Origin of the sequence: Bacillus sp. CR71 (assembly GCF_003429245.1) — a bacterium.
In the GTDB taxonomy this organism is placed as follows: Bacteria; Bacillota; Bacilli; order Bacillales; family Bacillaceae_G; genus Bacillus_A; species Bacillus_A thuringiensis_S.
The window spans coordinates 1935752-1993150 of the sequence record NZ_CP031748.1 but is presented as its reverse complement, the minus strand read 5'-3'; the positions used below and the strand labels follow the sequence as shown (position 1 = coordinate 1993150).

Sequence of the window (57399 nt, the reverse complement as noted above, 5' to 3'; positions counted from 1 at the left end):
ATAATCGTATTTTTCCTCTTTTGTTTCCTCTACAATTTGAGTAACAATACGCTCTGATGCTTCAATCATATGAGATAGCATCGTCAAAGGGCTCCCACCTTCATTTACTCGTTCCATAATATTAATTTGAGAGAGAAAATTCTCAAACACTCGGAATTCCGCACCTGTTGCTTCAACCTTCTTTCTATAATCTTCAATACAATAAGAAACAACTGTTTCCCCTCGCTGAATTAACTCACTTACAATAGCTAAAGTCGGATTAATATGACCTTCCCCAGGGAAATTTATTACGAGTACATTTGCCATAATATTCTCTCCTATCCATTTAATATAATAAAATTAACAATTAATTATATTAATTAATTTAAATCTATTATAAATGAATGCATTCTACTTCTTCATGCTTTTCTCTTCATTTTATTATTGAGAAATATTTTCAATAGTCTACATTATTCTGATTCACAATCTTATAAACGAATGCTTAATTCTACTTTTACTCTTCATAGCTTTAAAGATACGAGCTTTACATTCAAATACTATCACTCTGTTTTTTTTGACAATTCACACAAAAATGGAGAAATATAATATTTTTAATAAGTTCTCACTATAAATGTAACTATGATTTCAATTTTTTATCTTTATCCCCATAACACATCACCTGTTATATAATAAATTTATAGAATTTACAGAAAAAGAGGTCTTTTCATGTTACAACAACTATTCAATTCACCTATTCTATCCGTTCAAGCCTTGCACCCAGGTTATGAAGATCATGCAAGTGATGTTTTTCTCGTTCAAACAGAAGATACAGAAGTTATCGTTCGTGCTTCTAAAATGAATGAAGAACCAAATAATGATTTTTGGTGGGGATGTAAAAATTTATTTGGAATTGATCCAAGGAACGTCCATCATTTAGAAACGGTACATACATTGTTGCAAGAACATACGAATCTTCCTATCCCAACAATATTAGAAAAACATGTTTTAAATGGCCGTGAATTTGTGGTGGTTGAAAAGTTAGTAGGTAACACAGTTCAATCTTTTATCGAGCAACCAGATTCTATTTTATTCAGCCTAGGAAAAGGACTTGCAGAAATACATAAATTTAAAGCCGATTTCATAGGAAATCCGTCAGGCACGTTCCAAGTTCCACTAGATGAATTCCAATCACATATTTTAAACGTAAGTAAAGAGCTTGTGAATATGTTTTATTCTGATGATGAAAGCATACAAAATGCATTCCCTACCTTTGAATCACAACTTTCTTCCCTGTCCGTACCAAAGGAATCTACACTCGTCTTAATTGATATGGATCCTACTCAATTTTTATCTGACGGTACAACTATTACGGGTTTAGTAGATACTGAAGCTTACGCTGTTGCTCCGCGAGAGCTTGATTTTATCGGACTAGAATATGTACTTACCGAAAAAGAAGCACATGCCTTTCAAAGTGGTTACGAAACAATTATGTCTATTCCTCACTTAGAAGAATATAGACAGCCTTATCGTTATTTATACCGACTGTTATCTGTGCAAGGTAATGTGGAATTAAAGAAATGGTTAAGTCACCCATCCTATTTTTAAATACGAATGAGAGGGATTATACAATGGATATTCGGAAAAAGCGTTCTGTAACAGAAAGTGAAATACAGCAAATGAAGGATTTGGCTTATATTTGTGGGCAACAAGACAACCTTGATTACTCTTCAGATTTACATATCAACTTTTTAAAAAATCGAAATGAAGATTATATAAACGATTTTCTTCTTTATAACAGCACTCAATTAATTGGCGCTTTAAATATGTATGATTTTGAAAGACCAACAAAGCTTGAACTAATAGGCTTTGTACATCCTCATTTTAGAAAACAACGTTTCGGAACTATCCTTTTACAAACTGCAATGAAAGAAATACAAAATAGAGAGACAGATGAAGCTCTTCTTATTATCAATGGGGATTCTATTTCTGGGAATGAATTTGTAAAACATATGAAGTTACCATATTTATATAGTGAATATAGTATGGAGTTCAAGACAAACGAACTTCAAAAAACAACAGATAATAATATACAGCTTACTCTTGCAACTTCAGAATCACTTCTTGATCTTATTGAAATTTCTAGTAAAGCTTTTGGTGATTCAGTAGAAAATACGGCTACATGGTTACAAAAAATGATGACTTCACCTTCTCATAAAGTTTACAGTGCTCTTGTCGATAAAAAAATGATAGGAACGATTACAGTTACTGAGCAAGATCATTCTACTATATTATCAGGATTCGCTGTCCACCCTTCCTATCAAGGTAAAGGCTACGGTAAAGCTATTTTAAACTATATGACACATAAGCTCTTCACAAATGGTGCTACAACAATTGAATTACAAGTTGAAACAAAGAATAACAATGCTTTGAAGCTTTATACACAATGCGGTTTTGAAATTATGATGAAGCATGATTATTATAATTTAATGAATAGCAAGGAGAATATTTATGTCTAAAAAACTTATTTATTCTAATTATGATATTTTCGCATCTATTTATAATAAACATTGGGGACATTTTTCTGAACACTCCTATCCAGCTTTTGAACAACTCGTTTTACAATATGCACAACCACGTTCTCATATTTTAGATCTTTGTTGCGGGACTGGTCATCTTACTAGGAAACTACTTGATCATAATTTTGTAGTAACTGGTATAGATGGTTCTACTCAAATGATTGAGTATGCACGTAAAAATGCGCCAGATGCAACCTTTATCGTCGATGACGCTCGCTATTTCAATATAAATGAGCAATTCCACTACGTCATCTCTGCCGGTGATAGTTTAAACCATATTATGAATTTAGATGAACTAAAAAGTGTGTTTCAGAAAGTTTACTCCGTATTACATAACGAGGGTATATTCGCATTTGATATGAATATGGAAAAAGGATTTCTTAAAAACTGGATTGCTTCGTTTCATATTTCAGAGAAAGAATATGTTTGTACGATTGATTCTACATATAATAATGAAAATAAAAAAGCAGAAATGAACTTTATACTATTTCACCATGACATAGATAATAATTGGACAAGAAGTGACTTTTCTTTTGAAGAAGCTTGTTATTCCAATGAAGAAATAATTTCTTCATTGGAATCTGTAGGTTTTAAGAACATTCAATTCCACGGTACAAATAGAGCATTTTTCACTTGCCAAAAATAAAAAAACTGAATCGAAATGATTCAGTTTTTTCTTAATATATTTACAACTGCAGTTGTTTCGTCATTTTCTTTATAGACACGCGGAATTCTTCTATCTAGCATACATGTAACTTCATAGTTTATTGTACCTAACATATCCGCTATTTCTTCTACTGCGATATTTTCTTCACCTTGTTTACCGTAGAATACTACTTCGTCTCCTACTTGTACTGGCATCGCTTTTGAAACATCCAGCATTAACTGATCCATACAAACACGGCCGATAACAGGTACTCGAATCCCGTTAATTAACGCATAGCCTTTATTAGATAATTGACGATTATAACCATCAGCATAACCAATTGGTACAGTCGCAATCCATTCTTCACCAGTTGTTACATACGTATTCCCATAACTTACACCGCGATTCTTCTTCGCATGTTTAATATGAGCTACTTTTGATTTTAACGACAACGCAGGCTGTAAAGAAACGATTGTATGATCCACTTCTTTTGACGGATACATACCGTATACTCCTATTCCAACGCGTACCATATTTTGAAATGTGTTACTTAATTCCATTGATCCTGCACTATTTGAACTATGAATATATGGTATTTGAATTCCTAATTCTCTCGCTGTATTAACAGCTTTTTCAAATAAACTTGTTTGCATATTCGTATATGATTTATCGATTTCATCTGCCGTAGAGTAATGCGTAAATATCCCTACTACCTCTACATACTCCATACGGTTTAATTCTTCTAAAAATGGTTTAACCTCTTCTTCTTGTAAACCGATACGACTCATTCCTGTATCAATTTTCACTTGAATTTGTACTTTCTTTTGAAGACGGTTTGCAATTTCATTTATACCATGTAAATCTTCTACTCTATAAACAGTCATCATAACGTCATATTGAATTACATCTTCTACAGCCGCAACTGGTGTGTATCCTAAAATTAAAATCGGCACAGTAATTCCTGCTTCTCTTAATTCTATCGCTTCATCTACAAATGCAACTGCAAGTTGATTTATTCCTGCTTCAATTGCAGCTTTGGCAACTTCAACTGCCCCATGGCCATACCCATTCGCTTTTACAGCAGCCATCATCTTAATTTTTTCATCATTTACATGTTTTTTAAATTCGTTTACATTATGTTTTACAGCATTTAAGTCAATTTCTACAATTGTATCTCTTCCATATTTCAAACTCATTGGTCTAACTCCTAACTCAATAATTGCATTCCATTCTATTTCACGTTTCATATGACCTTTTACAATATAATACTTTTCATTATGCTAGTCAAACTACTAGAATTTTCGGAATTTTGAGTATGATATAATATCCTCAAGAAACTATTATATACGGAGACGAGGAGAATTACAATGTTTGTTCAATCTGCATTACATCAACTAAAAGTTGCTATTGATACTTCTATTGATATGCTTAACCAATATAGTGAAAACGATTTAAAAATACAACCGATTCACTCAAAACGATCATTATTTGAAATGTATGCACATCTTTCTCTTATTTGTCATGCTGATTTACTCATTTTAAATGGTATTTCAGAAAAAGAATTACATACCTTTTATATAGAACATACGCCCGTAACAGTTGCTCACATGCAACAAACGATGATTGAAGGATACAACCTTCTCTCTAAAACATTTCTTTCCTACTCCCAAATAGAATTAGCAGAAGTTATGACTGCCTATTGGGGGATTTCTTATTCGCGCTTTGAATGGTTACTTGAAATCGTTGCACACTTTTATCATCATCGTGGACAAATTCATATTTTATTATGCGAGCATATGAAAGATCCTCGCATTCCTTTATTTGAGTGATTTTCCACTCATTCATTAATTATAAATAGAGAAGCTACAAAACCAATAAAAAGTATCATTCCTAATAAAATAAATGTTTGAGCATAACCTCCTATTTTCATAAGATAAATAGAAATGATAGGCCCTATACTAGTACCTAAAAATAAAATAAAAGTATAAATAGATACCGCTATTCCCCTTGCTTTCCCTCCTAATTGACCTACAAGAGAAACTAAAGACGGAACGGATATAGCAATACCTATTACAAAACAGACACTCATCATTACAAGTAGAAATAGATACGAAACAAAGCCCATTGAACTTAGACTAAAAATAGCAATCAACAATCCTCCTTGAAGAACTTTCCTTATTTCAAACCTCTTTGTTAAACGACCTGCAAGTGGTGACAGCAACATACCAAACAGCCCTGCTAAGCGAAAATAAAGGATTTGTTCCGCAGTTAAATTGTAAGTAGGAGAGCTCAAATAATTCCCTAAAACAGTATACATATTAACAAAAGCCATTAATAAAACGAATGCAATTATATAGCTTAATACTAAGCTTTTATTTGTAAAAACTTTACTCATCTGTTTAATTGGTCCCAAAATATCAGTATAGGATTGAGACGTCTCTCCTTTCGGAAGAGAATAATAAACCCATATAGCAGTACTTATATAGACAATGCTAAGAAGAAAGAAAACCATATGCCATCCAAAATGCTGACTAACAGCAGTACTTATTACCTGCCCTACAATTCCAGCTACTAAAAAACCGGTACTAACAAACCCTATTGTTGTAACCCTTTTTTCTACTGGGAACATTTCTACAACGTAGGCTAACGCTACTGGAGAAAATGTAGCTGCGGCTATCCCCTGTATACCTCTAAAAATAACAAGCCAAAAGAAACTATCTACAAACCCTAAGCAAAAAGAAACTATCGACAGTGCAAGCAATCCAATAAAAATCACTTTTTTTCGTCCATATTTATCAGAGATTGCCCCAAATAACAAACACCCTATAGCAAAGCCAACAGAAAATATACTTCCTGTAGCTGCCGAGTGTGTTAATGACGTATTAAAAATGTTTGAAAATAGAGAGATTAAAGGTATTGTTACATATAGGCTAGACATAACTACCATACCCGACCAACATAATACAGCTGTCATTATTGTATAATTCTTTTCACTATTTACTTCCTTTCCTATTTCCATCATAAACTCTCTCCCTTATTACCATTTATTTTTATTAGTTTAAAACCTCTAGATCACTAAAATAGCATTCCTTTAACTCTTATTTATTTTAATTACATAGCAAAAATTATCACCGTACAAAAAGTTAGTTAAACATATAATAAGACAAGCTAATTATATGTCCAAATAAATAAGTTGATCTTCATAATCAACTTATTTACCTACCTTCTCCTAATTTCACCTGCATAGTTGCTTGCATTTTATTTAATAGCTTTTCTAAAACTTGACGCTCTTCTTGATTAAAGCCATCAACTAACGAAGCGCAAGATAACCAAAAAGTTGGTAAAGAATGTGTAACTAGTTCTTTTCCTTTCGGAGTAATTTTCACCTTTAATCTTCTTCGATCTTTAGAATGGTGGAATCTTACGATTAACTCTCGTTTCTCCATCCAATCTAATAAGCCAGTGACAGAAGCACGTGTAATCCCTAATCGACTCGCAATATCCGAAGGACTCATGTTCACTTCTTCCCCATTCGCTTCCATTTCACGCAAAATAAACAATAGTAAAAAATCTAATTTACTCTCTGAAATACCAAGTGGAGCTAAATCTACGTCAACAGCATCAAGAACATTATCAGACGTCCATAACATTAACAAACCAAGTTTTGCTGCGATTGGATCCGTTTCCGCTGATGCTGTCTTTTTGATTAACTCTGCGTACGGCTCAATCCCTAAAGGAAGAGAATCTTTTCTTGAATCCATTCATCTTCACTCTCCTTTCTCGTTAAATAATTAGCTTACCTAATTACTTTCTCATTATACTCATATTTTTCCTTTTATCGCAAGCACATTGTTGAACAAAAAAATCCTATTATTAAAACAGGATTTTTCACACTGACTAGCTATCAGTTTTAAATAATGCGTAACTTCTTTAAGGCATAAGAAATTCCGCCTTCACTCGCCTTCGTTGTAACGAAATCAGCCCTTCTCTTCAACTCCTCTCCACCATTTCCCATCGCAACTCCTAATCCTACATACTGAAACATCTCAATATCATTTCCACCATCACCAAAAGCAATGGCTTCTGATTTACTAATATTTAAATGTTCCAATACTTTTTGAATTGCAGTTAGCTTCGATACTTTACTATCTTCCAATACATTTATAACGTAACCATGAAAACGGTCAAACGTAAGTGCTGGATATCTTTCAATGAATTTTTGAGCTTCTGCTTCATCGGCATACAGACATATGCAATACATCTCATCTGACAAGTTTTTAACTTTGTCAGGATACCGCTCTAAATTTAAAGTTTCATTTAACGCTCGTATGACACGTTCATCTTTGGAGGCAATATCATTCATTGCAAATTCTTCTGTAAAGTAAGAAACACTGTGACCATGTAATTCAGCAAAATTTGAAATATCATGAACGATTTCGCTTGAAAGTACTGATTTATGTATAACTTCTTCCCCACATTTTATATGTGCACCATTTGCAGAAATATACGTATTTATGCCTAACCCCTTAAATTGTGAGCATAAACTATATGGTCTCCCTGTTGTAACAACTACGTGAATCCCCTTATCTATTAATCTTTGTACCGCTTCTTTTGTACTTTCGTGCATACTTCTATCAATCTCGCTTAAAAGCGTACCGTCAACATCAAAAAATGCAACTTTGTACATAAGTCTTTACATCCCGTCCAAATGATTCGTATCATTAATGAAATGCACCGTTTTTTGTTCACCCTCAATTTCAATTAAACTTATTCCCGTATCTCCCATTTTGAAATAGTAGTCCATTGAAATTGGCATATTGAAAAATGCACGTAATAGACTATTAATTACGCCTCCATGGGCAACAATCGCAATTCGATCATATGTATTCTCTGTCACAATTTTAGAAAAAATCCCTTCTATTCTCATTCGAAACTCAATAAATGACTCTCCGTTTTCAAAACGGTCATGAAGAAACTTTGGTTCTGGATATTTCTTTGCTTCTTCAAATGATAAGCCAGCTTGTATTCCATTATTAAACTCCATTAATTCCTCTTCTAATTGAATTGGACAACCAATTACTTCTGCTAATGTTTCACCCGTTTCACGAGCACGTTTTAATGTGCTTGCCCAAATGAAATCTGGTGCAAAATCTTTTTTCACTTTCTGTACAAGTTTTTGTACTTGTTGTCTCCCTTTTTCAGTTAACTCAAAATCAGCTCGTCCTTCATGCACATGTAAAATATCAGCTTCTGATTCTCCGTGGCGTATTAGTAGTATTTGCATGTTTCTCTCTCCCTTTATTTAACATTCATAAAATTCCATTATATCACATTTTAAGATTTCAAAATAAAAAAGGAACGGTCTCCCGTCCCTCATCCATTCACTTTTTCCGCATCATTCCAATAATATTTACTAAACGCTTCTGTTAACACATCAATTGTGTTATATAATTCATCTAACGTATTATCAACACCACCAACTTCAATTAACATCGCATTTTTCGATAAATCTTGGTTATAAACGCCATTTCCATCTTTTTTATACTTTGGAAAAATCCCTCTACTTAATCCGTAGTAGTTTTCATCTAAATAACTATTGATTGCTCTTGCAATTTTTTCATTTTCAGCACGCCTTTCATTTTCCATCCCAATTATAAAATATAATCTTGCATACGATTTCCCGTTAATTACTTTTGTTGTTACTTTCTTACGCTGGTCATCACGATGTATATCAATCGGAAACGCAATTTTATTATTTTGTGCTAATGCTTCTTTTACATATTCATGAGACGCTTTATATGACTGATACCATACCCACTTTTTACTCGCTAATAAATCACCCATATTCGTTTTATCGTGAATTACTGGAATTCCTTGCCCCTCAAGTTGTTCCTTCATACGTTTTCCTAGTAAGGACACATTTACATCTGGGCTAGATGGATCAGTTGCCCCTGGTAATAATGGAAAGAAGGATTCCCAGCTATGTGTATGATAAATATATACTGCACTCTCACCTTTTTTCGCTCCGTTCTTTTTCTGAACCGGATTATTCTTTTCCGCTTCTGTAACTTTATCTTTTGCTACTTTCCGCTCTTTCGTTACTTCTTCAATCGGTACACTAGATTCATTTGGGATATTCGTCAAGTTTGTCCCTTCCCCAGCTACGATAATGTTAGAATAATACTTTGACATACCAGGTACTTCTTTACCGACAAATGTTCTTAAATCTTTAATCTTCAAATCTGTCGCAATAGAGAACATTAAATTCCCAACTGACTCTCGTTTATTCTGCTTAAAATAATCAAATCCATAATAGCGATTCTCACTTTCTATCATTTGAACAAAACCTTGCATCGATACTTTTCCAAACCATTGATTTGCATAATTCGATTTCATTGTATGTAAAAGTGACGTCAGAATCGACGCTATCATAATTACTATTAGCGCATATAAAAGGAGTAACGAAATTAGTTTCTTCCCATGTATTCGAGTTGCATACTTTTTCACTGCATCACCTTCTTTATACATGGATATGTACAAGCTTTTCGGAATATACGCACAAAAAAAGAGAAATGGTATCCCATTTCTCTTCCTCACTTTTATTGTTCTTTTCCTGTATCATTTGAAGGTAGTTTCTTCGCTTGTTTTTCTTTAAATATTTCTCCAATTGCCCCAAGAGTACCAAGTGTTTCAATTGCATTAGACGGAATAAAGACTTTATTTGCTGGTCCTTTTGCAACTTCTTCTAATGATTCAAATGATTTATAAGCAAGTATACGTTCATCTATATTCGCTTCACGAAGCAATTCAATACGGTTTTGTTCTGCTTTTGCGATTTCTTCAATTGCTCTTGCTTCCCCTTGCGCTTCTAATTCTTTCGCTTCTTTTAAACCTTCAGCTTCGCGAATACGCGCTTCTTTATCCCCTTCAGCCATCAAGATTTTACTTTGCTTTTCCCCTTCAGCGCGAAGAACTTTATCTTGTTTTGCTGCTTCAGCTTCTAAAATAATCGCACGTTTATTACGCTCAGCCTTCATTTGTTTTTCCATTGATGCTTGCACATCTTTTGGCGGGTTAATATCAACAACTTCGACACGTTCAATACGTACGCCCCATTTTTCTGTTGCTTCATCAAGCGCTAAGCGGATTTCTGTTGAAATTTTTTCACGACCAGATAACGTTTCATCTAGTTCCATTTTACCGATGATTTGACGCATCGTTGCTGAAGTAATATTACGAACACCATATTCATAGTTTGAAATACCATATGTCGCAAGTTCTGGTTCAACAATTTGATAGAAAATAATTGTATCAATTTCTACTTGAACATTATCTTTCGTAATTACCTTTTGCGGTGGTACATTCGTTTGTTGAATACGTAAGTCATGATATACACGGACACGATCTACAATTGGTATTAAAATATTTAACCCAGGGTGCATGATACGTTGAAACTTACCAAATCTTTCAACAACCCCAACTTTTTGCTGAGGAATAATTTTAATTGTTAATGCGATAAATGTAACTACAATTAGTGCGAATATAATCGTTAACGTTAATGCTACCATATTTATTCACTCTCCTTTTTCACTTGTAATATAGTACTATGCCTCTTTATAACAACGACTTTTTCTCCAGCATCAATTGAAGAATCTGCAATAGCTGTCCAAGTATCTCCATCCACCTTTACAATACCATTCGCTTCATTTGTAATCGCTTGCATAACAATCCCTTTTTTACCAACAAGCATATCTACTGTATCAGTAAAACCTTTTGCTTCTCGAAAGTTTTTTGAAATTCTTTTCGTAAAGAATGTCAAAGTTAAACTTACAATTGCACCAACAGTAACTTGTAACAGTAGTGCATCAGGAGCAAACAAAGCAATAAGACCTCCGACAACAGCCCCAATTCCAAGCCAAAGCATGTAAAATGTAATCGACAACATTTCTGCGATAAATAAAATACCAGCTATTATAAACCAAATTACCCAAGCAGCCATATGCAACCCTCACTTTCTTTCTCATTTTCTATATGTATATGAAGAAAAGAATGGTTTATCCGCCCTTTCTTACACTTGGGCGTTTGCTACAAGCTATTGTACATACTCACTGTTACAATGATTATTAATATAATACTATATCAATATATTCTTCATTATACATGAAAATTCCTTTCAAAAAGTGACAAAAAATGAAATTCTTTAAAAATTTTAATTTTTAAACTACAATTATTCTAATTACTAAATACTATTTTTTAGAGGTGGTATTCTTATTGAAAAACCAGTCACTAACTTACTACTTAGGTTCCAAAATATGCATTACTCTTGCTGACATCGTATATGTAATGATTATTACAACTCATATTTATATAGCAACTAAATCAGCTACTATTACTGCTCTTTTTCCACTATTACAAGTTATCACAAATCTAATTGCTAACATCTCTGCACCTCTTATAGTAAATCGTTTTCCACCTTATATGTTGTTATATACGCTACAATGGCTAAAAACAGTCTTTTTACTATTATTAATGATTTTATTTCCGGTCTTATCCACAAATATTATAGCTCTATTAACTTTTATTTTTTTCATTTCATTATGTAGTGGATGGAGTGCTCCATTACTATACAGCATTCTTCCGCGCCTTACACCAAAAGAAAAATTAGTAAAAGTAAATAGTATCTTTTCCTTTTCAACACAAATTGCGCAAGCCGCCGCTTATTCATTTACGAGTGTTATCGTTCTTCTCATTGGCGCTACATCTACACTCATGATTAATAACATGTTGATGATTTTTGGATGCATTGCATTACACTTTTCATTACATACCATACATACTGAACGAATAGCAGACCCTCCCTCTTCAAAAAGTACTGCTTTATCGGAAGGTTGGAAACTCTTATTTCAAAATCCTTCTCTCCGTACCGTTACATATATGGACTTAATTGAAACTTTCGCAGGGACAATATGGATTGGTGCTATTACAATGGCATATGTTACGTCTATTCTTCATAAAAGCGAAGAATGGTGGGGATATATTAATACAAGTTATTATGTTGGTACGTTAATCGGTGGTCTATTAGCATGGAAAATGAGTTCCTATATTCAAAACAATTTAATACGATCCATGTCGATTGGCTCTCTTATGTTTAGCATTCTTACATTTTTATATGGTATGACGAGCAGCGGATTTATTGCGCTTTTTCTATGTGTTCTAATGGGACCATGTTATCAAATTAGAGATATTTCTCAAACGACAGTTTTACAATCAAGTGTCGCCCCTTCTTTATTATAAAAAATGTATACGGTACATGGCGCCCTTCTTTCAACAACTTCTGGTCTTTCTATGCTTAGCGTTGGCATTATTACTGATATGTTCGGTGTCCGTACAATTTATATAATCGCTTCTATTCTTATTTTATGTTCCGCTTGTTTATCTTTCAGTTTATTAAAATATTATAAACCAGAGTAGAATAATCTATCACTGTAGTCAACACAGCAAAAAGGACAGGAATTCCCTGTCCTTTTTGTTTATTCTGTTCATGACAAGTTCGGGATTTTTCTATGTTTTGTCGCCTGTTCAAAAGCGTAAGCTAGCTTAATTAATATCCCTTCACTAAAGGCAGTACTTGCAATCGTAATTCCAAAAGGTCTCCCGCTTTCCATATACCCTGCTGGTATTGCTATAGACGGATAACCCGCTTTCGCACATATAGTAGAACCTATATAGGAAGGAAACAGTATCGCATCAAGATTATATTTTTCCAATGCAAAATCAATGCCTTGTTCTTGAGAAAAATATATATCTTCTAATCTCGCATTTAAATATTCTGGATTTCGTAACGTATTAGGAAAATCTTTTCTTCCCTCTAACTTAGTTTGTCCATATTTTAAAGCTCTTTCTGCCATGTTTTTATTAAACTCCATTAACTCCGAAATAGAATGTACCGGAATAATAGAACGTAATTTAGAAAGATAGTTATCTAAACTATGCTTCAGTTCATAAAGCGGAACTCCCCAACTCCATTCTCTATGAAAAGAATGAATATCAATATTCTCTACTACTGCCGCTCCCTCATTACGTAATACTTGGATCGTTTCTTTAAACAATTTTTCATCATACTCACCATTTTCGTAATAATCTTTTGGTGCGTCGTTAAACACACCAATTTTCGCTCCATTTAAACCATTAGCATCAAGGTAAGATGTATAATCCTGATATGCCCTACCTTCACTTTTACGAGTTGCTACATCTTTCTCATCCACTCCAGTTAAGCTCCCTAGTAAAATAGCGGCATCTGTTACTGTTCTAGCAAATGGTCCAGCTGTATCTTGCGAATAAGTGAATGGAATAATTCCTCTACGACTAATTAGACCGACAGTCGGTTTAATGCCAACTACAGAGTTTTGAACAGCGGGGCTCAAAATAGAAGCATCGGTTTCTGTCCCAATAGATACTACTGTAAAGTTAGCGGCAACTGCTATCGCAGAGCCTGTACTTGAGCCCCCAACAAACATACCATCCTTACCCGTTCCGTATGGATTAATTGTTTGACCACCTCTTGCACTATATCCAGCCCACATTTTAAAAGACATTGCATTTGCTAATTCTGTCATATTCGTTTTTCCTATTATCACGGCCCCTGCTTCTCGCAGTTTAGTAACGAGAAATGCATCTTCACTACTTATATTTTGTTCTAGAGCAATCGTACCTGCACTTGTATGCATGGAGTCATTCGTTTCAATATTATCCTTAACCAAAACAGGTATACCATGTAGCGGACCCCTTACACCCTTTGTCTTTCTTTCATGATCTAACGCTTCTGCAATAAAAATAGCATCTGGATTGATTTCTAAAATTGAATTGATTTTCGGTCCGTCTTGATCATACTTTGCGATTCTATAGAGATAATACATCACTAGCTCTTTTGAAGTTAACTTTCCAGATTCCATTTCATTTTGAATATCTTGAATTGTTAGTTCCGTTTTTAAGATTGGATTAAACTGAATTTCCATTTATATTCTCCCTTATATGAACTTTTTTAGCGTATACCCCTTACTTTTTCATTTTTTCACCTCAACACATCCTAAATTAATATCCCTTTAAAGAAATTCAATTTCCTTATTTAAACACCTTTAATTTACCGAAAAATAAAAAAAGTCTGAAACGGATTAACCTTCGCTTCAGACTCTTACATTACTGTGCGTATACTTCATCTAACAAATGTAAAAACTCACCTTGTTTCCCAGCTAATTCAGGGCATTTTGCAATATTAATCCATTCGTAGCAAAATACTAATCCTTTATCTTCCTCACCAGCACTTACAATATGTTCCCAAGTATCCTTTACATCTGTTAGTAAAGTTACATGGAAAAAGTGGCGTTTTTCATATTCCTGTTTTTCTTTCATATGTATAATGTAATCTGCTAAAAAACGCTCTATGCATAAATGACGCAATCCGGATTCTTCCTGTACTTCACGCAATATAGCCGCTTCTAACGTTTCACCTTCATCAACCGTTCCCCCTGGCACTTGAATACCAGCTTCATGTATATCACGATGTTTAAAAACAAGTAATTGCATAACCCCCTCTTTTTCTCTTGTAATATATGCATGTACTTTTTTCTTATATAACATCGTCATTGTACGCCTCTCCCCTCAATTGTTCACTCTGTTACTTCTTCAAGCGTCAGTTGATTATCATACAAATATGTAGCTTGTGGATTTCCCACATACCTTACGTGCCATGGTTCATACCGATAGCCCGTAATCGTCTCTTTCGCTTTTGTGTATCGAATCACAAAACCAAATTTATGGGCATTTTCAGAAAGCCACTGACCTTCTTTCGTTTCCCCAAAAACCGTCTCTAACTGAAATTTAGCAGATTGAGACGTAATATCCATAGCTAGTCCAGTTTGATGCTCACTTGTACCAGGAACCGCGCTAGACATTGCTGTTTTTGCTTCTCCATCTTGTTTTTTATACATCGTATTTAATGCTTTTTGTCGATCAAAAGATCTAAATCCAGAAACTGCAAACAGGAAAATACGCTCGTTGTCAGCCTGCTGAAACATATCCTCAAGCGCCCTCGCTGCCTCTTTTCTCATCTTTTTCTTTTCTTGATCACCTTCACTAGAGTAGCGCACTTTCGGAATAACTAAATCTGGCGGTCTATACCCATCTGGTAAACGCCTACTTTTATTCACAAGTACAAGCATTGAATTCGGATTATTAATTACCGCAATATCCCCATCCATATTAGCAATCGTTTCTTTTGCTTTCGGAAATATGCTATTTACACTTACTTCCCGCGCCTGCTTATCCTTATACATTTTATAATTGATTCCTGCTACTCCAACAATAATTATTGCAGCTATGATACCAAGTAGTGCCCATCTTTTTTTCATATAACGACCTCTTATTTTAATAATTTGGCCATTTCATACTCATCGATGCCCTTTCCATCGATAATAAGAGCAGCTTTTTTGACACCTTCTTTCTCAAATCCAGCTTTTTTATATAGTGCCTGAGCTCTTGTATTGTGGGCCATTACTGTTAATTCTAAACGCCATACATCATGTAATTTTGCCCACTTCTCAACCTCTTTAAACAATCTCGTCCCAATACCTCGCCCGTTATACTCTTGCAAAATACCAATTACAATGGTTGCTACATGCCTCTTTCTTTGAATGTTATTTCCATTCACTAATATAAAACCTACTATCCTCTCATCTTCAACTGCTACAAATATTGTTGCATATTCATTTTCTATAAAGCGATGGATCATTTTTTCTTGTTGCTCAGCTGTAGTTTTTCTTTCTCCTGGTTCATATAACATAAACTTCGTTTCTTCATCTAATTGCTTACTTAATTGCAAAAATGATGCTGCATCTTCTATTTCGATTTCCCTAATCACTTCAATCACCCTACCAGTTTCATAATAAAAAGTTTTCCTTATAAAAAGATTTTCTCTACTTTCCCGAAAATCCCTTTGTAAATCTCCTACTATAAATTGACAAATTTCGATATTACTATAACAACGACAAATTATGTCTATTCTGTGACGTCTCATCATTACAAAGAAAAAACGCAAGCATTACACTTACGTTTTTTCAAAAATACTGTGAACTCATCTTCATCAGGTGAGGTCTCTCACCAATTTAAATTTCACTTTATCCATTCACTTTTTCTGCCTGCCAAAAATATTCACCAAATGCTTTAGCAAGTGCATCAATTGATCGATTCAATTCTTCCTCTGTATTATCTACACCGCCAACTTCTATTAATATCGCTTGTCCTGATAGGTCTTGATTATAGATTCCATTTCCTGTCTGGAACCCTTTTTGAATGACCCCACGACTCACTCCTGGATATTTCTTATTAATCGCCTCATGTAAAGCTGTCGCTAATTGTAAGTTTTTTTCATAGTTTTTATTTCCTTTCCCTACTACAAATGCAAGCTTTGCATATGATTTATCTCCAATTGTTTTTGTCGTTACATTCTTTCGGGCACTATCACGATGCAAATCAAAAAAGTATTGAAGATCTTTATTTCCAGCCATAGCTTGCTGCACAATTTCTCGTGACATCTTATACGAACTATTACTGTTTAAACCTTTACTTATTAACTTTTGACCAACATCACTCTTATCGTTAGTGGCGCCAATTCCTTCACCTTCTAGTTGTTCACGGAAACGGTCTCCTAATATAGAAATATTCGATACAGAACTCGTTGCTTTATTCGGATTCGGGTCATTCGTTAAGTTAAGTAAAGGTAAATAGGATTCCCAGCTATGTGTATGATAAATAAACGCAACTTGTCTTTTCCCGGTCGTTTGGGACGGCTGTTTTTTCTCTTTACTCGTATCTTGTTTAGGTGCTTGTCCAGTTCCACTAGTCCGTTCCTTCACTACTTCTTCAAGAGGGACACTCGACTCTATCGGTAAGTTAGAATAATTTGTACCCTCACCCGCAATAACAATTTCTGTATCGTACTTACCAAACCCAGGGAGCTCTTTCCCGACAAAACTGCGTACATCATTAAAGCGAATATTTGTAGCCATAGAAAAGAGAAAAGAAGAAATTGAAAAATCTTGATTCAAATTTCGATACTCCTGTGTAAAATAATGATTCTCTTTTCCAAGTACATACATGTAACCATTCATCGATAACTCATTTAACCAATTATATAAATACGTTGACTTCGTCTCTTTCATAGAGGTTACCATCATACTAATAAGAAAAAAAGTCGCTAGCACTGTAGTAATAACAAATAAAACTAACTTACGCATGCTTGTAAACTTCATAAAAAAAAAGCCCCGATTCATACTATCACCTCTCTATTTCAAGTTATGTACAAGCCCTAGAGAATAGACCGTTAAAATTTCGGCTATATTGTTAATGAGGTGAAATGAATTGAAGCTATTAATAGGAATATTACCAATCGCTCTATCATTCATTTTTTATTTGTCCGCTAAGCATCCAAAAGTCTCTATTGTGCTACATATTTCTGCGTACTTGGCACTGTATGTACTCGGTACAATTATTTCCATTAATATATACGATGTTTTAATACAAGATTTAGTTTTCATGACAAGCATTCATGGAATTTTACTGAATCCATTTTTCCTTATTGCAGGAGCGTATATAGGAACTTACACTTTGTACCTACTTTTGTCTCACATTATTATGAAAATAAAAAATGGAGCGTAATGAAATGCAACCACCATTTATCTGTCATACATGCAAAAAAAGAATTGTAAGAAAGAAAGATCTTATTACAGCCACATGGTGCTTCCGCTTTTATTTATTTCACAGTGATTGTTTTAAACGACAGCAAGTGTTCATCTCACGGTTTCTCCCTGTGAATACACTTTTCAATTTCTTTCTTATTGTATATGGACTTATTTTTGGCAGTATTCTTATGATTACAGAACCATCTATTATTTGGCTGACTTTCTTTTTCCCCATTTTTTATCGGTTTCTTTCTTATTATTATGTTGAACGTTTTTTCTCTACATAACGAGTTGACTGTCCTTTAGGAATGCTTAAACATAGCCACTCATTTTCTTTTAACATTTTACCGATGTAAATAATCTGTCCAATATGCAATGCATAATGAGAAATTTGCCTTTCAATTGCTTGCAGGACCGTATGAGCTTCACCACGAATGTATACCGTCTTCAATAGATGTTCCGGCAATATCGTATTCATCGTATTAAAAACGTATTCCCATCCTTCTTGCCACGCTGCAAGGGCTTCCTTCTTTGAAGAATAGCCTCCTTCAAATTCACCATCTCGGTCACGATCAACTTTTTCACCATCAGATGTTAAAAAATCCGTCCATCTAGAACGCATATTACCATGCAGATGCTTTATAATAATCGCTATACTATTTGTTTCTTCATGAGAAGACCATTGTATTTGTTCGTATGATAATTGAGAAAGTGCCCGTTCCCCTTGCTTCTTTGTTGCTTTAAAGTTCGAAATCGCACATTGTAAATATTCTCGTCCGATACCCATATTAGCCCCTGCCTTCACCCTAGCTAATTTTTGTTCCATTTGGCAATTCCATATTAGGCTGAAGCAACACAACATCATCAGCTTCAGGAACGCCGCCAAGCACAAGCACTTCCGATTTAAATCCAGCTACACGCTTTGGCGGGAAATTTACAACAGCAACAATTTGTTGACCGACTAAACCTTCTGGGCTATACCTTTTCGTAATTTGAGCACTTGACTGCTTTATCCCAATTTCTCCAAAATCAATTTCTAGTTTAATCGCTGGAACTCTCGCTTCTTTAAATTCCTCTGCATGTATTACAGTTCCAATTCGCAAATCCAAATTTAAAAAATCTTCAAAATTAGCCATTTTATCATTCCTCCCAATTATTACTTAGACAAAATATAAAAATCCCCTTCAAAAAAAGAAAGGTGCCTAAGCACCTTTCTTTTGTAATTTACTTGATTCATTTGATTTATAGAGGAAGAAACCGAGAATCCCGCCAATACATGATGGAATTAACCATCCGATTCCTTCGTTATATAACGGTAACATTTGTAGTACATTAGAAATCACGTCAATTTTAATGTTCGCACTTTCTAAACCGTTAAAGAAACTAATTAACAATGCACCTAAAATAGCTCCAATATAAATTGTATTACGCTTCCCAATCCACTTATGGAAATACGAAAGTACGATTAATACAATTGCAACTGGATAAATGATCATTAACACAGGTAATGTTACGGCGATTAATTGTGTTAAACCTAGGTTAGATACAATTAAACTAAATACACATACCATTGTTACAATCGTTTTATGTGAAAGTTTTGGGAATAAGTTTGTAAAGAAACCCGCACACGCAGATGTTAACCCAACAGAAGTTGTTAAACAAGCGAGTATAATAACAAGCCCCAATAAAATTTTACCACTCGTCCCATATAGCTCATTTACAACATTCGTTAAAATAAGACCACCGTTTTCTGAGACACCAAGTGATGTACTTGTTGAACCAAGATAAGCAAGTGATAAATAAATTAACGTTAAACCAAGTACAGCAATAATACCTGATACGACTGTTATTTTTGCAATTTGACTACTCTCTTTTATCCCTTTAGAGCGAATAACTTGTACAACGACAATTCCAAATACGAGAGCACTAATTGCATCCATCGTTAAATATCCTTGAATAAATCCACCAAAGAAAGCATTTTCTTTGTAAGCAGCTAACGGCGCAGCCGGCTCTCCAATTGGATCAATAATTGCCTTTCCGACAATAACAGCGACAATTAATACCAATAGTGGCGTAAGAAACTTTCCGAACCAATCCACTAATTTAGATGGATTTAATGATAAATACCACGTTATTCCGAAGAAAACTATCGTGAAAAGAAATAGCATGTACCACTCTGAAACCATTGCCTCTGATAAAAACGGCTTCATACCCATTTCAAACGAAACAGCTCCAGTACGCGGGATTGCGAAAAATGGTCCAATTGCTAAATAACTAATCAATGGGAAAATAAACGCAAATATAGGGTGGACTCTAGAAGACAGCGCTTTCAAGTCCCCCTCTACAAACGCGACAGCTGTTACAGCTAGTAGGGGTAATCCGACTCCCGTTACAAGGAATCCTATTGTAGCAATCCAAACATTCTCTCCTGCTTGTTGACCTAAAACTGGCGGAAAAATTAAATTTCCTGCTCCTAAAAATAATGCAAATAGCATTAAACCAATTGCTACCGTATCACCTGGCCTTAAACGTCCCTTCATGCTCTTCATTTGCATAGCACTTTTCCATTGTTTATCTCTATATTTTACAATATGCTATGCATCCTCCTCTCTGCTCAAGATGATAAAATATGCCCCTTACAAAGCAGTGTCTTTCTCCATAATTTCTCCATTCCCCTTATTTTTACTCTAATCATTAATACAATTGTTATTTTCGAATTTTGATTTTTTTGAATTTTTAAATCATTAGAGTGTTATTACGTGGAGTATAGTTGTCAGACCTCTTTGTTTTTATCACACATATAGTAACATATTTAGTTGCAAAATAAAAACATATTTTCAAATTGATTTTTTTGAAAATCGAAATTATCTACAATTTTTATTCTCTTACACAAATATTGTTACAATCTCTCCTATTATCCTATCGTTATTTTCAAATAACTTTACACACGTAACATAACAAAAGCCATCCAAGATAATTAGATGGCTTTTGTATGTTACTCTATCGTTTCAACTTCACGTGGATTTTTCATCTCTTCCACATACACAACTCTAAATCCGTGATCTTCTAAATCTTTCAATAATGTCTCTAATTCACCGTCGTTAAACTCTTCTCCTAATGTAAACATAATTCTACGAACTAATAAGGCATCATTATCAAAAGTCATCAAACTTTGAATACCAGTGTATTTCTTTAAAACTGTCGATAACTTTTGAATTGCTCCATTATAGTCTTGCGTTCCAATCATGACAGAGTATTTACTAGAGTGAACGCCCCATGCATCCTCTAATAACTCAAAAACTTTTTTATGCGTTAAAATTCCAAGGAAAATCCCTTTTTCGTCAACTACTGATAAATATGGCAATTTTTTTATTGTAAAAAATACTTTAAAGAAAGATGAATCTTCTCTCACAAATCCTTCTTTATCGTTTAATAATTGTATTACACTCTCATCAAGCGATCCTTTATATTCTAAAATATCTACTTTATATATATTCCCTAAAAATTTCTCTTTTTTTTCATCTAAAACTGGTACACAACGATACCCCGTTTTATTTAAATGCTCTAACGCTTCCCCTATCGTAATCGAACTTGAGCACAGTAAAACTTCCCTTTTCGGCACGTAATTCCCTTTAATCCTCATAAAAAGCCTCCTTATGTTAAAATACTTTCTGTGCCATAACTATATTATATTTTCAGAAAAAAATAAATAATTTATTTTATTTTTCTGAAAATTTTCCGTTTTCTTGTCATAATTTATTCATGAATCCTTCACTTGCACTTTCTTCAGCATCTAAAACCCTTCCTCTGAATTCTGAATCACTTCAATGTATCATTTGTACGGACCTAGTTGCTTTTTAGAAAAGTAATGATTTGTCTCCTTACTTTTCATTAATATATTTCCTTTTATAATTAAAAAATAGGTAGCTATTAGAAAGTAGATCACCCCAAATAACCAATCCAAATTTGTAGCCAGATTGTGTAAAAGAATATATCTCATATATACATAACCAATTGGAACATGTAGTAATACAACCGCACCTAATCCCGGATTATATATTGTTTTAGCTTTTATATTCGCAAAAATACCATGCCATATGAATTGAAAAAATCCCATTAAAATAGGTGCCAACCCAAGCCATATTATATTTTGAAAGAAAACCGGGAGTAAATAAAAAACATACGTAATCAAAATATTTATTACCATAGCAGATTGCGTATTTAATGGATAGCGATCTGGTATATCACTTTTAAATATAACTACATTAAATAGACCAGCAAAATAACCTGGCCAACGATACTCTTCAAATTGATGCACTAAAATGGCCACAAAACTTAACCATAACAGTACTTTCATTTCACTCATTTCTCCCAAATTCGCGACTAAACAAACTACGACAACAATAGCGACCACTAATCCTATATCACACCAATGCTTTCTAAAGAAACTAGCCATCTCTATCACCCACTATCTCAATTTTTATAAAAATAGCGTTCAATTAGGAAATCAATCTGTTTTTCTACAGATGGTACTTTTATATCTGCCCCTGATTCGAGAATTGGCATCATTAATGTGGGAAGAAAAATAGATCCAAATATTTGTACTGTCATCATCATTAAAATTTCCTGATCCGTTTCATTCGTTATTTCGCTCAAAATATTCTTCACTTTACTAAAACCTAGCCTCTTCAAAAAATCCCCATATTCGTATTGAGATGTAAATGCCGTAGTTCCCATTGCAATAATCTTCCTAACTAACTTCGGATATTGCCGAATTACTAGTACATAATCCAATAAAAATATTTTTAATCTTTCTTTTGCTGGCACTGTAATATTATCTAAAATAGAAAAAGTGCCTTGAAAGCTAATTAATAAGACTCTAATCGTCTCACTAATCAACTTTTCTTTTGAACCAAAATGGTAATTTACAAGCGCGATATTTACATCTGACAATGCTGCAATTTTTCTTATCGTTACCCTTTCAAAACCTTCTGTTTTAATTAATTCCAATGTTGTATTTAAAATCTTTTCTTTCGTTGATACGTTTTCATTTCCCTCCAATTTATATCCCCCCTCTAGAATTTATTAGTTAAACAAAGATTTAAACACCGTTTAATTACATGGTATCACTTTCAAATTAAAAAAATCTATTTAATCCTTTCGACACTTCCCTACATTTCTCTTCATTCCATACAAAAATTGTGAAAATGCAAAACTGTTCACGCTTTTTGTATTCGTACTGTTACATACCCGTTTCTGCTTTATATTTCATACATAAAATAGATTTCTAAAAAGAATTTAAAACTATCCATCTACCGATACTTAAAGAAAAATATATTGTAACTTGCTCCAAAAACGGCTAAAATAAGAATAAGAATTTTCTGAATATTCCAAGAGTAGGTGGTTATATGTCCTTATTACGCTCACATATATACAAATTAATAATTGGTGTTATTGTTATTTTTGCCATAAGTCCAATTCCAGCTCTTTTTATTACACACAATTACTCTTATCAAAATGGATTTATTAGCATTTTTCAAAACTTCGCACAGCTTTCTTCTATATCAATTCCAAAGGTTGATTGGATGCATGAATCTATCTTTTTCTCAGTAAATCAAATGATACATACTTCTAATCATTCAACACCATTATTCCCTTACATATGGGAAATATATTTTATATCGATTGTTCGTTTTACTTTTACCCTTGCGATCGGATTTTTCATAAGTTTGGGTATCGGCCATTTATTTTTCAAAGTACCTAACTCGTTTAAAAAGTTTACTACTGTATTGAATTGGATACCTTACTCTTTTTGCACTGTAGTATTACAATGTTCAGTCTTATTACTACTTCTATACGTCGCACAATTTATAAACCTTCCTTACTACTCATCTTTTATCATCGTATGTAGTACTTCCATGATTATCGTTATGCAAGCAATAAAAAAATGGATTCCTTTCTTGAAAAACACAAATGAATATGAAATAAAACATGATTCTTTTCTTGTGGATACATTGTTTTTGGCGCTTACTTCGAATCATAAATCAATTTTAGGTTCCATTATTCTTTCATTCGTTTTTATGGAATGCGTTTTTCATACAAGTGGACTGTTACAATTTATCGTTCAATTTGGCGGAAATTCACCCATAATTGTTACAATAGGCTTATTACTACTCTATATCCCATATAGCATACTTTCTTTTCTTCAAACACTATGGACCACAAACTACTCCAAGCAACAGTCATATACTTTAACAAGAAGTGTTCCAAAACCTTAATTTGAAATTACCCTCTATAATCTAAAAGTAAGGGGTTATTCCTTTTGTATAGCGGACAAAATAACAGCAAATTCAAAAACTATTACAGAAACATACCAATATTTACCCTTTTCCTTTGACTATTCTTTTCATTTGGATTTATTATAAAAGTATAACATAATTGCAGGAGGTGACATCTTTATTCCAAACCTTGGAATAGAGAACACACTTGGACATATTAAATATTTTTCTCATATTTGTACTTATTCTTATTTCTGGCTTTTTCGTCGCATCAGAATTCGCTGTTGTAAAAGTACGTAAAAGTCGAATTGACCAACTTGCAAATGAAGGTAATAAACAAGCTTTAGCTGCAAGAAGTGTCCTATCTAATTTAGATGTTTATTTATCAGCTTGTCAACTCGGCATTACGATCACTTCTTTAGGGCTTGGTTGGCTTGGTGAACCGACTGTGGAGCATATGCTACGACCGCTCTTTGAAAAAATTAATATTACTGGAACAATGGCTAACACTTTATCTTTTGTTATTGCTTTTAGTGTTATTACATTTTTCCACGTTGTATTAGGTGAGTTAGTTCCAAAGTCTTTCGCAATTCAAAAAGCAGAAGCAATCACACTCAAATTTGCAAGACCACTTATTTTATTTGATAAAATTATGTATCCATTCATTTGGCTACTAAATAGTGCAGCTATATTTTTCACAAAACTACTCGGATTAGAACCTGCGAAAGAAAATGAACTTGCTCATTCTGAAGAGGAATTGCGACTCATTTTAGGTGAAAGTTTTAAAAGCGGTGAAATAAACCAAACCGAATATAAATATGTAAATAACATTTTTGAATTTGATGATCGAGTTGCGAAAGAAATTATGGTTCCTCGTACCGAAATGATTTGCTTATCTACTGAAAATACGTTAGAAGAAAATATGGATATCGTCGCTACTGAGAAATATACACGCTATCCAATCATTGAAAAAGATAAAGATGATATCATTGGGATGATCAATACGAAAGAAGTATTCCATGATCAAACGAAAGGTATTTATAAACCACTTGAATCTTATATACATCCTGTTCTAACTGTATTTGAAACAGTTCCAATTCGTAAAACGTTAGTCCACCTTCAAAAAAATCGCGTTCAGATGGCAATCGTTATGGATGAATATGGTGGCACTGCCGGACTTTTAACGATGGAAGATATTCTTGAAGAAATCATTGGAGAAATTCAAGATGAATTCGATGCGGATGAACCACCTATGATTGAAAAACGTACACCTAAGCTTACTGTTGTAGATGGAAAGGTACTTATTTCTGAAGTAAATGATATGTTTGGCCTACATATTGATGATAGTGATTTAGATACAATCGGAGGGTGGATTCTCTCTCAAGCAGTTGACTTAAATATTGAAGCTGGCTATTCCATTGAATATGCTGGTTTTCAATTTAAAGTATTAGAACTTGATGGACATCAAGTCAAAAAAGTTGCTGTACATAAACTAGATATTAAAAAGGAGCTATAAAGTGACTGTTTTATTAACAATTTGTATCATTGCCTGTTTCATTGTTTCATTTCTCGCCTTTATTTATCCCATTATCCCTGGCATACTAGCTGTCTGGGCTGGATATTTGATTTACCATTTCGGTATAAATGGAGGAGAATTAACAACTTCTTTTTGGATTATTCAAGTCATTTTCACTCTTTTCATTTTCGTTGCTGATTTTATTGCAAATGGATATTTCTTAAAAAAATACGGTAGTTCTAAATGGGGCGAACGTGTCGGAATGATTTCTATCATTGTTGGATCGTTTTTCTTCCCACCATTCGGACTTATTATCATACCGTTCTTATCAGTATTTATAACAGAACTAGTGCATAAAAAAGCGCCAAAAGATGCCTTTCTAGTTGGAGTCGCTACTGTAGTTGGTTTTTTAAGCAGTACAGTAGCGAAAGCAATTCTCCAAATCATTATGATTATCATCTTCGTATGTTATATCATCTTTTAACCATCCCGACTTCGGGATGGTTTTTTAATATGCAATACCTACTCGGCTATTTTCATATATGTTTTTCTTACATAGATCCCATGCAAAGTGTGCCGTATCACCCACTGTAATTTTTGATCCACCTTCTGGCAATATATCTTTTTCAGTTCGATATACCTCTGTCGCCTCACCATCTATTAAATGTGTCGGACAAACAACTGTCCAACATAAATTATTACTATTACTTAGTACCTTATATGCAGCCAAATGATCTTCTGCTGCTGTTGTCGTTTTCCTTTTGGATTCCGTTGATTGGAAACGATATAAATTTGGATTTGTTCTTGCTTGTAAAATACCGGCTGTTCCTACTGTAATAATTTTATGAACCCCTGCTTCTTCCATTTGCTTTATAATTTGTGGCATACTCTTCGCTAATGTTCTATTTTGATCCGTTCCAAGTGCACTAATTACTATATCACTTCCTTCTATCGCTTTCTTTATATCCTCTTCGTTCAATACATTACCTTCTATAACTCGTAACCTTTCATGTTGTATTTCTATTCTATTTAAATCACGCGCTAATGCAGTCACTTCAGCTGAATCCTTTAATGCTAAATTAATTATATTTGAACCTACTCGTCCTGTTGCTCCCAATATACATACTTTCATTTGTTTTCCCCCTCTTTCATTCTCTTTCTATTTTTCAATAATCTCAATCAATTTACAACAAAAAAGCTTCCTCATATAAAAGAGGAAGCTCTATTATTACATTATTTCTTTTCTTTAGAATCCGTAGACTTCTCAGTTCCGCTTGTTTCTTTATCCTTTTTGTCCTCTTGTTGTGTTGTTGTTTCGTCTTCTTTCTTCTTGTCCTCACCTTTACTACAACCTACCATTAATAAAGAACTTGCAAGTGCCATAGCAGTTAATGATTTAACCCATTTATTCATTTGCGTTTCCCCCTTGTGATAGAATATGTACAACCTCATATTACTCTCTATTTTTAAAGAAGAGATTGAAAAACAGTAAATATACGGTAAATTTTTGTAAATTTTCTGATAACAAAACCTAATTTAAATTTATATATTTCATTTCCAATTGATACACAATAAAACTAGTTTTCCCCTCTCAATGGACGTAAAAAAACTAAGGCGCATACCATTCCGCCTTAGTTTCTCATGCAAACTTTTCATTTTCATATAGATGTGTAATCTTATATTCCTTCTTCATAACATATTGCCACACACTATAAGCGTAACGGTTCATTTTCAAGAAACAATTTTCCAAAAATGAGCGAAACTCCGGATTAGCAACTTCCACTGCAACTTGAGCAAACTTTAAAGCTAATCGTTTCAAGTGCGCAATATAACAGGTTGCAATATGAATATCCCCTGTATATTTACTAACTGTCTCCTTTTCCATTTCATGCAAATCAAACTCCGTTGTTTCACAGGTTATATGCTGCACATTCTCTCCTTCTTGAAAATTTACTTGTTCATTATATGCTTGTAACATATATGGTAAATGGTGCTGTAATAGATTTTTTAATTCTTCGTCTCTGACCTTTCCAGCATACTCTCCAACCTTGTATATTAGCATATAACTATATCTCATTAATTCTTTCATACAGTCCATTAAAGCGCCTCCCTTCTCTTTTGTCCATATGCTATAAATATGATGCTAAAACATTCGCTATTCTTGCTAAAAACCAATCCCATCCACTAATTTTCTCAAAATCTTCTTCAGAAAATCGTTTTGATTTATGAAAGTCTACCTGTAATCGACTCCATACTTCATCAACAACTGTTTTATCATATATGATACAGTTAGACTCGCAATTTAAATAAAAACTTCTATTATCAAAATTCGCTGTCCCAATATCAACAATTTCTCCATCAATGATTGTTACTTTCCCATGAAAGAATCCATTTCGATATTGATAAATCTCCGCTCCAGCATGTAACATATCTTTCAAATATGGATAGGCAGCTTGTTTTAACAATATGGCATCACTTTTAAATGGCACGAGAATTTTTACATTAACACCACGATTTAATGCAGCTTTTAACTCTTTCACCATTTCTTTACTTGGTACAAAATATGGTGTAGCGATAATTAAAGACTTTTTAGCCTTTTTTAAAAGTGTCCCATACTTTTCCCATAAGCCTTTTCCATTTGAAAATAAATATTGATATTTCACATTCCCTAATGTAGGTATACTTTCATGTATAGGCATTTTTTCTCCTGTATCTTCTTTCCAATCTTCGGCGAACTTTCTTTCCATATCCGCTGCACCATCACCATGGATGCGCACGTGATAATCACGCCATGGCCCAAACTTCGGATCTTGTCCAAGGTACTCCTTTCCGATATTAAAGCCACCGACGTATGATATCTTTCCATCTATGGTAACAATGCGTCTATGATTCCGTTGATGCAAAGAATAGAACACATTTTTCAGTTTCAGTTTTTTACTAAATGTAAACTTCACACCGTTTTCCTTTAATCGGCTAATTACCTTTTTCTTCAACTTATATCCGCCTATCCGATCGACTGACAATTTCACTTCTACTCCGCTAGATGCTTTTTTCTCTAATAACTGTAAAAACTCTTGGCTTATTTCATCTTTTCCTACAATATAAAAATGGATATATATATACTTTTCTGCATCGTTTATATCGTCAAATAATTTTCTATATAACTCTTCACCGTTCGTATATAGTTGAAATTCACCTAATCGAACTTGTCCTAATTCATATTCACTAGCCATTTCCTTCCCCATTTCCACATCGATGTTCATCCAAATGAATACACCTATTAAACAAAGAATTATAGCGAAAAAGTGCTTCATGGATAAATTCCTTTCTCCACTTACTGTTATTTCTATATCTTCCCTTTTTTATTACATTATCATTCAAGAAAATATGTCATTGCATGATATATGTCCATATCAAACAATAGCTCATTTGCATATTGTATGTTGTATCTTAAAATAAAAGGAGGAAATAACAATGGGCTTCGCACATGGTAATGGATTTGCGCTACTAGTCGTATTATTTATCCTCTTAATCATCGTCGGTGCTGCTTGCTTCTGCTAAGTAGCTACTGTCATATGATATGTGGATGAAAAAACTATAAAAGCGGACACCTATTTTTAGGTGTCCGCTTTTCATTTTAAAACCATTTCCGCCTACTATAGTAAATTAAATGGCTAAATATTCATCTCAAAAGGTTAACAATGTGGCTACTTTCTTACTCTCTGCCTTACGTATATGACGCTGTTCTGCACGTAACACAGCAATACGATGTAATTCTTTCTCTTCTTCTGTTTCAGGGATAACACGCGGTACAGGAACTGGATTATTTTCCTTACTAAGTGCCACAAAAGTAACGAATGACGTTGCCGCTATACGCTTCTCACCTGAGATTAAATCTTCAGCCACTACCTTCACAAACACTTCCATTGAAGTTCTTCCCGTCCAAATTACGAAAGATTCATAACTAACACAATCTGAAGAACGAACAGGATGTAAGAAATCGACCCAGTCCATAGATGCTGTGACACATTCCTTTCTCGAATGTCTGGATGCTGAAATAGAAGCAACCATATCCATCTCCGCTAATATCTTCCCACCAAATAGCGTGTTATGATCATTTAAATCTGTTGGGAATACTCGGCTCGTTTTGAACACCCTTGACTCATTGGCTGTTTTCCCCTTTACTTCTGTCATTGTTATCACCCCTTTAATGATTTATCCCTAATATTTCAATAATCACTATACGAAATGAACTACACGTTTAATATTAACAACATTCAGAACTTTTAGTCCACAAAAAAGAACCGATCTTATCAATCGGCCCCTCTAAATACATATTGTTCTTTCGGCTGTTCAACTTTATTCCATTTCGTTACTTCTAATACAGGAATATTCGCATGAAACGGCTGATAAAATTCAGTAGAAATTTCTCCCTCTATTTGAATCCAATCATCATTTTTCCATTCTACACCTTCTGGTTTTTTCACTAACATACCATACACACCAGAATCTGCTACACAATGTATAATACCGAAACGGAATAAGAAGTATTGTTCTTTTTTAGAAGAATCATCTCTAAAAACAAACCCTTTAAAAGATAATTTTTTCCCAGTAAACTCGCCAGGATAATTGTAAATTGTTTCCATACCCTTTAGGAAGTCTTCATCTTTCAAATTAATATTGTCTTTCGTAACAAACTCTTTCTTCCCTTTTTCCATTACACCGCGGTATCCTTCTTTCCCGTAATAAATGCTCGTATCAGGTCTTAGAAATTGTCTTGTCATAAATGGATCCTTACTTTCTGCTTGTGCAACAGGAAAATGAAATCCTTTCGCCTTAACAATATCTGAATCTAACGTTGCAATCGGGAAAAATAAGCCTGAGATAATCGGAAAACAAAACAATGAGTACGAAAATGCTTTTTTCCACCATGTATTCTCATCTTTTGAATGATCATGCCCGCAATGGCTATGGTCACAACTGCAATCATTTTTCTCTTTTTCCTTTTGGTGCTCTTTTTGGAAAACGACGATAATTTGTACAATCGTTAAGAAACCTAAAATAATTGCTGCTGTTGTTGATAAATAAGCATACTTCATATTGATATACTTCGTAATGTTACCCGAAATATGAAGCTGCGCAATTAATATTGTAAAACCTAATAATATATACGCTCGAAACATAACCTACCACCCCATCGCATAAATGAGTAGTGAGCTTGCATAAACAACAAGTGTAACTGTAACTGTAACGACAATTACAAATTTCGTTTTAAATGTCGCAAGCATCATAAACATATTTTTAATATCCACCATCGGTCCGTAAACAAGGAACGCGACAAGTGATGCTGTTGAAAATGTACTTTGGAATGATGAAGCAATAAACGCATCCGCTTCTGAACAAAGTGATAATATGTAAGCAAGTCCCATCATAACAGCTGGTGAAGAGAACGGCCCTTGTCCTATAGCAAGAAGTGTTGAAGTTTGTACGAACGTTTGAACTGCAGCTGCAATTAACGCACCTAATACTAAATATTTTCCCATCGAGAAAAATTCCTCAACAGCATGCGTACATACATCCCACATTTTTTTACGTAATGGACGCTTATGATTCACTTCTGGGAAGTGATCATCTCTTAATTGATGTTCTCTAAACATAAATGATAATATAATTCCAACGATAATTGCTACGATAATCGCTACAATAGAACGATACCATACCATGTGCATACTACTTCCAAAGGCAACGTATGTTGCAAATAAAACAACTGGATTAATAATTGGCCCAGTTAACATAAATGCAATCCCCGCATATGGCGGAACCCCTTTTCCGATTAATCGTCTTACAATCGGAACAATTCCACATTCACAACCTGGAAACAACATCCCTAAAAAAGTAGCTACTAAAACAGACAGAAATCGGTTTTTCGGCATCCATTTTGCTACCATATCTTCTGTCACGAACATTTGAATGAATCCTGAAATAAATACACCAATGAGCACGAAAGGAAGTGCTTCGATCAATATGGAGATAAAAATTGTATTCATTTGCAGGAATGCTTTCGGTAATTGAAACAATTCCATGATGTATTTCCTCCAACTTTTCATTAACAATATGTAATTTTAACCCCATTTCATTAATTGGACAAGGTTTATATGGAATACATACCCTTTATATACATTACATTGTACAAGTTATATTCTATTCAAAATTTGAGATTTCATAGCAAAAAAGCTGCTCTAGCGTAGTTATATAACTATGCTAGAGCAGCTTTTTTATCGTTAAAAGTAACGTTTCTTCCAAAAAACAAAAGCTAACGTGAAAGATAGTGTTACACATATGATGAGTACAATTACAAAACCGTGGGCTTCCCCTTCAAACGGAACCTTTACGTTCATTCCAAAGAAACTAGAAACCATCGTCGGTAAAGATAAAATGATCGTAATTGACGTTAACAGTTTCATAACACTATTTAAATTATTTGATATAACGGAGCTAAAAGTATTCATCATTCCACTTAAAATGTGACTATATATTTCCGCCATTTCAATAGCCTGTTTATTTTCAATTAATACATCTTCTAATAAATCTTGATCGTCTTCATACATTTTTAAAAATGTACTATTACGCATTAACTTTTGAATCACAATTTTATTAGCCTTTAATGACGTTGTAAAGTATACTAAACTTTTCTCAAGGCCTAATAATGTGAAAATCTCTTTATTTTTCATTGACTGATTTAATTGATGCTCTAAATCAATTGTTTTTCGATTTATTTGCTTTAAGTATCTTAAATAATAAGTAGAAATCGTATATAAGAGCTGAAGTGCAAAGCGCGTCTTCTTAAACGTATAAAATTCTTTAATACGTTGATTAATAAAACGTTCAAAAATTGGGTTTTCTTCTAAACAAATTGTCACAAAGCAATCTGGCATCACAATCATACCTATTGGAATCGTGTCATAAATCGAATTTCCTTCTTCGTCATGTCTAACTGTCGGAATATCCACGATAATTAAAGTATTATTGTCTTCCTTTTCAATACGAGAGCGTTCTTCATCATCCAAAGGGTCTTTAATGAAATCTAAGTCTACATTTAAAGTTTGTACTAGATATTGAATTTCTTCTTCTGTTGGATGAAGTACATTAATCCAGCACCCCTTTTGCATTTCCTCAATCTCTTGTAGTTTTCCGTTTCGGTCTGTTAAATATATATTTAACATACTATCACCCCGATTCTTTTTACATGTAGGAATCTACCTCTCTTAAATCACAGTTTTTAAACCGCCATTCTCAGCATATGAAACATACGTTTAAATTTCAATAGAAAAATTATTTTGAAAACGTTTTTATAAGAAAAATATTATAAACATAGAAAAAGACAGAGTGCTCTCTGCCTTAAAAGCTTATGTTGCCTTTATAACATATTTAGAAAGCATCCACAAGTTAAACCCAACTGAAATCGTATAGCCCGCGTATGTTGAAATAATAAAACTTACATAATCGAAATACGGAAGCAATACAATATTTAAAACTATTTTCACAATAATTCCAATCACTAGTCCTAGCACCGTCTTCTGCTGTTGATTGATTCCTTGTAGCATAGCAGCCGTTACTGTAAAAAGAGAAAATAGTATGCAAGCAGGAGCATAATACTGTAAAATGATTCTCCCCATCTCTGGATCATTTCCAGCACCGAATAAAAGAGTATATACAGGCTTGGCTAACACAATCATTCCAATTGCAGCCGGCACCGTAATCGCTACTACTAATACATTTGTTCTCGTAAAATGTTTGTACAATAGCTTCGTATTTCCTGCTGTGTAAGCTTTCGTCATCTCTGGTACGAGAGACATACTAAAAGCTGTCGCAACGGATACCGGGATGAGCACAACCATTTGAACAAGACCAATTATCGCATTAATTTTTTCCGCTTCTCCTTGCATATACCCTATTTGTATAAGTAGTTTATTAATTGTAAATGTATCAATAGTCTGATACAACGGAATTGCTAAGCCCACCACAACAAAAGGAATAGAATATGTAAAGAGCTCCTTATACAATGAGAAAAAGGATTTTGTTGTTTGTGGTATACTTGCCATCTCTTTTTTCTTTAAGTGCCTTCTCCTTCTTATATAATATGCACTTAAAACAGTTAATCCACCTACAGCTCCCATAAATGCACCGAACGTTGAAATACCAACCGCTAATGAAACAGACGCTTTTAAAACATATAAAACGACAAAGCTTCCTATTAAAATGGTTAAAACCCGAAAAAATTGCTCTACAACTACACTTAATGCAGAAGGCCCCATCGATTGGAATCCTTGAAAGAAGCCCCTTAATAAACTCATTACTGGCACAAGTATTAACGCAAAACTTACAATTCGAATATTAGTAGTAACCGCTCCTACACTATTCCCCGTTTGATCATTTCCATCGATGACAAGCTTAGCTAAATGCGGAGCTAGCATATATAACGTAAAACACGAAATGACTCCCATTATAAACATAAACACGATTCCACTTTTCAACACTCTCTTAACCGTATGATAATCATTCAGTTGATCATATTTTGATACCATTTTTGAAACTGCAAGTGGTAATCCCATTGTCGCAATGCTGAGCATAATTGTATAGGGGCGATATGCATACGTATATAAAACGTACCCACTCGTACCGACCATTGCTGTAAATGGTATAACATATATAAACCCTAACATTTTTGATATCATCGTTGCCATCGTTAAAAATATCGTTCCACGTATAAACGGTGACCCTTTCATCACATTCCTCCGCTACGCTTTATTATTATACATTATGGACAACTCTTTTTTTTTAGAACCGAACCGAAACAAATAAAAAAAGCCAATGAATTATCATTGACTTTAGCGTGTTGTTTTTTTCTTTTTCAAATATTTTAAACCGAAGTATAGAGCAATAAAAAGAACAGCTCCTATAATTATGTAATGTGTGTAATCAGATGCATACTCTTTAATTTGTCGCCAATTCCCACCAAGTTTTTCACCTAAGTATATAAATAGAATTGACCATGGAATGATCGCTACAACCGTATAAAGCGTAAATAGTTTTAATGGCATCTTAGCTAGTCCTGCTGGAATAGAGATTGCATGACGTACTACTGGGATAAAGCGCGCAGAAAATATTACGCCAGCTCCATAACGCTTAAACCAACCTTCCGCTATGTCTAAATGGTGTTTATTAATAAGCAGATATTTCCCATATTTCTCTACAACCGGACGCCCTCCGTAGTATCCAAGCCAGTATAAAAAGATTTGGGCTAAAGTACCACCAATCGTTCCGGCGATAACTGCACCCACAAAACTAATTTTACCATCCGCTACTAAAAAGCCAGCATACGAAAGTACAATTTCACTTGGGATTACTTCAATCATTAAAGCAAGAGCTACTCCAAAGTAACCTAAGCTTGCAAAAAATTGCAATAACTGATCTATTATGTTTGCTAACATGTTCTTTTTTATCTCCTTTTTTCTTCACATACCATCCCATTATTACATAAAGGCTGCAATCTGCCAATATCTTCATTTTAACAATATGTACAATTCAAGCAGGATTAATCTATTAATTTCTCTTTCTGCGGGTCTTTCATGTAGGCAAACATCTCTTTAATTTGGTCTTCTGTATTTCTAGCAATTGATAAATTAGGCAATTCATTTTCACCAAAAAACTCCACCTCTTCTGTTTCAATGCTAGTTTTCTTTTCTCCACCAATAATCTCGCATCCAATGAAAATCTTATATACATGCGTCGCCGATGGAGATGGTTGATGTTTTTCTTTATCAAATATAGCTAGTAACTTAAAATGATCTACCTCATAACCCGTCTCTTCGACAACCTCTTTTGCTGCAACTTCGGTTGGCGTATAACCGACATCAGCCCATCCACCTGGCAATGCCCATTTCCCATCGCTTTTTTCTTTCACAAATAATAACTTTTCATTTTGAAAAACAACTGCTCTTATATCAACTTTAGGTGTTTGATAGCCTGTCTCACTTGCAAATAATTTCTCTACAACTTCCCAATCAGTTTTTGTGTAATGTGACATCATCGAAATCGAAATGTCTCGTAATTGTTGGAAGCGTTCTATATCGTACACATCCTTAGAATACGTTAAACCTGCTTGGGTTATAGATTGTATTTGTTTTACCCAATCAATCCATTTAATCGTCATATATCCGCATCCCCATTCTCTTTCAAATATATTACTTCACTTTTATTGATACATCTTTATTATACAAAAAAAAGAGATTGATAACGTTTCAATCTCTTTCAAAATTAATCCAATTCATATAAGTGGTCTTGTATATATTTTCTTCTTTTATTTATATATTCATAAATCATATCAGCCTCTTGATCAAATGTTTCTAATTTTTCTTTCATATATGGATCTTGTAGTAAATATGGACGAATCAATTCACACAATCCTTCTACTTTCGGCCTCATAAACGAAACTGTAAATTGGTCTTCTAATATTTCTTCTAAAATACTTCGATACTGCTTTCTAAACACAGGTATGTCTAACAATCTTGCACTTAGCGTGTTATACCCTTGAATGCGGATATATTCATGATTAAGCGGTCTCCCTTGTACATCTCGCCCCCAAGTCGCATCATAATCCCACGGTATAACTTCAAATAAATTTGTTTCATCGTTATGATATAGTGCATAGTTATGGACAAAACCATCAAAGTTTTGCGTAAAAATAACTCCTGCTAACCATCGTAAATATTTATCTACATGTAGAAACTTCCCAATCTCTTTTTCATAGGCTTCCCTCGTCAAAGTATTCGCTTGAAATACAAATTCACTCAGTTGTTCTTCACTATTTTCATTCGAATATTTAAATTCATAACCCGCAAAGAGCTCCGTCTTAACATCTTTATCTCGTTCACTCATTAATGAAAAATTCGCATCATCATCTATCGCATAATAAATAGAACCACTCGGTAATCCTCTATTTTTCAAAAAGTTTTCATCAACCGATTCTAACTGTAAATACACACCTTGAATTTGACCATTAATTTTTATAAATACATGTTGTGATTTTGGCGAAAGTACACCAATGTTATGAAAAAAGTCTAGCGATAGTTTATTTCGTATGAGAGACGGATCCATAAACTCAGAATTCAAATGAAACTCTTTCGCACCTTGAAATTTTTTTGGTTTATAAAACATAACATGATAAGATTTTTTCTCAAACTCACGAATATGAGCTCCTCGGTATACGATATCAATGTCATATTTCTTTTTTCCATAAGTTAATTTTGCTGGCACTGGACTATCTGACCAAATGTCTTTTTTCAATTCCACTAAGTACATTGGATGAACAAAAAAATCATATGAAGGTAACATATTTTCTCATCCCTTCTCAGTTCTCTTCATTCAATGTATGCGCCTTGTCTTGTCCATACATCCGCTATCATCTATTTATAGAAAATTACACTCTTGTCCTGTTCAGAAAGACGTCATCTCTCATATCATGTTAAGGAAAAAGAATACCTTTTCAACTTAATACATGATAAGGAGGATTTCTATGAAACGTGATATTAGAAAAGCTGTTGAAGAAATCAAAAGTGCTGGGATGGAGGATTTCTTACACCAAGATCCAAGCACATTCGAATGTGATGACGATTGCTCTTCAAAAATTGAGTGTAGCGACGATTGTAAATGCCCAAGAACAAGATGTACTCGTGTGAAACATTGTACATTTGTTACAAAATGTACTCACGTTAAAAAGTGGACATTTGTTACGAAATGTACTCGTGTACGCGTTCAAAAATGGACGTTCGTTACGAAAGTAACACGTAGAAAAGAATGCGTTTTAGTTACAAAACGTACGCGTAGAAAACATTGTACTTTCGTTACAAAATGTGTACGTTTTGAAAAGAAATTTTACTGGACTAAACGATGTTACTGTAAAAAATGCGAATTCTTCCCTCACGGACACGGCGGCTCTTGCGATGATTCATGTGATCATGGTAAAGACTGTCACGATGATGGGCACAAATGGAATGATTGCAAAGGCGGACATAAATTCCCATCTTGCAAAAATAAGAAATTTGATCACTTCTGGTATAAAAAACGTAACTGCTAGTTTTTATACCACCAAAAAAAGGCCGTTTTGCGGCCTTTTTTACATTTATTGAAAGTGACTTATATCTGCAAATTGTTTCACTTTACCAATACCCTCTTCAAATTCTATTATGCTCAAACTAGCACTATGCATAAATGGATCATCCCACACATTTTCTATTTCAATTCCCGCGAAATGCCCTACAAGTAATTTTGCTGCTGCCGCATGAGAAACAATCAATATGCTTTGTCCCTTATGCTTCTCTAAAAGAAGCTGCATCCCTTCAATTACTCTTTCATAAACGGCCTCAAAATTTTCGCCTGATGTTGACTGAAAAAGATGTGGCTCATTCCAAAACAGATGTACTTCTTCTGGAAATTGCTTTTCTATATCCGCGATTGTTTGTCCTTCCCATATACCCATGTTGATTTCATAGAAATGCTCATCCGCTATAATGGGTATATCACGTTCCCCCTTTATTAACTCTGCCGTATGAAGTGTTCTTTCGCTCGGACTACTATAGATCGCATGGATTGGTAAATCTTTCATTCGATTCCCTAATTGTTTCGCCTGAACTATACCATTTTCAGTTAAAGCAGAATTTTTCCGTCCTTGCATTCGCTTCACTACATTCCACTCTGTTTCACCATGCCTTGTTACATATATAGTTGTTTTCATTTCTTACTCCCCCTCACCATGTTGGTCGTAATTCCCACGGTTCAACTCTCCCTACAATCCACTCCGCTCGTTTACTTTCAATCCCTTTTATAACTCCATCAGCTATCTCTTCATGAGTAAGCCATCTTCCATATGTATCTTCTAAAATAAAACCTAAAATAATTCTATGATAACTACATCGCGTACTCCCTATTTTTTGTGCAGTCATACGTGATGCTTTACTACCTAAAATATGAAATAAACTATATGTTTTAGACGATAAATCTAGTTCTTTACAAATATTTGATAGTGCATGCTTTGCACTTGAGTGTACCCATGCAACAGCTAATGTGATCGGGCCATTTTTCTCAACTGTACTTTTAATAGCTAGCTTTACATCTTCATCATTATGATAATCTAACGAAAGGCATGTAATATTTTCTAGTGTAGAACTCATCCGCTTAACATTTTCTAATTTCACTTCATCTCGCCCGATAATAGAAACATGAAACCCTTGCTCACAAAGCCACATAGAAACTCTCTTTAGCATTCCTGTTCCACCAATTACAAGTGCATGCAAATGCTATCCCTCCCTAATAAAATGTCATATGAGGTTTCTCATCTCTATAATAATTTAAACGATCTTGCAGTGTCCCTGAGTGAAACTCAAATTTATGACCGTCAGGATCAACAAAGTATATAGATTCGCAATCTCTGACATCACGTTCTCTTCCTTTTAAAATATGAACATCATTTTCTTCTAATCGCTGTATTAGATATTCAAAGTCTTCTTGTTCAACAGAAAATGCAATGTGCGTATAAGATTGATGAATCTCATTTCTCGGAATATGTGTCTCTTCATTAAGCGCTATCCATACTCCACATATGTTAAAATACGCCAATTTCCTCCCTTTAACTAATAATTCTCCTTCTAATACTTTTTCATAAAACATAATAGAGTTTTCTAAATTAGATACCGAAAAACAAATATGATTGATTCCCCTTAACAACTATAATTCCTCCTTATACAAATAAAAGATGAGCGAAAATTCACTCACCTTTTATTGTACTATTTTTTTGTAACATATGCCCATTTATAACTGAAGTCCCCGCCAAACGTATGGTTAGCAATGCCTTTTACAAACGGCTTCTCTAAATAAGCTGTACTTTGTTGGTACGTAGGAGAAATTGCTGCGTCTTGACCAATTAAGATTTTTTCAGCTTCCGCAAGTGCATTCCAGCGTGCTTTATCATCTTTTAATAGCTCTCCTTTTGATTTCGCTACTAAATCATCATACTTCGGATTAGAATAATCCATTTCATTAAATGAGCTTCCAGTAACAAACATATCAATATAAGTCATTGGATCCGGATAATCAGGGCTCCATGCAGATAATGAGAATTCATATTGGAATTTCTTTTCTAAATCTAGCTTCTGCTTGTATGGTTGCTGTTTCAAATTCACTTTAATACCAGGCAAGTTTTTCTCTAGTTCTTCTTTAATAAAGTCGCCTACTTTTTTACGGCTACCGTTATCATCGTTTAGTAATTCAACCGTAATTGTATCTTGACCAAGCTCTTTCTTCGCTTCTTCCCATAATTTTTTTGCTTTCTCTGCATTATCTTTACTATCACGGAAGTTTTTATTTACAGAGCGGAAGTCTTTTCCATCCGGACCTGTCGTGAATTTTTCAGGTACTAAGAAATATGCTGGCAATGAACCGTCATTTAAAATGACATCAGCAATTCCTTTTTTATCATATGCCAAATCAATTGCTTCACGTACTTTTTGGTTTTTAAATGTTGCATTTTTTTGGTTAAAACGCAAGAAATATATGCGTGGATCTAACTTCGTTTTAAATTCATCTGGTTTATTCTTTTTATATTTATCAACAAATTCAGAAGTTAAAATAACTCGATCTGCTTGATCACTATCATATAAATTTACTCCCGTGCTTGTTTCCTTCACAATACTTACATTAATTTCGTCTAACTTTACAGTATCTTTATCCCAATAATTAGGATTTTTCTTTAACTGATAATTTTGTTCATGTTTCCATTGACTCATTGTAAATGGTCCATTATATAATAATTTATCTGCTTCTAATCCATATTTATCTCCTTGCTCTTTCACATATTTTTCATTTAATGGGAAAAATGTAGGGAACGACGTAAGCTCAAGAAAATAAGGTGCTGGTTGCTCTAATTCTACTACCAACGTTTTATCATCCTTCGCTTTAACACCCAATTGATCTGCTGGTAATTCACCTTTATTTACTTTCTGTGCATTTTTCACATCAAATAAAATGAATGCATATTCTGCCGCTATTGCTTTATCTAATGTACGTTGCCATGCATATACAAAATCTTGTGCTCGAACTGGATCACCATTTGACCATTTCGCATCACGTAATTCAAATGTATATGTCTTTTTATCTTCACTAATCTTCACATCTTTTGCCATACCTGGTGTTGGTTTATTATCTTTATCTAGACGATATAAACCTTCCATTGCATTTACAAATACACGGAAAGATACAGAATCCGTTGATTTAGATGTATCCATTGAAGGAATTTCAGCTGTTTCTAGCAAATTTAAAACTTGTTTATCGGCCATTCCCTTATTCGATTCTTTCTTCGTTGTCGAAGCCTTCTCACCATTCCCACATCCTGCAACCAATACACTCGTCGTTAACGCAAGTGCAGCAATTGTTGTTGTCTTTCTCTTCATTCTTCCTTCCCCCAATCTATATGTATAAGTTAAATCCTATATAATATATTTTATTATACAAAAGATTCTGATTATTTTAAATATTTATTTTAACAAACATAGAAAAAAGCGATCGGAAATTTCTTTCCAGTCGCTTCCTTGAATAGCATTTACTTGTAATCCATCCTCTATATCAAATGGATTTTGAACTTTAAATATTTCTTCCATCAGCTTCAAAAACTCTTCTTCAGTTTTAGATTCACCATTAACCATAAGTGAGTATGGTTCCACTTCACCTAATTTATAATCGACAACAAATTGAATCTTCACCTTTTGTCTTGGCGTTCCGGCGTTATATCCTTGGAATTCTACTAATTCTAACCCTTCCGTTCCACGATAATATATCCAACCTGAATTTTGAAAATAATTTTCGAAAGATTCACCTATTGAAAAGAAAGGATATTCATAAAGCGAGCTTGTACGAACCTTTTGAATAACGTCTCGATCAGTCGGAAAAAAGAAATGACTAAAAAATATGCTAGCAACTGCTAAAATAGTAACAATTGTCGCTCCCATTTTGCTCGTTCCGCCGCTATCATTGATTAGATAGTTTTCAACTGATTTATCTTTTATTTCTCTTGCTTTTATTCGGTATATACGTCTTTCCGCAAATTGATAGTATAATCCATTTGCAAAAATCCCCATTCCAAACAGAATAAAAATGAGTAATAAAAACGTAAGAGGTACCATATTAATGATTGGCAACGCTACATTAAATCCCATATAATACGAAAATGCATCACACGCTACTAATAACAACATAAATAAAGCAGCTGGTACATAATACTTACGATATCCTAGCCAGCCTATATTGAAAATAGCAGCCCAACCATTCCAGCTCCACCTAGCAATCCGCTTATTCTCAAGCTCCCATTTCCTTTTGTAATACGGATATTGTCTCCCTACATATACTTCTAGTTCTTTATCTATTAACGAGCTGCCTTCATCTTGTTCATTATCCAAGTTTCGCTGACAACTTGCACAATTTAACTGTTCCTCCTCGCAAGGTTGCCCACAATTTATACATTTCAAAACAATCCCTCTTCCCATACATACGTCATTTCAAAATACCTTCGTGTTTTAATAACCACTCTTTCCTCCATAAACCACCCGCATATCCAACAAGCTTTCCACTCTTTCCTATTACACGGTGACATGGAACGATTATTGAAATTGGATTCCGACTATTTGCCCCTCCTATTGCCCGTACAGCTTTTGTATTTCCAACCTTCTCTGCAATATCTAAATATGAAGCACTTACGCCGTACGGAATAGTATAAAGAGCATCCCATACATTTTTTTGAAATGCGGTTCCCTCCGCAGACAGCGGGACCGTAAACTCTTTTCTTTTCCCTTTAAAATATTCATCTAACTCATTTATACATTGTTCTATCATTTCATTTTTATTCTCTTCTTGTCGTTCATCAACAAATATAACAGACGTAATGCCTTCTTGATTTGCTGTAATTTCTAGCAAACCTACTTCGCTTTCATAATAAGCCTGGTACATATGTCATCCTCCAATTCAGTTCATATTAGTCATTGTAACACGAATAAACAAAATTTTTCGTATAAGCGTTTTATTAGAGAAACAAAAAAGAGAATGGTAAAATATAAGAAAATTCAATCAAGGAGGCTATTTGATGAATTCCAAGCTTTTTTCACCTTATACAATTAAGAACGTTACACTAAAAAATCGTATCGTTATGTCGCCTATGTGTATGTATTCATCGGGGAATGAAGATGGCCGCGTTACGAATTTCCATCTCATTCATTATGGAACTCGCGCTGCTGGCCAAGTAGGTTTAGTTATGGTTGAAGCAACTGCCGTTTTAGCTGAAGGACGAATTTCTAACAAAGACTTAGGCATTTGGGATGACAACCTAATTGAAGGCTTACATAAAACGACTACTTTTATACATGATAACGGTGCAAAAGCTGCCATTCAACTCGCTCACGCCGGAAGAAAAGCTGAATTAGGTACGAATGCTTTCGCTCCTTCTGCAATTCCTTTTAGTGATACGATGAAAATACCAGTAGAAATGAATATACAGCAAATCAAAGAGACTATATTAGCTTTTCAGAGGGCCGCGTTACGTTCAAAACAAGCCGGATTTGATGTTATCGAACTACATGGCGCTCACGGTTACCTTATCAATGAATTCCTATCACCACTTACTAATAAACGAACGGATGAATACGGCGGCTCACCTGAAAACCGCTATCGCTTCTTACGCGAAATCATCGACTCTGTAAATAAAGTTTGGGACGGACCAATATTCGTTCGTATTTCAGCAAATGATTATCACCCTGACGGACTAACAGTTCAAGATTATGTTCAGTATACAAAGTGGATGAAAGAACAGGGAATAGATTTAATCGATTGTAGTTCTGGTGCAGTTGTACCAGCACATATTGATGTGTATCCTGGTTACCAAGTACAATACGCCAAACATATTAAAGAGTATACTAAGATTGCAACTGGTGCAGTTGGATTGATTACGACTGGATCTCAAGCAGAGCAAATTTTAAATGATAACGAAGCAGATTTAATTTTCATCGGACGTGAGTTACTTCGCAACCCGTACTTCCCGAGAATAGCAGCCAATGAACTTGGATTTGAATTGCAAGAACCTCACCAATATAAGCGAGCACCAGGAAAAATTCATACGAATAAATAAAACCGAGAAGTCATTCTTCTCGGCTTTATTTATTCTATCGTTGTAATTTCATTTGAATTATAAGTATGGATACCCGATTCTTCTCGCAGCGCGGTTATATACATCCCTTTCGCCACATCTTTAGCTGAAATTGGTTTATACTTTTTGAAAGCCCCTTTAAAGATAAAAGGAATAATACGAGATAACTTTTCAGCCATTCGTTCACCGAAACGAAATTCTTGTCGATTTCCTACTAATAATGATGGTCTAAAAATGTGAATACCACCGATCACTAACTTTTGCAATTCTTCTTCCATTTTTCCTTTCACTTGTGAATAAAAGAAAAATGATTTAGGATTCGCTCCCATAGAAGACACAACAAGGAAATTTTGTACCCCTTGTTTTTCAGCTAAACAAGCAGCTCGTAACGTATATTCATAATCTACTTTTTTAAAATTTGCTTTTGTTTTTGCTTTTTTTATTGTTGTTCCTAAGCAACTAAAAACATCATCCACAGCAAAGAACTCTTTATATTCCTCTAATACCGAAAAATCAACTTGTTTCTGCTGTAACTTTTCATGTTGCCATTGCATTGGATCTCTTACAAAAATAGTAACCGAATCATAGTAATCTGATTCAAGTAATAGACGCGTTATCTCTTGTCCAACTAAACCACTTGCACCAAGTATTAACGCTGTTCGCTTATTCATATATGCATATACCTCTTATTTTACTTTTCTCTCCTTCAGTAAAATACAACCTTTAGGAGTTTCCTGATCTTATTTTACCACAAGTAAAACACTATGCGTACGCATAGTGTTTTACTTACTCTTTTTTCTCATCTCTCTCTTGTAATTTCGTTATTGTTGTAGCGTCCCCTAAATTACTTATTAATCTTCTTAAAAAAATTAATACAAAAGATAATGGCAATACTACCGCTAATATTAATAAAATAGCTTCCATTAAGTAACCCAAACGTTCACCCCCCTCTTTAACCTCCTTTTCAATATATGAAAACAGCGTTGTCACATATGCATGCATTTGCAAAAATAATACACTTATATTTGACAACTTTATAACAAAAACAAATCGGAATGATTATTATTTATTGCAACTTTATTAAAGATGTATTATACTAAGTTCGCAAACTAAAACGTAATTATTCCGTTTTGTATTAAAATGATATTTTTCTTCTATAATTGGGGAAAATATATCCGTAAAAAAGAAAAGAGGAGAACTTCATGCCTAAAAGATTGACTATATTTTCATTCTTACTTATTTTTACCTTAATTTTCGCTGGCTGCTCAAATAAAAAAGAAAGTAATGCCAAGAAAGATGGAAAGCTAACAGTTTATACAACGATTTTCCCACTTGCTGATTTCGCAAAGAAAATCGGTGGCGACTATGTAAATGTTGAAGCAATTTACCCACCTGGTGCAGATTCACATACATTTGAACCAAGTCAAAAACAAACAGTACAAGTTGCAAAAGCTAATTTATTCGTTTATAACGGCGCTGAATTAGAACCATTTGCTGAAAAAATGGAAAAAACATTACAAAAAGAAAATGTTAAAATTGTAAATGCATCTAAAGGTATTGAGCTTCGTGCTTCTACTGAAGAAGAGCATCATGATCATGGAGATGGCCATAAAGAAGATGAACATCATCACGATAAAGACCCGCATGTTTGGTTAGATCCTACTCTAGCAATGAAACAGGCGGAAAAAATTAAAAATGCACTTGTAGAATTACAACCTGAACATAAACAAGAATTCGAAAAAAACTTCGCCGCACTTCAAACTAAATTTACTGATTTAGACGATCAATTTAAGGCAGCTGTAGCGAACGCAAAAACGAAAGAAATTTTAGTTTCTCATGCTGCCTATGGTTACTGGGAACAACGATACGGCCTAAAACAAATTCCTATCGCTGGAATTTCAGCTTCTGATGAACCATCTCAAAAGCAGCTTGCTGACATTACAAAAACAGTAAAAGAACATAGTCTACAATATATTTTATTCGAAACGTTCTCTACTCCAAAAGTAGCATCCGTAATTCAAAAAGAAACTGGTACAAAAGTTTTACGCTTAAATCACTTAGCTACTATTTCTGAAGATGATGCGAAAAATAATAAAGATTACTTCACTTTAATGGAAGAAAACGTAAACACATTGAAAGAAGCAACAAACTAATCCATTATATTTTCTAGGCAGCTGAATCTGGTATTCAGCTGCCTTTTTATGTATTTATCCTTGACTTGACCAAAATAACAAGTAAAATTATCCATATTAGCTTTAAAGCTATATTAATTTAGAAGGTGAGTTGGAATTATGAATCTTCACATTTGTGAAGTAACAGCAAAAAATTGGCGTTCAGTAGTTGCTTTAAACGTCACAAAAGATCAGCAACAATTTATTGAAAGTAACGCGTTTTCTTTAGCAGAATCATTATATGAAGGAAACGGAACGTCAGTAGGTTTATATGATGGAGAAACACTTGTAGGTTATGCAATGTATGGATGGTATTCAGTAAAACATAAAAGTGTATGGCTCGATCGCTTTATGATTGACCAACAATATCAAGGAAAAGGATACGCAAAACGTTTCCTTCGCTTACTCATTCAATTCTTACAAGAAAAATTTGAATGCAAAATAATTTACTTAAGTTTACATCCAGACAACAAACTTGCAATGGGACTGTATGAATCATTTGGTTTCCGCTTAAATGGTGATATTGATGATGAAGGTCCAGTTGTAGGTGTTGTAATGGAGTTACTAATAGACGAAAATACAAGCCTGTGAAAACAGGCTTTTTATTATACATTTATCAATTTTTAATTTCTTTCCCTTATTTAATTCTGTTTTGCAATCTAATAGAATGTTCATAAAAAATAAGCCTGCAATTTACGCAGACTTATTTCACACACTCCTGAAAATGTTCTTGGAACCACTCTTTATTAATATCTCTTCCGATGAAAACTACTTCACTTACTCGCTCTTCACCCTCTTGCCACTCTCTATCGTACGAAGCGGCAAATAAAGTATGTACACCTTGGAAAACAATACGTTTATCTACTCCATCTATCGATAAAATTCCTTTGTAACGATATAAATATTCCCCTAGCTCTTGAACGACAGCTGACATCCACTCATTAAGCTTTTGTAAATCCAGCGGACGTTCTTCACGTAATACAAATGATTTCACACCTTCTAAGTGATTATGTTCTTTATGAGGGTAAATTTGCAACGTATCTTTCGTTTTAAACGTTTGGATTTGTAATAAAGATGGTATATCTACCTCACAGTTAGTCGCCTCAATTAACTTTGCAGTCGGGTTAATTCCTTGAATTTCATGCAAGAGATTTTCTTTCTCACTCTCTTCAATTAAATCTAATTTATTTACTAAAACGACATCCGCAAACGCAATTTGCTCTTTTGCCTCTAATCCTTTTTCAAAATGTTTATGTATATGATAACTATCTACCACCGTTACAACACCGTTAATTTGGTATGCAGATTGAATGACTGGATCTAAAAAGAATGTTTGAATAATCGGCCCTGGATTTGCAAGTCCAGTCGTTTCAATTACTAAACCATCAAAATCCATTTTCCCTTCTGCTTTTACGTCCAGTAACTGTTTTAAAGCAACAAGTAAATCTTCACGTACAGTACAGCATAAACAGCCATTTGTCATTTCCATAATTTCTTCTTCTACATTCATAATCAACTGATTATCAATGCCAATTTGCCCTATTTCATTTACAATCACCGCTAATTTCTTACCGTGATTTTCTGATAAAATACGATTTAATAAAGTCGTTTTCCCTGATCCAAGAAAACCAGTTAATATTGTTACTGGAATCATTCCTTACATCTCCTTATAGCTATATGTTTCTACATTATAGCATATAGAGAAAATCATTTTTTTAGCAAAACATATTTATTGTATGTACGCCCCCCAAACTATATAATAATACGTAGTAAGAAAGCCTTTTCAAAATAATAATCATTCATCAAGGGGGTACTTATAATGGAACGAGTTCAAATGAATGAAACGCTCGAATTCTCTCGTATTATTCAAGGATTTTGGCGTTTAGCAGAATGGAATATGACGAAACAAGAATTACTTTCTTTCATTGAAGATTGTATGGATATGGGAATTACTACTTTTGATCACGCTGACATTTACGGCGGATATACGTGTGAAGGGTTATTTGGCGAAGCTTTACAATTAAAGCCTTCCTTACGAGAAAACATGCAAATTATTACAAAGTGTGGAATCGCTCCCCCATCACCAAAATTTCCAGAGCGATATGTTGCTCACTACAATACTAGTGCAGAGCACATTATTCAAAGTGCAGAAGCATCACTAAAAAATTTACATACAAATTATATTGACGTATTACTTATTCATCGTCCCGACCCTTTTATGGATCCAAATGAAGTGGCAAAGGCATTTTCACAATTAAAACAAGAAGGAAAAGTTCGTCACTTCGGTGTATCTAACTTCTTACCTTCACAATTTAATATGTTAAGTTCTTACTTAGATTTCCCGCTTATTACGAACCAAATTGAAGTTTCTGCCTTGCAGCTTGAGCACTTTGAAAAAGGGACAATTGATTTATGCCAAGAAAAACGAATCAATCCAATGATTTGGTCACCTCTTGCTGGTGGGGAAATCTTTACTGGTCAATCAGAACGCGCCGTACGTGTACGTGAAACTGTGCAAAAAGTTGCTACTGAGCTAGGTGTTACTAGTATCGATACGGTTATGTATGCTTGGTTACTTGCGCATCCAGCTAACATGATGCCAATCGTTGGATCTGGTAAATTAGATCGTGTAAAAACGGCCGCTCTTGCTACAAACGTTAAATTAGATCGTCAACAATGGTTTACAATTTTCGAAAGCTCTAATGGACATCCTGTACCATAATACACAAAAAGAAGAGCTGTTTCTTTACAGCTCTTCTTTTTTATATGTATTTCTCGTCATTGCAAATACACACATATCCCTTAATCCATTTCCATCTACTGCAATACTCGCACTTTCTAAAATCCCCTCTAATTTAAAGCCCAATTTCTCAGGTATCGCTCTACTCTTTTTATTTAGAGAATCACAACGAATTTCTACACGGTTTGCTTTCAATTCAGAAAAAGCATAATCCGTTATACCTTTCGCAGCCTCTACCATATAGCCTTTTCCGCTAAACCTTGTATCAATCCAATATCCGATTTCAAATTGAGGTATATCCCAATTAATACGATGTAATCCGGCAGAAGCAATAAATTCACCTGTTTCTTTCGAAAATACTAGTAATCTTAAATCCTCACGTTGCAAAAATTGAATATGCGATTTTCTAATACTCTCTTCTATTTCTTCCTCTGTTTGCTCTTTTTGTGCAAAAGCCATCCAAGGTTTTAGTTCTTGTATTGAAGCTTGAATTGCATCATATACAACTTTACCATCTCCTGGTTTCGGCATTCGAATAAAAAGCCTGTCAGTATAAAATTCAGAAGGAAAATCGAATAATAACGGATTCACTGTAAACACTCCCTATAATTCTTTTATATATAATAATATCCATCTCAATTTATATAGTAAAGAATTTTCTGAATTAAAAACATTTTACTCATTCACTTCCATCGCTACAAAAATTCCAGATTCAATCGCACCTTGAATCCATCCGTGATATAGCGTTGTATGATCTCCAGCGAAGAATATTCTCCCCTCTGGTTTGACAATCGCTGGTTGTAGCTCAGATTCTTGACCTGCTTGAAAAAGCGCAAATCCTCCAAGCGCATACGGATCCAATGTCCAGCTTTTTGATATTCCAGATATGAACTCATCATACACTTGACCACCTAATATTGTTGCTAAGTTGTGTAAGGCGTAATAAATACGATCGCCTTTTGATAAACCATCCCATAACAATGCATCGTAAGACCATGTATAGCTACCTAACATCATAGCAGGTCCTTTTTCTCCAATTCCATGACTTGGATAATAGGCATAACGAATTGGCAAATCTGTTATAATTCTGCCACCTAATTGCCCTTGTTCTTCCCAAAATCTGCTTTTAAATTGAATTCCTATTTTCGTCGCAGGCATGTAATGCAATTCACGAATTGCTTTCCATTTTTCATGAGATATAGAATCAAACGGATCTACTTCTACAAAACGCATTGTCGAAAACGGGATAGTAACAATAACTAAATCTCCTGTAATACTACTATATTCAAAAGTTTCCTCGTTCCGATAGAAAGCTGTCACACCATTATCGTGTTGATGTAACTTCATTAATTTTTGATTATATATAATATTTTCTTCTAATTGCGGTAAAAATGACTTTGGTAATCTATCATTCCCGCCCATAATTTCACAAAATCCGCTCTCCTCTTGCATAATGTATAGAAATCGTAAAGTCTCTACAAACGACCGCTCTAAAAAACCTTCTAAATCTAATAGAACACCGATCATCTCAATTGTTACTGGCGAAAAGTAAGTATTATACTGATAAGGATGATACTTTAAAAATTGTCCTGTGGAATATCTCCCAAAATCCTTCACTACAACATCCCAATTTTTCTCTGGATTTCTTTTAATAAAATTTATTATCGGCTGTACTGCTAATAACAATAGTTCTTCAGACGTTTTTCCCACTTCGTTCATTTCCACAGGATACCTTAAAATACTCGGATCCTTTTCATATTGTTTCAACGTCGTTTTCCGTCCATTTACATAAATAATATCCGTCTCATTCCTATTAATAAAAGGACTCACCTGTAGCCCAAATTTTCTTATATATGCCATCGTTAACCTATGTGTATACGGAATTCTCATTGCTCCCACATCTAAATATAATCCGGTATCTTCCATTCTAACTGTCTCTATACGGCCACCTACCCGGTTGTTTGCTTCAAAAATTTTCACATCATGTCCTGCAGCCTTTAATAAAGATGCTGAAACTAATCCAGCCATACCAGCTCCCACTACAATAATTTGTTTTGGACTTATCGTCTTCTTCAATCCTTTATCTATAACTTTTAACGCTTCATCCATTTCAGTGTTATACATTATATCTTTCTGCACAATTCCACCCCTTATTTCATCAAATGGACGTTAGTGGTTTAGTGCATTTTATTCATAGATCTCCATAAACATAACACCATTGCAATTTGAATATTCACTAAAAATACATAAGAGACAGATTTCATATTTCTTTATGCTTCGTATAATATAGCAACTGCAAAGAAGGAGTGGTTAAAAATGAAACATACTTATGACTACCATGCTACAAAAAAACATTTAGAATTAAAGAAACAAAACTTATGTAAAAAACTTAGCAATATGACACTATCTGCAAAAGAACGTGAACAGCTAAAACGTGAAATTGACAACTATGAATATATTTTAAATCTAGTCGAAATGAATCATTATGAACGCGGATTTTCTCATTAAAAGCGGAAATAAGATTATCCGCTTTTCATTTTGAGCATTTCACTACGCATTTTTCATAAGTAAATATATAATAGGATGTACATTAAGATTGAGAGGTATATTCTATGATCAAGTTAAGTGTATTAGACCAATCACCTATTTCAGATGGTAGCACAGCAGCCCAAGCTTTTTCACATACAGTTACGCTTGCACAAGAAGTTGAAAAACTCGGATTCACACGTTTTTGGGTATCCGAACATCATAATTCCGTAGGCTTAGCTGGTTCAAGTCCAGAAATACTTATTTCTCATATTGCCGCAAAAACGGACCATATTAGAGTCGGTTCAGGTGGTGTTATGTTACCGCATTATAGCCCATATAAAGTCGCTGAGAATTTCCGTGTTTTAGAAGCACTGTATCCAAATCGTATCGATCTCGGTGTTGGTAGAGCCCCTGGTGGTATGCCAATAGCAACTCGCGCACTTCAAGAAGGGAAAATGGTCTCACTTGATCAATATCCAGAACAAATTGCAGACGTTGCAATGTACATACATGATCAAGTACCAGAAAACCATCACTATGCAAACTTAAAAGCCACTCCAGTTATCCCAACATCTCCTGAAATGTGGATGCTCGGTTCTAGTGGAGAGAGCGCTAAAATTGCTGCAAACAACGGAGCTTCTTTCGCATTTGCACAATTTATTAATGGCTTTGGAGGCCCTGAAGTTATGAGGGCTTACCAAGAACAATATCAGCCCTCATTTTTAGGAGATAAACCAAAGTCAATCGTTGCTATTTTTGTTATTTGCGGAGAAACAAATGAAGAAGCAGAAAAAATTGCTTCTAGTTTAGATTTATCAATCTTATTATTAGAGCAAGGAAAACGAACTACTGGTACACCTTCTATTGAAACTGCTCAAAATTATTCATACAGCGCTTATGATTTATTCCGTATAAAAGAAAATCGTCAACGTATGATTGTTGGTGATCCGTCTTCTGTAAAAGAAAAAATAATAAACTTAAGCAAAGCATACAATACTGACGAATTTATGATTGTCACGATTACTCATCAATTCGAACATAAATTAAAGTCTTATCGCTTACTAGCAAATGCTTTTAATTTATAATTCTAAAAAGAGATGCATCACATATGATGCATCTCTTTTTCTTACTACTTATTGTTTTCATTTCCTATATATTCAATAGCTTCTTTTAATAGCTCATCAAAGTTAATAGGATAATTATGATCTAAGTCAGGCACAACTTTATACTTATGTTCTATATTCTTATCTCTTAATAGTTGCACAAATTGCTGCACGGATTCGAAACAATCTTCATCTTGATCCCCGCATACTATATATCCTTTTATATGTTTATCCTGCAGCACACTCAACAACTCATCCCATTCTTCAATCTTGGGAAGCCAGGGTGCCATAAAAACAAAACCATCTACATCTATATCTTTTTGTAAAATCGTATATAAAGCTACTCTTGCCCCTGCAGAAAAACCACCAATTATTACATTTTCTACTGTATGATTTTCTATAAACTTATTGTAATGCTCTTTTAATTCCCCTTTCCCTCTCTCTAGATCATCCCAAACAAATCCATCTGAAAACTGAATTTGTGAAGACTGTGGTAAAGCTAACGTGTAATCTTGTGTCAAAACTGATTTCCAATATGGCTCTACTATTTGAATATTTTCTTGGTCACCATGTAATGTAAGTAGTAGATTTCCCTCTTTCTTGCTGTATATATATTTCACGTCTGGTCTTTCCGTTTTATGTGCTAATCCTTCTCTTTCTTTACATAATTGAACCATTGTATGAAATTCTTCAAATTTATGTAGTGATTTTAAATCATCGTCCAAAATTAAATACTCATTTCCATACCAGAATCCCTTTTCTATAATGGCCTCTCTCATTAAATGTAATGCTTCTTTTTCAAGTCCCGATGCACTTGCGAGCGCATACTTAAAATTATATATTTGCGCCTCATTCCCTATTACACCTGTAGCATTTTCCATTATATAATTGTACGCTTCAAAACTTCCTTTATTTGCATAACAACGTAACGTTTCATTTAATAATTGAATGTAAGTCATACTATTTTTCATGTACCAATTCCCCCGAAACCTTTTATAATATTTTTTTGCGAATCTTTATACCACTTTGTATAACCTACGCTAACAATATCTTATTCTCAGAATGATGCTTAATAGTTACTCTTCCCTGTCCAATACATTTAGTATAAATGAAAATAGACTGAAAAATCAATATTTTAACAAACAAAAAAAGACAACAATATATGTATTGTTGTTTTCATTACATCTACCCGCTCTTTTGTTTTTTTCTATCTGGTTTACTTGAAACTAAATAATGTTTTTCTGAAATATATAAGTCTCTTTTTAAGCTACGATTTAAGTAAGGTCCTAGTTTCATTCCGCATATGAGGCGATCTTCGCTACCTTCAACAATTGGGAACATTTCTTTTTCTGTTACGTATTGATCTACTGCTTTTTGTACGACATCAATTTCTTTCACTAGGTTTAAATTTTCTGCTGTATGTTCAAATACCTCAAGCGTTTCCTTCGTTATGAGAAAATCATTTGTTGGAAATGCAGGTAAATACGGTTTTAACAAATCATAATTCACTGTATAATCGTCATTTACTAATACTGTATAAACAATATTAGCATTCGTTTCTAAAAACTGAGCCATCGCTTGTTCTAATTCATCTTTCGTAATTTCCCGCTCTTCTTTTCCAGTTCTGAAAAAGCGAAACATCGCATCGCCTCCTTTTTACTATATTATAGCATAAAAGAAAACTGAAAAATCATAAAAAAACCCATTGAAATAATTTTTCAATGGGTTTCTATATATTTATCGTTATTTTAAGAATGCACTTAGCATCCATACATGTTGTTCTAATGTTGTATGAATTGCTAACAACATGTCAGCTGATGTTTCATCGCCAGCTTCGCCCGCAACTTCCATACCTTCTTTTAATTCTTGAATAAGTGCAGAATAATCATTCACTAATGTTTGCACCATTTCTTCTGCAGATTCTTTGCTTGTCCCTTCGCTGACACTAGATGTTGCGAGATATTCTTTCATTGTCGCTAATGGTTTACCTTCTAAAGCTAAAATACGTTCTGCTAACTCATCAATATACGTTCCAGCTTCATTATAAAACTCTTCAAATTTCTCATGTAATGTAAAGAAGTGTGGCCCTGTCACATACCAGTGATAATTATGTAGTTTCACATATAACACATTCCAGTTTGCTACCTGCTTGTTTAATACTTCAACAACATTTGTTTTCGTACTCATACAACCCACTCCTCTTATCATTTTGTAATGTTTATCTTTTAATAACCTAATTACATTTTACCATACATTCCCTTTCCTTTCGAACAATCGGCTTATATGTAACAAAGTTTTAACACCTTTAATACTTCCCTAATATCATTTAATTCATGTATTTTTTCAAACACTTCATACGTCTAATTGTCCAAGCTCATACATATGCATAATAGTACATCAAGCTCATCATAGTAGAAAGAGGGATAACATGGACAATCAACAATGGCAAGTAGCAAAGAAAGTAGCTGCTACTTATATCGGAACTGTCGTTGGAGCTGGATTTGCTACTGGACGAGAAATTGTTGAATTTTTCACAGTGAATGGATTATATGGGACAATTGGCATATGTGTAAGTGGATTTTTTTTTATTTGGCTCGGCACAAAGATGATGTTACTTTCATCGCAAATTGGGGCATTTTCAGCGCAAGAATTTAACAAATATTTATTTGGGGATGTATTTGGGAATGTTGTAAACACATTATTATTACTCGTTTTATTCGGCGTAACGAGCGTTATGTTATCAGGGGCTGGTGCAGTATTTGAAGAGCAACTTCGCTTACCAAGACAACTCGGTATTCTCATTACAGTTATCGCTTGTCTCATTATAAGTAGCCGCGGATTACAAGGTGTTTTTGAAGTAAATACACTTGTCGTACCTATTATGATGATTTTTATTATCGGACTTGCTATTACAACCTTTTTTCACGGTACACCTTCCATTAATAACACTATTCCTGCAGAGAGTTGGAATATGAAATGGATTACTAGCCCTATTACATATGTCGCCTTAAATCTTTCTCTCGCCCAAAGTGTTCTCGTCCCATTAGCCAGTGAAGTTAAGGATCGAAAAGCCATTTTTTGGGGTGGGATTTTAGGGGGTGCTGGACTTTCTTTAATTTTATTATGCAGCCATTTAGCAATCTTATCAGTCGATCAATTTTATCAATATAACATCCCAATGGCTGAAGTCATAAGAAGATTTAATGCAACTTTTCACTTCTTCTTCGTTCTCATTATTTTCGGTGAAGTTTTCACAACTTTAGTTGGTAATGTGTTCGGAATGACAAAACAGATGCAATCTATTACTGGGTGGAAAAATAACAATATTATTTTCTTTATTTTACTAATTAGTTATTGCTTTAGTTACATCGGTTACAGTGACTTACTTCACATTCTATATCCTATCATCGGATGGGTAAGTATTGTTATACTTCCAATCATTGCATTTAAACAACTTCAAAAAACATAAAAAAGCATCCATGTTATTGGATGCTTTTTTATGTTCATTCACAATCATCACATACTTCCCAGTACGGCCCCATTTCTAATGCTAAATATGGCTTTAATTGCAACCGAATCATTCGACTAGGCATGCGCTCTAAAACAAATTGAATACCCTCTTCATCTTCGTCTAATTCAACTTTTGAAATCGCAATTCTTTGCATAGTCGTAATGGGAATTCCATCTTTATATAAAGTGATTTTCACCTCATCGTATTCATTAAAATACAATTCGACACTCATTTGATTTTTCAGAATTTCATCAACAATTTTATATGTATCATTTTGTTCTTGGATTATATATTTCCATCCGCCTCTATCTTCTTTCGGAGCTGTTTGAAATAATGTCTCCAAATCCTCGTATAGCATAAGATAACCCCTCTCTTACTAAAAACGATGAGTATTTTATATACCCTTTATCTCTATCACTATCCATAGCTATTGTACCATATATCACCGTTCTTACCGTATTCATTTGTTTCATACATACTTATAAAACAACTAATTCTATCTCCATTATTATGTATATTACCTCATTACTCCATACTCTCTTACAAGTTCAAATAACATCAGACTTTAATCAATGCAAATATTCTCTACTGTCCGCTTTTATTAGCTTACAGCATTCACACTTTTACATATAGTAAGACTAACACAAATAAAAAAGGAGAGTGACTTATACCACTCCCCTTAAAAGAACTTCCCTATAGCTGCTAAAACTAATACGATTATTAAAATTGCGAATAATAATGAGACAATGAAACTAAAAATAGGTAACGCTTTCTTTTCATTCTTCTTAAATAGTAACTTTAAACTAAGAAAAATATTTACTGGCACAAGTATAAAATAAAAATATTTAACAATTTGCACCGAGCTATTCGAAAGTGTTTTTAATATAAACACTTCAATTAGAAAAACAATAAAAAATGAAATACTTAGCCAAAATGAAACGTAACTAAGCCAAGAATGTCTTTTTGTCCCCCAGTACACTCCCATAATACTCTCCTTTTATTTGTATTCTATAGGTTAACAATTATACACAAAGCTAACAAATACCTCTATTTTTCGACAAATATTATGCAAAATACCATTTTAAACGTCATAAGAGGACTCTACATCCCACATTTAAATTTACATAATAAAACAGACTCTCCCAATACATACTTCTATTTTAGGGACAGCCTGTTCTCTGTTAAACTTTAAATCTGTCAATTAGTCCTTGTAACTCTTCAGCCATTTGAGATAACGTGCCCGCTGCGGATCCAATTTCCTCCATCGAAGCTAGCTGTTCTTCAGCTGAAGCCGCAACATTTTGTGTGCTTGTTGCATTATTTTGTGCTGTCATTGCAATTTGTCCTACCGAAATAGATACTTCATTTGCCCCT

Annotated in this window: 67 protein-coding genes and 1 pseudogene (2 of these 68 only partly in view); 19 read left to right on the top strand and 49 right to left on the bottom strand. The window is 34.0% G+C overall.

Annotated elements, in window-relative coordinates:
- Positions 1-306, bottom strand: partial view of a macrolide family glycosyltransferase gene (locus DOS87_RS10255; RefSeq protein WP_000024469.1) — the start only. The gene continues 903 nt to the left of window position 1, outside the view; the window shows 306 of its 1209 coding nt (coding positions 1-306); its start codon is at positions 304-306; its stop codon lies beyond the left edge, outside the window.
- 399 nt (positions 307-705) lie between these two features.
- On the opposite strand from DOS87_RS10255, the gene DOS87_RS10250 reads away from it, so the two are divergent.
- Genes DOS87_RS10250 through DOS87_RS10240 form a run of 3 tightly spaced genes read left to right on the top strand, consistent with a single transcriptional unit; the run spans position 706 to position 3201 of the window.
- Entirely contained in the window at positions 706-1584 is an 879-nt protein-coding gene (locus DOS87_RS10250) for a protein kinase family protein (RefSeq protein WP_000941370.1), read from the top strand.
- A gap of 23 nt (positions 1585-1607) precedes the next feature.
- Positions 1608-2495, top strand: coding sequence for a GNAT family N-acetyltransferase (locus DOS87_RS10245; RefSeq protein ID WP_000354634.1), 888 nt, complete (start codon positions 1608-1610; stop codon positions 2493-2495).
- Positions 2488-3201 (top strand): class I SAM-dependent methyltransferase, encoded by a 714-nt coding sequence (locus DOS87_RS10240; RefSeq protein ID WP_000038499.1) that lies wholly within the window; start codon positions 2488-2490, stop codon positions 3199-3201. Before DOS87_RS10245 ends, DOS87_RS10240 begins: the two co-directional genes overlap by 8 nt.
- 20 nt (positions 3202-3221) lie before the next feature.
- Here DOS87_RS10240 and alr read toward each other — a convergent pair whose 3' ends face one another.
- Entirely contained in the window at positions 3222-4397 is a 1176-nt protein-coding gene (alr, locus tag DOS87_RS10235; RefSeq protein WP_014895227.1) for an alanine racemase, read from the bottom strand.
- Between the two features lie 171 nt (positions 4398-4568).
- On the opposite strand from alr, the gene DOS87_RS10230 reads away from it, so the two are divergent.
- Positions 4569-5030, top strand: a complete 462-nt coding sequence (locus DOS87_RS10230) for a DinB family protein (protein WP_000497993.1) — start codon at positions 4569-4571, stop codon at positions 5028-5030.
- 8 nt (positions 5031-5038) lie between these two features.
- Here the strand turns inward: DOS87_RS10230 and DOS87_RS10225 are convergent, their stop codons facing one another.
- The 7 genes from DOS87_RS10225 to DOS87_RS10195 form a co-directional block, all read right to left on the bottom strand.
- Complete coding sequence (locus tag DOS87_RS10225) at positions 5039-6220, bottom strand: MFS transporter (protein ID WP_118961797.1); 1182 nt, start codon at positions 6218-6220, stop codon at positions 5039-5041.
- Positions 6221-6416: 196 nt separating this feature from the next.
- Positions 6417-6962 (bottom strand): MarR family winged helix-turn-helix transcriptional regulator, encoded by a 546-nt coding sequence (locus tag DOS87_RS10220; protein ID WP_000378334.1) that lies wholly within the window; start codon positions 6960-6962, stop codon positions 6417-6419.
- 149 nt (positions 6963-7111) lie between these two features.
- A complete protein-coding gene (locus DOS87_RS10215) occupies positions 7112-7888 on the bottom strand; it encodes a Cof-type HAD-IIB family hydrolase (protein WP_000278722.1) in 777 nt (258 codons plus the stop codon).
- A gap of 6 nt (positions 7889-7894) precedes the next feature.
- Entirely contained in the window at positions 7895-8485 is a 591-nt protein-coding gene (locus DOS87_RS10210) for a histidine phosphatase family protein (protein ID WP_001166447.1), read from the bottom strand.
- A gap of 89 nt (positions 8486-8574) precedes the next feature.
- Entirely contained in the window at positions 8575-9780 is a 1206-nt protein-coding gene (gene spoIIP / locus DOS87_RS10205; RefSeq protein ID WP_374058747.1) for a stage II sporulation protein P, read from the bottom strand.
- Positions 9781-9800: 20 nt separating this feature from the next.
- A complete protein-coding gene (locus DOS87_RS10200; RefSeq protein WP_000226256.1) occupies positions 9801-10769 on the bottom strand; it encodes an SPFH domain-containing protein in 969 nt (322 codons plus the stop codon).
- Positions 10770-10771: 2 nt separating this feature from the next.
- Positions 10772-11200 (bottom strand): NfeD family protein, encoded by a 429-nt coding sequence (locus tag DOS87_RS10195; RefSeq protein WP_000741974.1) that lies wholly within the window; start codon positions 11198-11200, stop codon positions 10772-10774.
- Between the two features lie 272 nt (positions 11201-11472).
- Between DOS87_RS10195 and DOS87_RS10190 the strand changes: the two are divergent.
- A pseudogene (locus DOS87_RS10190) lies at positions 11473-12672 on the top strand (MFS transporter).
- Between the two features lie 68 nt (positions 12673-12740).
- Here DOS87_RS10190 and DOS87_RS10185 read toward each other — a convergent pair.
- From DOS87_RS10185 to spoIIP (DOS87_RS10165), 5 genes are all read right to left on the bottom strand, one after another.
- Positions 12741-14216 carry an amidase family protein gene (locus tag DOS87_RS10185; protein WP_000405403.1) on the bottom strand — a complete coding sequence of 492 codons (1476 nt, stop codon included), beginning with the start codon at positions 14214-14216 and terminating at the stop codon, positions 12741-12743.
- 181 nt (positions 14217-14397) lie between these two features.
- Positions 14398-14844, bottom strand: coding sequence for an NUDIX hydrolase (locus DOS87_RS10180; RefSeq protein WP_000178282.1), 447 nt, complete (start codon positions 14842-14844; stop codon positions 14398-14400).
- A 23-nt stretch (positions 14845-14867) separates the two neighbouring features.
- Positions 14868-15608: a M15 family metallopeptidase gene (locus DOS87_RS10175; RefSeq protein ID WP_000747643.1), complete on the bottom strand. Its 741-nt coding sequence runs from the start codon at positions 15606-15608 to the stop codon at positions 14868-14870.
- Positions 15609-15619: 11 nt separating this feature from the next.
- Complete coding sequence (locus tag DOS87_RS10170; RefSeq protein ID WP_000617571.1) at positions 15620-16117, bottom strand: GNAT family N-acetyltransferase; 498 nt, start codon at positions 16115-16117, stop codon at positions 15620-15622.
- A 256-nt stretch (positions 16118-16373) separates the two neighbouring features.
- The gene (gene spoIIP, locus DOS87_RS10165) at positions 16374-17528 is read right to left on the bottom strand and encodes a stage II sporulation protein P (protein ID WP_001079284.1); all 1155 of its coding nucleotides are present in this window, start codon (positions 17526-17528) and stop codon (positions 16374-16376) included.
- A gap of 88 nt (positions 17529-17616) precedes the next feature.
- On the opposite strand from spoIIP (DOS87_RS10165), the gene DOS87_RS10160 reads away from it, so the two are divergent.
- Positions 17617-17913, top strand: a complete 297-nt coding sequence (locus tag DOS87_RS10160; RefSeq protein ID WP_000770731.1) for a hypothetical protein — start codon at positions 17617-17619, stop codon at positions 17911-17913.
- Positions 17914-17917: 4 nt separating this feature from the next.
- Positions 17918-18223 carry a hypothetical protein gene (locus DOS87_RS10155; protein WP_043333388.1) on the top strand — a complete coding sequence of 102 codons (306 nt, stop codon included), beginning with the start codon at positions 17918-17920 and terminating at the stop codon, positions 18221-18223.
- Here DOS87_RS10155 and DOS87_RS10150 read toward each other — a convergent pair.
- The 6 genes from DOS87_RS10150 to DOS87_RS10125 form a co-directional block, all read right to left on the bottom strand.
- Positions 18196-18762, bottom strand: a complete 567-nt coding sequence (locus DOS87_RS10150; RefSeq protein ID WP_000435822.1) for a DUF1572 domain-containing protein — start codon at positions 18760-18762, stop codon at positions 18196-18198. The two genes, DOS87_RS10155 and DOS87_RS10150, sit on opposite strands and share 28 nt — an antisense overlap.
- Positions 18743-19072 carry a chaperone CsaA gene (csaA, locus tag DOS87_RS10145; RefSeq protein WP_001263021.1) on the bottom strand — a complete coding sequence of 110 codons (330 nt, stop codon included), beginning with the start codon at positions 19070-19072 and terminating at the stop codon, positions 18743-18745. Before csaA ends, DOS87_RS10150 begins: the two co-directional genes overlap by 20 nt.
- 66 nt (positions 19073-19138) lie before the next feature.
- On the bottom strand, positions 19139-20476 hold the full coding sequence (gene brnQ4 / locus DOS87_RS10140; RefSeq protein ID WP_395939124.1) for a branched-chain amino acid transport system II carrier protein BrnQ4: 1338 nt from the start codon (positions 20474-20476) through the stop codon (positions 19139-19141).
- Between the two features lie 455 nt (positions 20477-20931).
- On the bottom strand, positions 20932-21579 hold the full coding sequence (gene cbpA, locus DOS87_RS10135) for a cyclic di-AMP binding protein CbpA (RefSeq protein WP_001220522.1): 648 nt from the start codon (positions 21577-21579) through the stop codon (positions 20932-20934).
- A gap of 189 nt (positions 21580-21768) precedes the next feature.
- On the bottom strand, positions 21769-22392 hold the full coding sequence (locus tag DOS87_RS10130; RefSeq protein ID WP_000135769.1) for an HXXEE domain-containing protein: 624 nt from the start codon (positions 22390-22392) through the stop codon (positions 21769-21771).
- 17 nt (positions 22393-22409) lie between these two features.
- Entirely contained in the window at positions 22410-22997 is a 588-nt protein-coding gene (locus DOS87_RS10125; protein ID WP_000398854.1) for a TetR/AcrR family transcriptional regulator, read from the bottom strand.
- 347 nt (positions 22998-23344) lie between these two features.
- On the opposite strand from DOS87_RS10125, the gene DOS87_RS10120 reads away from it, so the two are divergent.
- The 3 genes from DOS87_RS10120 to DOS87_RS10110 all read left to right on the top strand — a co-directional run bounded on the left by DOS87_RS10120 (position 23345) and on the right by DOS87_RS10110 (position 26214).
- The gene (locus DOS87_RS10120; protein ID WP_098578032.1) at positions 23345-24214 is read left to right on the top strand and encodes a hypothetical protein; all 870 of its coding nucleotides are present in this window, start codon (positions 23345-23347) and stop codon (positions 24212-24214) included.
- Between the two features lie 208 nt (positions 24215-24422).
- Positions 24423-25730, top strand: a complete 1308-nt coding sequence (locus DOS87_RS10115; protein WP_000353743.1) for a hemolysin family protein — start codon at positions 24423-24425, stop codon at positions 25728-25730.
- Position 25731: 1 nt separating this feature from the next.
- Positions 25732-26214, top strand: coding sequence for a DUF456 domain-containing protein (locus tag DOS87_RS10110; protein ID WP_000217335.1), 483 nt, complete (start codon positions 25732-25734; stop codon positions 26212-26214).
- A gap of 24 nt (positions 26215-26238) precedes the next feature.
- Here DOS87_RS10110 and DOS87_RS10105 read toward each other — a convergent pair whose 3' ends face one another.
- The 4 genes from DOS87_RS10105 to cls all read right to left on the bottom strand — a co-directional run bounded on the left by DOS87_RS10105 (position 26239) and on the right by cls (position 29044).
- Positions 26239-26862, bottom strand: a complete 624-nt coding sequence (locus DOS87_RS10105; RefSeq protein ID WP_000861641.1) for an NAD(P)-dependent oxidoreductase — start codon at positions 26860-26862, stop codon at positions 26239-26241.
- A 101-nt stretch (positions 26863-26963) separates the two neighbouring features.
- Positions 26964-27143: a hypothetical protein gene (locus DOS87_RS10100; RefSeq protein WP_001045962.1), complete on the bottom strand. Its 180-nt coding sequence runs from the start codon at positions 27141-27143 to the stop codon at positions 26964-26966.
- Between the two features lie 226 nt (positions 27144-27369).
- Positions 27370-27828 (bottom strand): spore coat protein, encoded by a 459-nt coding sequence (locus tag DOS87_RS10095; RefSeq protein ID WP_000340541.1) that lies wholly within the window; start codon positions 27826-27828, stop codon positions 27370-27372.
- Positions 27829-27859: 31 nt separating this feature from the next.
- Positions 27860-29044 carry a cardiolipin synthase gene (gene cls, locus DOS87_RS10090; RefSeq protein WP_000680093.1) on the bottom strand — a complete coding sequence of 395 codons (1185 nt, stop codon included), beginning with the start codon at positions 29042-29044 and terminating at the stop codon, positions 27860-27862.
- A gap of 160 nt (positions 29045-29204) precedes the next feature.
- Between cls and DOS87_RS10085 the strand changes: the two genes are divergently transcribed.
- Entirely contained in the window at positions 29205-29291 is an 87-nt protein-coding gene (locus DOS87_RS10085) for a YjcZ family sporulation protein (RefSeq protein WP_000505094.1), read from the top strand.
- 126 nt (positions 29292-29417) lie between these two features.
- Here the strand turns inward: DOS87_RS10085 and DOS87_RS10080 are convergent, their stop codons facing one another.
- The 8 genes from DOS87_RS10080 to cotH all read right to left on the bottom strand — a co-directional run bounded on the left by DOS87_RS10080 (position 29418) and on the right by cotH (position 37124).
- Positions 29418-29924 (bottom strand): acyl-CoA thioesterase, encoded by a 507-nt coding sequence (locus DOS87_RS10080; RefSeq protein WP_000141164.1) that lies wholly within the window; start codon positions 29922-29924, stop codon positions 29418-29420.
- Between the two features lie 119 nt (positions 29925-30043).
- Positions 30044-30913, bottom strand: a complete 870-nt coding sequence (locus tag DOS87_RS10075) for a TIGR03943 family putative permease subunit (RefSeq protein ID WP_000488058.1) — start codon at positions 30911-30913, stop codon at positions 30044-30046.
- A 3-nt stretch (positions 30914-30916) separates the two neighbouring features.
- Positions 30917-31813: a permease gene (locus DOS87_RS10070; protein WP_000418726.1), complete on the bottom strand. Its 897-nt coding sequence runs from the start codon at positions 31811-31813 to the stop codon at positions 30917-30919.
- 198 nt (positions 31814-32011) lie between these two features.
- Positions 32012-32953, bottom strand: a complete 942-nt coding sequence (locus tag DOS87_RS10065) for a magnesium transporter CorA family protein (protein WP_000932389.1) — start codon at positions 32951-32953, stop codon at positions 32012-32014.
- Positions 32954-33136: 183 nt separating this feature from the next.
- Positions 33137-34516, bottom strand: a complete 1380-nt coding sequence (locus tag DOS87_RS10060) for a putative polysaccharide biosynthesis protein (protein WP_000678844.1) — start codon at positions 34514-34516, stop codon at positions 33137-33139.
- Between the two features lie 102 nt (positions 34517-34618).
- Entirely contained in the window at positions 34619-35221 is a 603-nt protein-coding gene (locus tag DOS87_RS10055; RefSeq protein WP_000880690.1) for an undecaprenyl phosphate transporter UptA, read from the bottom strand.
- Positions 35222-35325: 104 nt separating this feature from the next.
- Complete coding sequence (locus DOS87_RS10050; RefSeq protein ID WP_000153595.1) at positions 35326-35943, bottom strand: NUDIX hydrolase N-terminal domain-containing protein; 618 nt, start codon at positions 35941-35943, stop codon at positions 35326-35328.
- 104 nt (positions 35944-36047) lie between these two features.
- Entirely contained in the window at positions 36048-37124 is a 1077-nt protein-coding gene (gene cotH / locus DOS87_RS10045) for a spore coat protein CotH (protein ID WP_000938005.1), read from the bottom strand.
- A gap of 181 nt (positions 37125-37305) precedes the next feature.
- Here cotH and exsB point away from each other — a divergent pair, with 181 nt between their 5' ends.
- On the top strand, positions 37306-37866 hold the full coding sequence (exsB, locus tag DOS87_RS10040) for an exosporium protein ExsB (protein ID WP_000817480.1): 561 nt from the start codon (positions 37306-37308) through the stop codon (positions 37864-37866).
- Between the two features lie 45 nt (positions 37867-37911).
- Here the strand turns inward: exsB and DOS87_RS10035 are convergent, their stop codons facing one another.
- The 6 genes from DOS87_RS10035 to DOS87_RS10010 form a co-directional block, all read right to left on the bottom strand.
- Positions 37912-38523 (bottom strand): phosphoserine phosphatase 1, encoded by a 612-nt coding sequence (locus tag DOS87_RS10035; protein WP_000858837.1) that lies wholly within the window; start codon positions 38521-38523, stop codon positions 37912-37914.
- A 13-nt stretch (positions 38524-38536) separates the two neighbouring features.
- A complete protein-coding gene (locus DOS87_RS10030; RefSeq protein ID WP_000543153.1) occupies positions 38537-39082 on the bottom strand; it encodes a short-chain dehydrogenase in 546 nt (181 codons plus the stop codon).
- 13 nt (positions 39083-39095) lie between these two features.
- Positions 39096-39512: a FosBx1 family fosfomycin resistance bacillithiol transferase gene (gene fosB, locus DOS87_RS10025; protein WP_000943764.1), complete on the bottom strand. Its 417-nt coding sequence runs from the start codon at positions 39510-39512 to the stop codon at positions 39096-39098.
- A gap of 59 nt (positions 39513-39571) precedes the next feature.
- On the bottom strand, positions 39572-41233 hold the full coding sequence (locus DOS87_RS10020; protein WP_000824270.1) for a peptide ABC transporter substrate-binding protein: 1662 nt from the start codon (positions 41231-41233) through the stop codon (positions 39572-39574).
- A gap of 84 nt (positions 41234-41317) precedes the next feature.
- Positions 41318-42322 carry a DUF2628 domain-containing protein gene (locus tag DOS87_RS10015; protein WP_017763053.1) on the bottom strand — a complete coding sequence of 335 codons (1005 nt, stop codon included), beginning with the start codon at positions 42320-42322 and terminating at the stop codon, positions 41318-41320.
- 7 nt (positions 42323-42329) lie between these two features.
- Positions 42330-42782: a methylated-DNA--[protein]-cysteine S-methyltransferase gene (locus DOS87_RS10010; protein ID WP_000283913.1), complete on the bottom strand. Its 453-nt coding sequence runs from the start codon at positions 42780-42782 to the stop codon at positions 42330-42332.
- 133 nt (positions 42783-42915) lie between these two features.
- Here DOS87_RS10010 and namA point away from each other — a divergent pair, with 133 nt between their 5' ends.
- Positions 42916-43953 carry an NADPH dehydrogenase NamA gene (gene namA, locus DOS87_RS10005; RefSeq protein ID WP_001086172.1) on the top strand — a complete coding sequence of 346 codons (1038 nt, stop codon included), beginning with the start codon at positions 42916-42918 and terminating at the stop codon, positions 43951-43953.
- Between the two features lie 29 nt (positions 43954-43982).
- Here namA and DOS87_RS10000 read toward each other — a convergent pair whose 3' ends face one another.
- Entirely contained in the window at positions 43983-44642 is a 660-nt protein-coding gene (locus DOS87_RS10000) for an oxidoreductase (RefSeq protein ID WP_001042730.1), read from the bottom strand.
- Between the two features lie 115 nt (positions 44643-44757).
- Complete coding sequence (locus DOS87_RS09995; protein ID WP_000540932.1) at positions 44758-44907, bottom strand: hypothetical protein; 150 nt, start codon at positions 44905-44907, stop codon at positions 44758-44760.
- A gap of 266 nt (positions 44908-45173) precedes the next feature.
- On the opposite strand from DOS87_RS09995, the gene DOS87_RS09990 reads away from it, so the two are divergent.
- Together DOS87_RS09990 and DOS87_RS09985 are read left to right on the top strand one after the other, a co-directional pair.
- On the top strand, positions 45174-46124 hold the full coding sequence (locus tag DOS87_RS09990) for a metal ABC transporter substrate-binding protein (RefSeq protein WP_001126158.1): 951 nt from the start codon (positions 45174-45176) through the stop codon (positions 46122-46124).
- 138 nt (positions 46125-46262) lie between these two features.
- Positions 46263-46733: a GNAT family N-acetyltransferase gene (locus tag DOS87_RS09985; protein WP_001048684.1), complete on the top strand. Its 471-nt coding sequence runs from the start codon at positions 46263-46265 to the stop codon at positions 46731-46733.
- 112 nt (positions 46734-46845) lie between these two features.
- On the opposite strand, the gene DOS87_RS09980 is transcribed toward DOS87_RS09985, so the two are convergent.
- Complete coding sequence (locus DOS87_RS09980) at positions 46846-47796, bottom strand: CobW family GTP-binding protein (RefSeq protein ID WP_000613427.1); 951 nt, start codon at positions 47794-47796, stop codon at positions 46846-46848.
- A gap of 165 nt (positions 47797-47961) precedes the next feature.
- On the opposite strand from DOS87_RS09980, the gene DOS87_RS09975 reads away from it, so the two are divergent.
- Positions 47962-48864, top strand: a complete 903-nt coding sequence (locus tag DOS87_RS09975) for an aldo/keto reductase (protein WP_000442823.1) — start codon at positions 47962-47964, stop codon at positions 48862-48864.
- Between the two features lie 24 nt (positions 48865-48888).
- Here the strand turns inward: DOS87_RS09975 and DOS87_RS09970 are convergent, their stop codons facing one another.
- Both DOS87_RS09970 and DOS87_RS09965 read right to left on the bottom strand, forming a co-directional pair.
- Positions 48889-49473: a GNAT family N-acetyltransferase gene (locus DOS87_RS09970; RefSeq protein WP_001068739.1), complete on the bottom strand. Its 585-nt coding sequence runs from the start codon at positions 49471-49473 to the stop codon at positions 48889-48891.
- 84 nt (positions 49474-49557) lie between these two features.
- Positions 49558-51021, bottom strand: coding sequence for a flavin monoamine oxidase family protein (locus DOS87_RS09965; protein WP_001168122.1), 1464 nt, complete (start codon positions 51019-51021; stop codon positions 49558-49560).
- Positions 51022-51198: 177 nt separating this feature from the next.
- Here DOS87_RS09965 and DOS87_RS09960 point away from each other — a divergent pair, with 177 nt between their 5' ends.
- Both DOS87_RS09960 and DOS87_RS09955 read left to right on the top strand, forming a co-directional pair.
- Positions 51199-51390, top strand: coding sequence for a DUF3896 domain-containing protein (locus DOS87_RS09960; protein WP_000683363.1), 192 nt, complete (start codon positions 51199-51201; stop codon positions 51388-51390).
- A 104-nt stretch (positions 51391-51494) separates the two neighbouring features.
- Positions 51495-52496: an LLM class flavin-dependent oxidoreductase gene (locus tag DOS87_RS09955; RefSeq protein ID WP_000594036.1), complete on the top strand. Its 1002-nt coding sequence runs from the start codon at positions 51495-51497 to the stop codon at positions 52494-52496.
- Positions 52497-52540: 44 nt separating this feature from the next.
- Here DOS87_RS09955 and DOS87_RS09950 read toward each other — a convergent pair whose 3' ends face one another.
- The 3 genes from DOS87_RS09950 to DOS87_RS09940 form a co-directional block, all read right to left on the bottom strand.
- Positions 52541-53485, bottom strand: a complete 945-nt coding sequence (locus DOS87_RS09950) for an alpha/beta hydrolase (protein WP_098506285.1) — start codon at positions 53483-53485, stop codon at positions 52541-52543.
- Between the two features lie 214 nt (positions 53486-53699).
- Entirely contained in the window at positions 53700-54155 is a 456-nt protein-coding gene (locus tag DOS87_RS09945; RefSeq protein ID WP_000488205.1) for a DUF3939 domain-containing protein, read from the bottom strand.
- 102 nt (positions 54156-54257) lie between these two features.
- The gene (locus DOS87_RS09940; protein ID WP_000105199.1) at positions 54258-54701 is read right to left on the bottom strand and encodes a Dps family protein; all 444 of its coding nucleotides are present in this window, start codon (positions 54699-54701) and stop codon (positions 54258-54260) included.
- A 241-nt stretch (positions 54702-54942) separates the two neighbouring features.
- Here DOS87_RS09940 and DOS87_RS09935 point away from each other — a divergent pair, with 241 nt between their 5' ends.
- Positions 54943-55983: a YkvI family membrane protein gene (locus tag DOS87_RS09935; protein WP_000370209.1), complete on the top strand. Its 1041-nt coding sequence runs from the start codon at positions 54943-54945 to the stop codon at positions 55981-55983.
- A gap of 34 nt (positions 55984-56017) precedes the next feature.
- On the opposite strand, the gene DOS87_RS09930 is transcribed toward DOS87_RS09935, so the two are convergent.
- From DOS87_RS09930 to DOS87_RS09920, 3 genes are all read right to left on the bottom strand, one after another.
- On the bottom strand, positions 56018-56383 hold the full coding sequence (locus DOS87_RS09930) for a DUF3979 family protein (RefSeq protein ID WP_000965064.1): 366 nt from the start codon (positions 56381-56383) through the stop codon (positions 56018-56020).
- Positions 56384-56704: 321 nt separating this feature from the next.
- Positions 56705-57010 (bottom strand): hypothetical protein, encoded by a 306-nt coding sequence (locus DOS87_RS09925; RefSeq protein ID WP_000539571.1) that lies wholly within the window; start codon positions 57008-57010, stop codon positions 56705-56707.
- Between the two features lie 196 nt (positions 57011-57206).
- A protein-coding gene (locus DOS87_RS09920) for a HAMP domain-containing methyl-accepting chemotaxis protein (RefSeq protein ID WP_000517283.1) crosses the window boundary here: on the bottom strand, positions 57207-57399 show its 3' end. It continues 1790 nt past the right edge of the window; only the last 193 of its 1983 coding nucleotides appear in the window; the start codon falls outside the window, past its right edge; the stop codon is at positions 57207-57209.

What these genes read in the sequence shown, in the direction of transcription:
- brnQ4 (WP_395939124.1), bottom strand. Translation starts at nt 20,476, where the DNA reads ATGAAGGGACGTTTAAGGCCAGGTGATACGGTAGCAATTGGTTTAATG.
- namA (WP_001086172.1), top strand. Translation starts at nt 42,916, where the DNA reads ATGAATTCCAAGCTTTTTTCACCTTATACAATTAAGAACGTTACACTA.
- DOS87_RS10240 (WP_000038499.1), top strand. Translation starts at nt 2,488, where the DNA reads ATGTCTAAAAAACTTATTTATTCTAATTATGATATTTTCGCATCTATT.
- DOS87_RS09980 (WP_000613427.1), bottom strand. Translation starts at nt 47,796, where the DNA reads ATGATTCCAGTAACAATATTAACTGGTTTTCTTGGATCAGGGAAAACG.
- cbpA (WP_001220522.1), bottom strand. Translation starts at nt 21,579, where the DNA reads ATGAGGATTAAAGGGAATTACGTGCCGAAAAGGGAAGTTTTACTGTGC.
- DOS87_RS10055 (WP_000880690.1), bottom strand. Translation starts at nt 35,221, where the DNA reads ATGTTAGCAAACATAATAGATCAGTTATTGCAATTTTTTGCAAGCTTA.
- DOS87_RS10085 (WP_000505094.1), top strand. Translation starts at nt 29,205, where the DNA reads ATGGGCTTCGCACATGGTAATGGATTTGCGCTACTAGTCGTATTATTT.
- DOS87_RS10175 (WP_000747643.1), bottom strand. Translation starts at nt 15,608, where the DNA reads ATGAAAAAAAGATGGGCACTACTTGGTATCATAGCTGCAATAATTATT.
- DOS87_RS10195 (WP_000741974.1), bottom strand. Translation starts at nt 11,200, where the DNA reads ATGGCTGCTTGGGTAATTTGGTTTATAATAGCTGGTATTTTATTTATC.
- DOS87_RS09960 (WP_000683363.1), top strand. Translation starts at nt 51,199, where the DNA reads ATGAAACATACTTATGACTACCATGCTACAAAAAAACATTTAGAATTA.
- DOS87_RS10200 (WP_000226256.1), bottom strand. Translation starts at nt 10,769, where the DNA reads ATGGTAGCATTAACGTTAACGATTATATTCGCACTAATTGTAGTTACA.
- DOS87_RS10100 (WP_001045962.1), bottom strand. Translation starts at nt 27,143, where the DNA reads ATGAATAAATGGGTTAAATCATTAACTGCTATGGCACTTGCAAGTTCT.
- DOS87_RS10150 (WP_000435822.1), bottom strand. Translation starts at nt 18,762, where the DNA reads ATGGAACAAAAATTAGCTAGGGTGAAGGCAGGGGCTAATATGGGTATC.
- DOS87_RS10060 (WP_000678844.1), bottom strand. Translation starts at nt 34,516, where the DNA reads ATGAAAGGGTCACCGTTTATACGTGGAACGATATTTTTAACGATGGCA.
- exsB (WP_000817480.1), top strand. Translation starts at nt 37,306, where the DNA reads ATGAAACGTGATATTAGAAAAGCTGTTGAAGAAATCAAAAGTGCTGGG.
- DOS87_RS10220 (WP_000378334.1), bottom strand. Translation starts at nt 6,962, where the DNA reads ATGGATTCAAGAAAAGATTCTCTTCCTTTAGGGATTGAGCCGTACGCA.
- DOS87_RS10020 (WP_000824270.1), bottom strand. Translation starts at nt 41,233, where the DNA reads ATGAAGAGAAAGACAACAACAATTGCTGCACTTGCGTTAACGACGAGT.
- DOS87_RS09985 (WP_001048684.1), top strand. Translation starts at nt 46,263, where the DNA reads ATGAATCTTCACATTTGTGAAGTAACAGCAAAAAATTGGCGTTCAGTA.
- cls (WP_000680093.1), bottom strand. Translation starts at nt 29,044, where the DNA reads ATGAAGCACTTTTTCGCTATAATTCTTTGTTTAATAGGTGTATTCATT.
- DOS87_RS10035 (WP_000858837.1), bottom strand. Translation starts at nt 38,523, where the DNA reads ATGAAAACAACTATATATGTAACAAGGCATGGTGAAACAGAGTGGAAT.
- DOS87_RS09925 (WP_000539571.1), bottom strand. Translation starts at nt 57,010, where the DNA reads ATGGGAGTGTACTGGGGGACAAAAAGACATTCTTGGCTTAGTTACGTT.
- DOS87_RS10120 (WP_098578032.1), top strand. Translation starts at nt 23,345, where the DNA reads ATGTCCTTATTACGCTCACATATATACAAATTAATAATTGGTGTTATT.
- csaA (WP_001263021.1), bottom strand. Translation starts at nt 19,072, where the DNA reads ATGGCTAATTTTGAAGATTTTTTAAATTTGGATTTGCGAATTGGAACT.
- DOS87_RS10180 (WP_000178282.1), bottom strand. Translation starts at nt 14,844, where the DNA reads ATGACGATGTTATATAAGAAAAAAGTACATGCATATATTACAAGAGAA.
- DOS87_RS09935 (WP_000370209.1), top strand. Translation starts at nt 54,943, where the DNA reads ATGGACAATCAACAATGGCAAGTAGCAAAGAAAGTAGCTGCTACTTAT.
- spoIIP (WP_001079284.1), bottom strand. Translation starts at nt 17,528, where the DNA reads ATGAATCGGGGCTTTTTTTTTATGAAGTTTACAAGCATGCGTAAGTTA.
- DOS87_RS10010 (WP_000283913.1), bottom strand. Translation starts at nt 42,782, where the DNA reads ATGTACCAGGCTTATTATGAAAGCGAAGTAGGTTTGCTAGAAATTACA.
- DOS87_RS10250 (WP_000941370.1), top strand. Translation starts at nt 706, where the DNA reads ATGTTACAACAACTATTCAATTCACCTATTCTATCCGTTCAAGCCTTG.
- DOS87_RS10225 (WP_118961797.1), bottom strand. Translation starts at nt 6,220, where the DNA reads ATGGAAATAGGAAAGGAAGTAAATAGTGAAAAGAATTATACAATAATG.
- DOS87_RS10230 (WP_000497993.1), top strand. Translation starts at nt 4,569, where the DNA reads ATGTTTGTTCAATCTGCATTACATCAACTAAAAGTTGCTATTGATACT.
- cotH (WP_000938005.1), bottom strand. Translation starts at nt 37,124, where the DNA reads ATGTTACCTTCATATGATTTTTTTGTTCATCCAATGTACTTAGTGGAA.
- DOS87_RS10075 (WP_000488058.1), bottom strand. Translation starts at nt 30,913, where the DNA reads ATGTTTCGAGCGTATATATTATTAGGTTTTACAATATTAATTGCGCAG.
- DOS87_RS10050 (WP_000153595.1), bottom strand. Translation starts at nt 35,943, where the DNA reads ATGACGATTAAATGGATTGATTGGGTAAAACAAATACAATCTATAACC.
- DOS87_RS10185 (WP_000405403.1), bottom strand. Translation starts at nt 14,216, where the DNA reads ATGGAAATTCAGTTTAATCCAATCTTAAAAACGGAACTAACAATTCAA.
- DOS87_RS10215 (WP_000278722.1), bottom strand. Translation starts at nt 7,888, where the DNA reads ATGTACAAAGTTGCATTTTTTGATGTTGACGGTACGCTTTTAAGCGAG.
- DOS87_RS10210 (WP_001166447.1), bottom strand. Translation starts at nt 8,485, where the DNA reads ATGCAAATACTACTAATACGCCACGGAGAATCAGAAGCTGATATTTTA.
- DOS87_RS09950 (WP_098506285.1), bottom strand. Translation starts at nt 53,485, where the DNA reads ATGAAAAATAGTATGACTTACATTCAATTATTAAATGAAACGTTACGT.
- DOS87_RS10065 (WP_000932389.1), bottom strand. Translation starts at nt 32,953, where the DNA reads ATGTTAAATATATATTTAACAGACCGAAACGGAAAACTACAAGAGATT.
- DOS87_RS10095 (WP_000340541.1), bottom strand. Translation starts at nt 27,828, where the DNA reads ATGGACTGTATGAAAGAATTAATGAGATATAGTTATATGCTAATATAC.
- DOS87_RS10130 (WP_000135769.1), bottom strand. Translation starts at nt 22,392, where the DNA reads ATGGCTAGTTTCTTTAGAAAGCATTGGTGTGATATAGGATTAGTGGTC.
- DOS87_RS10015 (WP_017763053.1), bottom strand. Translation starts at nt 42,322, where the DNA reads ATGGGAAGAGGGATTGTTTTGAAATGTATAAATTGTGGGCAACCTTGC.
- DOS87_RS09990 (WP_001126158.1), top strand. Translation starts at nt 45,174, where the DNA reads ATGCCTAAAAGATTGACTATATTTTCATTCTTACTTATTTTTACCTTA.
- DOS87_RS10155 (WP_043333388.1), top strand. Translation starts at nt 17,918, where the DNA reads ATGCAACCACCATTTATCTGTCATACATGCAAAAAAAGAATTGTAAGA.
- DOS87_RS10070 (WP_000418726.1), bottom strand. Translation starts at nt 31,813, where the DNA reads ATGGAATTGTTTCAATTACCGAAAGCATTCCTGCAAATGAATACAATT.
- DOS87_RS09975 (WP_000442823.1), top strand. Translation starts at nt 47,962, where the DNA reads ATGGAACGAGTTCAAATGAATGAAACGCTCGAATTCTCTCGTATTATT.
- DOS87_RS10245 (WP_000354634.1), top strand. Translation starts at nt 1,608, where the DNA reads ATGGATATTCGGAAAAAGCGTTCTGTAACAGAAAGTGAAATACAGCAA.
- DOS87_RS10000 (WP_001042730.1), bottom strand. Translation starts at nt 44,642, where the DNA reads ATGAATAAGCGAACAGCGTTAATACTTGGTGCAAGTGGTTTAGTTGGA.
- alr (WP_014895227.1), bottom strand. Translation starts at nt 4,397, where the DNA reads ATGAGTTTGAAATATGGAAGAGATACAATTGTAGAAATTGACTTAAAT.
- DOS87_RS09945 (WP_000488205.1), bottom strand. Translation starts at nt 54,155, where the DNA reads ATGTTTCGCTTTTTCAGAACTGGAAAAGAAGAGCGGGAAATTACGAAA.
- DOS87_RS09955 (WP_000594036.1), top strand. Translation starts at nt 51,495, where the DNA reads ATGATCAAGTTAAGTGTATTAGACCAATCACCTATTTCAGATGGTAGC.
- DOS87_RS09930 (WP_000965064.1), bottom strand. Translation starts at nt 56,383, where the DNA reads ATGCTATACGAGGATTTGGAGACATTATTTCAAACAGCTCCGAAAGAA.
- DOS87_RS09940 (WP_000105199.1), bottom strand. Translation starts at nt 54,701, where the DNA reads ATGAGTACGAAAACAAATGTTGTTGAAGTATTAAACAAGCAGGTAGCA.
- DOS87_RS10080 (WP_000141164.1), bottom strand. Translation starts at nt 29,924, where the DNA reads ATGACAGAAGTAAAGGGGAAAACAGCCAATGAGTCAAGGGTGTTCAAA.
- DOS87_RS10105 (WP_000861641.1), bottom strand. Translation starts at nt 26,862, where the DNA reads ATGAAAGTATGTATATTGGGAGCAACAGGACGAGTAGGTTCAAATATA.